Raw genomic sequence first — 56,965 nt, forward strand, 5'->3', positions numbered from 1 at the left:
CATCCAGACATGGCCTTCTCTCTCAGCAACCTGGGGCTCGCCCTCAAGGAGCTGGGACGGTACGAGAAGTCTCATCGCATGTATTCCCGGGCGCTGCGGCTGCGAGAGAAGAAGCTCGGAGCCGATCACCCGCGCGTGGCCACGATGCTCGAGAACCTCGGGAACCTGCTGGTGGCCATGGACAGATACGAGGAAGCCCGGCAGCTGGGTGAGCGCTCCCAGTCCGTGCGGCTGAAGGTGCTGGCCCGAAGCACCCGGACGTTGCCCTCTCGCTGGCCACCATGGGCGACGCGTGGGCCTTGGCCACCGCGTCCGTGGCGAAGCGCGCGCGGGTCCAGTTCCCGCTGGCCCAGGCGCTGTGGGAGGGCGGCGGGGAGAAGTCGCGCGCCGTGACGGCTCAGGCGCGCGAGCCGGTGTGCTCGAGGATGGCCTTCGCCATCGCCCCGTGCAGCGGGCGGGCAATCTCATGGCCCATCCCCTCCAGCAAGAGCAGCTTCGCGCCAGGGATGGCCTCGGCGGTGGCAAATCCATGCTCGAGAGGGAACATCGGATCATCCGTCCCATGGATGACGAGGGTCGGCACGCGCAGGCGCCTGAGCGCCTCGGCATGCTCGCGCGTGGGGGACGGCACGAGCCCGTGGTTGTTCGAGGCGGCCATGTCGCGCGCGCGGTCGAACATCCGCTCCACCCTGCGTCGGAACTCCTGCTCTTCGAAGGGCGCCACGCTGCCGGACATCATCCGGAGGATCTTCAGCTGGACCTCGATGGCTTCCTCGCGAGTGGTCGGCGGGCTGGCTGCCAGGGACTGATACAGCTCGATCGCGCGCGGGGCGGGCGGTGGCAGCGACCCGGTGGAAGGCTGCCCCATGAAGGCCTGCATGAAGGACTCCTGGACATCGGGGCGCAGGGGCGTGGACACCATCGAGGTGAGGGTGAGCACGCGCTCCGGGTGGAGGATGCTCAGCAGCTGGCAGATCATCCCTCCCATCGAGGCGCCCACCAGGTGGGCCCTGGCGATGCCATACGCATCCAGCACGCCCACCGCGTCCTCGGCGAGGTCCACCAGCGTGTATGGGTTCTTCTGGAAGTCGAAGCAGGTCGACTGACCGGTGTCCCGGTGGTCATAGCGGATGACGTAGCGCCCACCCGCGACGAGCAGCTCGATGAACTCCTCGGGCCAGCCCAGGGCCTGCGCGGACGCGCCCATGACCAGCAGGATCGGCGGGGCTCCGGGGTCACCAAAGCTCTCCGTCCACAGGTCGATCCCGTTGGACTGCACCCTGCGCTCCGCCATGACGCTGCCTCCCCTGCCCATGTTGGACTTCGTTGAGCGTGCTTCGGCCCGAACGTAGCCCAAGCCGCCCCTTTCATCGGGTTTTCCCCCTACTACTCCCCAGGCTGGGTTTTCCCCCAGCACTCCGAGGGCCGGAAAGCTGTGAAGACTCACCAGAAAATGTCAGCCCCACCGTGTAGAACTGCTTTCACTGACAGCGCTGGAAGGCGCGGCGCCGTCAGCCCTCTCACTCAACAAGAAACGAGACATTTCATGACTCACACCTTCTCGAAGTGTGTCATCAGCGCCCTGGCTGGACTGGCGCTCGCTGGCTGCGGAATGGAGGCGGACCCTGAGTCCTCGCTCATCGCGGAGGATTCCTCCCAGGCGCTCGTCACTGCCACCAACCTGCGGGGCATGGCCCTGTACGACGCGGAGTTCAAGGCTCCCGCCTGCCGGAGCACGGGTGTTGCCTGCGATACCGGCACGCTGATCGACGGGCGCGGCCCGAAGGGGCCCGAGGCCAACGCTCCCAACACCCTGTTCTCCTCCTGCGCGGATGGGATCAGCGGCACCTACCACGTGGACGAGTCCCTGGACGGGCTGCGCATCTCCACCGAGGACGGCGGGCCCTTCCTGCCCGGCAAGCGCGTCATCGTGGAGGCCACCATCTGGGCCTACGGCGTCTTCTCCAACGACTACCTGGATCTCTACTACGCCACGGACGCGAGCGCTCCGCAGTGGACGCTGCTGACGACGCTCCAGCCCTCGCAGCGCGATGCCCAGGTGCTCTCGACGAGCTTCGTGCTCACCGCGGGCGCGGACCTGCAGGCCATCCGGGGCGTGATGCGCTACAAGTCCACCGCGGGAGCCTGCGTCGCCAGCGGCTACACGGATCGGGATGATCTCGTGTTCCGCCTGGGCGACTCCGCGCCCCAGGTCACCCTCACCGCTCCGGGCGCCGTGCTGGGTGGCACCGCGGCGCTCTCCGCCGAGGCCTCGGATGACTCCGGCCTGAAGCGTGTCCTCTTCTACGCGGGCAATGACTACCTCGGCTACGACCCGCTGCCGCCCTACGGCCTGAACTGGAACACCACGCTCGTGCCCGACGGCACCTATTCCCTCACCGCCCGAGCCGTGGATGCCGCGGAGCAGTCGACCACCTCGGCTCCCGTCACCGTCATCGTGGACAACAACGCGCCCTCGGTGGCCCTCACGGCGCCCAGCTCTGGAGCCGTGCTCTCCGGCACCGCCACCCTCTCGGCCTCCGCGAGCGACCAGGTGGGAGTGACTTCCGTGGAGTTCCTCGCGGATGGTGTCCTGCTGGGCGCCGTCTCGAGCGCTCCCTACGAGCTCGGCTGGAACACGCTCGGCGCCGCCAATGGCAGCCATGTGCTCACGGTCCGGGCCTACGACGCGGCCGGCCACATGAGCCAGAGCCAGGTGACGGTGAGCGTCCACAACGACCCGCTGCCCACCGGCGCGTTCACCTCGCCGGCCTCCGGCGCCGTGCTGAGCGGCACGGTGAACCTCGCCGTCAATGCCCAGGATGACAACGGCGTGGACCGGGTGACCTTCTACCTCGGCAGCCACTACATCATCTGGGATGGCGTCGCGCCGTACAGCATCAACTTCAACACGCTCAACTTCATCAACGGGGACTACACCCTCAGCGCCCGCATCTACGACACCGCGGGCCAGATGACGGTGACGAGCATCCCCGTCCGCATCCAGAACTGACGGCACGGCCATGGGGAGCCCGCCCGCTCGCATGGGGGCGGGCTCCTTCACATGAAGGAGACTCCCGCGCTGAGCCCGAAGAGCAGCCCCTCCTGTTGCTCCAGGTCGCTCACGAGCTCGGCGTTCGGATCGATGGCTCCTCCGTCGGACGCCCGGATGTTGCCCTGGCGCAGCCGCCGTCCCCAGCCCACCCGAGGCGTGAAGAAGGCATGCTGGCCCAGCGTGCCTCGCACTCCCACGCTGACGACAGCCACCGGCGTGAAGAGCAGCTCCAACGTCCGCGCGGCTCCGTCGCTGTCCGTGACGGTCGCCTCGTTGCCCAGGTTGAAGCTGGCGCCACCTTCCAGGAACGGGCTGAAGCGCCCGCGCCCCAGCGGGTACACCCGCAGCAGCGGGCTGACGCGATAGCCCCACTCCCCCGTGCCGCCCGCCACCTGGAAGCCGAGCCACTGGATGGGCCGGAACTCCAGCTCCACCCCGAAGACACCCGACGGCGTGTTGACCCCCGCGCCCAGCCCCACGTCCAGCCGCGTCCTCCTGCCCGAGGCCCTCGGCGCATCCCCCTCGTCGCCGTCCCCCTCGTCCTCGAGCGTCGTGCTCGGCACCGGCTGCGGAGGCCCGGGCACCGGAGCGGCACTGCCCGCCCGATCCGTTCCCACGGCCGCGGGCTCGGCCACCACCGCCGGGGGCGCCCTGGCCTGGATCTTCCGCCGCTCCTCCAGCTCCACGGCCTCGGCGACGAGCTCGCCCGCCATCACCATCACTCCGCGCTCACCCAGCTGCGGATTCTTGAACTCGTAGGCGAGCCGCTTGGACAGCTGCGGCGTCTGCTTCGTCTGGAGCTCGAAGACGAGGCGGAACCTGTCCCCCTTGCGCTCCAGGCTCGCCTCCACCCGCAGGTCCGCGCCCTCGAGCGCGCCGGCGGGCACCAGCACCGCCTTCTGCGGCTCGAGCCTCGTCACCTGCGTGAGCCCGTGGGTGACGCGCTCCTCCAGCACCTTCGTGGTCAGCCCGGGCAGGTCCGTGATGGCGCTCTCACACCGCGCCAGCTCCAGCCGCAGCGGGGCCGCCACCACGCACAGCGGCAGCAGGGCAACAGCCAGCACGACGGCGCGCGGCCGGGGAGACAGCGGGCTCATGGAGAGTCCTTGGGGCAGTCATGAAGACGGCCGCTCGGCGGCCTGGCAGGCGCCAGTCTCGCGCAAACTCCCGCAATCAAGGCAGAGGCTCTCGAGAAGCTCAAAAGAAACGGCGGCGCGCACTCCGAGCACCTTGGAGGGGTTTGCTTGTCCGGAAGCACGCGCCGCCGCTAACCGGCGGACTGCTGGTTCGACACCTTTGAGCGACAGCCCATACGGGCCGTCATTTCGAGATGCGCACTTTGAACAACCCGTCTGACAGTCAGAATTCCACCTACTTTTCTCACCTTTCCTTCCTGCATTTTCGTCCCCTCCTACATGTGCGCCTCGCAACTACCCGGAGGCTTGTGCGAGAGAGGCACTCCTGATCTGATCAGGCGCTCGGAGGACTTCTTGCGCGGCAGGCAACGACCCACGGTGACGGATCTGCTCGAGAAGGCGGAGCTCCACGAGCGCGACGGGATGCCCCTCAAAGCTGCGTCCCTCTGGAAGCACGTGCTGAAGCTCGAGCCCAAGAGGACCGACGTCCACGAGCGGCTGGCCACCGTCTACGAGCGGATGGACCTGAGGCCCGAGGCGCGTGAGCACCTGGAGTCCGTCGCCGAGCACTACGTGGTGCTCTGTGACGTGGACCGGCTGGTGCGCACGCTCGAGCGGCTCCAGGTGCTCGACTCCCGCAACCACGTGCGCTGAACCCCGTTGTGCGGCGCATCAAAGCCGTTGCCCTCCCGCGGCCTTTCGTGTTACCGACCGGTCGGTAGGTAGTCGGTTACGAGCCGCAACCTGTTGGAAGGAGAGCAAAAGGTGACACCGCGAAGGCCAGACGACGGAGAGCGCTACCGGGCCATCCTGGAGACGGCGGCCCGCCTCATCTGCGAGCGCGGCTACGAGGGCACCTCCATGCAGGAGATTGCCGACGCGTGCCGGCTGACGAAGGCGGGGCTCTACCACTACATCCAGAACAAGGAGCAGCTGCTGTCGGCCATCATGGGCTACGGCATGGACCTGTTCGAGGGGCAGGTCCTCGCGAAGGTGGCGGACATCGCGGATCCGGTGGAGCGGCTGCGCGACTGCATGCGGCGCAACATCGAGCTGGTGACGCGCGGGGCGAACAAGGAGGTCATCATCATCCTCCACGAGCACGCCACGCTCACCGGCGAGGCGCGCGAGTACATCGACCGGCGCAAGAAGCAGTACGTGCGCTTCATCGAGGCGACGTTCAGCGAGGCGGTGCGCCAGGGCCGCATGCGCCCGATCGATCCCACCATCGTGGCCTTCTCGTTCCTGGGCATGGTGCTGTGGGTCTACAAGTGGTTCAAGCCGGATGGGCGGCTCACGGAGGATCAGATCATCTCCGGGATGCTGGATCTGTTCTTCGCGGGGCTGGCGGCCCCGGGCAGCGCCTCGGGCGAGTCGACCGCCGCGCCGGTGCTCGCGCTGGTGCCTCCGACCGCGGCGGGAGAGAAGTCATGAAGCCGGGGCGCTGGCGCCCCCTCCAGGAGGCGGTGGCGTCCATCCCGGACGAGGCGTGGCTGGCCACCGGAGGCTTCATGCTCGGCCGCGCGCCCATGGCGCTGGTGCTGGAGCTGATCGCCCAGGGCCGGCGGGGCCTGAAGCTCATCTCGCTGCCCAACCCGCTGCCCGCCGAGTTCCTCGTCGCGGGCGGGTGCCTGGCGCACGTGGAGCTGCCCTTCGGCGCGCTGAACCTGGAGGGCCGCGTGCGCCCCATGCCCTGCCTCAAGCGGGCCATCGAGCAGGGCACCATCGTCTGGCGCGAGCATGACGGCTACCGCGTCGTCCAGCGGCTGCGGGCCGCCTCCATGGGGCTGCCCTTCATCCCCGCGCCGGACACGGACGTGTCCGAGCTGGCCGACGCCGAGCCGCCGCGCAAGGTGGTGGATCCGTTCTCCGGGCAGCTGGTGCCCGTGGAGCCCGCCTTCCATCCGGATGTGGCGCTGGTGCACGCACGCGCCGCGGACGAGCGCGGCAACCTCTTCATCGAGGATCCGACCACGGACCTGCTCGTCGTCGGCGCGGCGCGGCGGGTGGTGGCCACCGCCGAGGAGCGCGTACCCCGGCTCTCGCGCGTCACCGTGCCGGGCTTCCAGGTGGAGAGCGTCTCGCTGGCGCCCGGCGGCGCGCTCCCGACCGGCTGCGTGGGGCTGTACCCGCACGATGACGCGATGCTCTCGCGCTACCTGGCGCTGGCGGAGGCCGGCCGCGAGGCGGAGTTCCTGCACTCGCTGCTGGCGTCCCGGAGGGCGGCATGAGCCCGGGTTCGTCCGCCACTCCCGCGGAGTCCGTGGTGGCCCTGCTGGCTCGGGAGATCGACGACGGGGCCGTGGTGGCCACGGGCGTCGCCTCGCCGCTGGCCATCCTCGCGATCGCCGTGGCGCGCGCCACGCATGCGCCCGACCTGACGTACCTGGCCTGCGTGGGCTCGCTGGACCCCGAGCTGCCCGAGCTGCTCCCCTCCTCCGAGGACCTGGGCTACCTGCGGGGCCGCTCGGCGGAGATCACCATCCCGGACCTGTTCGACCATGCCCGGCGCGGACGCGTGGACACGGTCTTCTTCGGAGCGGCGGAGGTGGACTCGAGGGGCCGGACGAACATGACGGCCTCCGGCAGCCTGGAGCGGCCTCGCAACAAGTTCCCGGGAGTGGCGGGCGCGGCCACGCTGCGGCAGTGGGTGCGCCGGCCGGTGCTGGTGGTGCCGCGACAGTCGCGCCGCAACCTGGTGCCCGAGGTGCAGGTGGCCACCACGCAGGATCCGCGCAGGCCCGTGCGGCTCATCTCGGATCTCGGCGTCTTCGAGCTCGGGAGCGAGGGCGCCCGGCTCCTCTCCCTCCACCCGTGGACGGACCTGGACACCCTGCGTGAGCGCACCGGCTTCGCGCTCTCGGTGGAGGAGCCCGTCCCCACCACGCCTCCGCCGGATGCCGCCACGCTGGCGGCCATCCGAGCCGTCGATCCTCGCAACCTCCGCGACCAGCTCGTGGGGGCCTGAAACGTCACATCCGCCAGCCAGGGAGTCATCCATCACATGAAGGCCGTCGTTCTTCGAGAGTTTGGCGCCGCCAGCAACCTGCGCCTCGAGAGTGTCCCCATGCCTCGGCCGGGGCGTGGCGAGGTGCTCCTCCAGGTGCACGCCTGCGGCGTCTGCTACCACGACGTCATCAACCGGCGCGGCAACCTGCCGCGCACCCACGTGCCTGCCATCCTCGGCCACGAGGCCGCGGGCGAGGTGGTGGAGGTAGGCCCGGACACGCCGGGATGGAAGGTGGGCGACCGGGCGGCCACGCTCCAGCGGCTCTCGTGCGGCGAGTGCGCCCTGTGCAAGAGCGGGCGCAACAGCCTGTGCCGCAAGGACAATCGCTTCTTCGGCGAGGAGCTGCCCGGCGGCTACGCGCAGTACCTGGTGGCTCCGGTGGCCGGGCTGGGCCGGGTGCCCAAGGACATGCCCTGGGCCGAGGCCGCCACCGTCTGCTGCACCACCGGCACTGCGGTGCACACGGTGCGCACGCGCGGGAAGGTGCGCGCCGGAGAGACGGTGCTCATCACCGGCGCCAGCGGCGGCGTGGGCCTGTCCTCGGTGCAGCTCGCCAAGGCGGATGGCGCGCGCGTCATCGCCGTCACCTCCGGCGAGGCCAAGGCCGAGGCCCTGCACAAGGCGGGCGCGGATGAGGTCATCATCTCTCGCGGGCTGGACTTCGCCTCCGAGGTGCGCAAGCGCACCGCCGGCGAGGGCGTCAACGTGGCCATCGAGATCGTCGGCAGCGTCACCTTCGAGCAGACGCTCAAGTGCATGGCCCCGGGCGGACGACTGGTGGTGGTGGGCAACCTGGAGACGGGCACGGTGGGCCTCAACCCCGGCCTGGTCATCGTCAAGGAGCTGGAGATCATCGGCGCCTACGCCACCACGCGCGAGGAGCTGGACGAGGCGCTGCAGCTGACGGCCTCGGGCACCGTGCGCCCCTTCGTCTCGGAGTCCGTCCCCCTGGAGGAGGCGGGCCGCGCGCACTTCCGGCTGGAGAACCGTGAAGTGGCCGGCCGGCTCGTCCTGATTCCTCCCACGCTACAGTGAATAACCGCCCTCCCCCACTCGAAAGCTCCATCCATGAAGAGACACGTCGGAATCGAAGCGCTGGCCATCGCCGTCCCCCGCCGCTACGTGGACATCGAGGACCTGGCACGGGCTCGCGGGGTGGATCCCGCCAAGTACACCGCGGGCCTGGGCGCTCGGGAGATGGCCGTGGCGGATCCGGGCGAGGACTCGGTGTCGCTGGCGGCCACGGCGGCGGCCCGGCTGCTGCGCACCCACCAGGTGGACCCGGCCCGCATCGGCATGCTGGTGGTGGGCACCGAGACGGGCGTGGACCACTCCAAGCCGGTGGCCTCGCACGTCCAGGGGCTGCTGAAGCTGCCTCGGACGATGCGCGTCTATGACACCCAGCACGCGTGCTACGGCGGCACCGCGGGGCTGATGGCGGCCTCGGAGTGGATCGCCTCGGGCGCGGCGGCGGGGCGCTCGGCCATCGTGGTGTGCTCGGACATCGCCCGCTACGGGCTGAACACGGCGGGCGAGCCCACCCAGGGCGCCGGCGCGGTGGCGCTGCTCGTCTCCGAGCAGCCGGACCTGCTCGCGCTGGACGTGGGGCTCAACGGCTCGTGCAGCATGGACGTGTACGACTTCTGGCGTCCGCTCGGCCGGCGCGAGGCGGTGGTGGACGGGCACTACTCCATCCAGTGCTACCTGGATGCGCTCTCGGGCGCGTACCGCGCCTGGCGCCAGAACGCGCTGACGCGCGAGGTGGTGCGCTGGGGCTCCACGCTGCCGGGCGATCAGCTCGCTCGCATCCTCTACCACGTGCCCTTCTGCAAGATGGCGCGCAAGGCGCACACGCAGCTGCGGCTGTGTGACCTGGAGGACGCGCCGAACTCGCCCGCCGCCACCCCCGAGGCCCGCGAGGAGCTGGCGAAGTCCGCCGCCAGCTACGAGGCGCAGGTGGCCTCCTCGCTGACGCTCAACGCGCGCATCGGCAACGTGTACACCGCCTCGCTGTACCTGGCGCTGGCGGGGCTGCTGCACAAGGAGAGCGCCGCCCTGAGCGGCCAGCGCATCGGCCTGCTCTCCTACGGCAGCGGCTGCGCCTCGGAGTTCTTCTCCGGCGTGGTGGGCGAGAAGGCCGCCTGGCGCATGGCCCAGGCGGACATGGAAGCGGTGCTGGCCGGTCGCGAGCGCGTCTCCGTCCAGGAGTACGAGCGCATCATGAACCTGCCGTACGACGCTCCGGAGGCCCTCGCTCCCGCCGCGGGCACGTTCCGGCTCGCGGAGATTCGCGACCACAAGCGCCGCTACGTCGAGGGCGCCGCGAGCTGAGCCCCCGCCTCGCCGCGCTGAACTTGGCGCAGCGCGGCGGAGCGCCGCTGTTGGACAGGCAGCGGGTTGCCCTCGGAGGCGATCCTGCTGTCACGGGTTGTGTGTACGCTCTCGCCCATGCCACCGCCCATGGACGAGAGAGCCTTCATCGCCCGCGTCGAGGCCGCGGAGCCCGACCTGTTCGCCGCGCTGCTGTCCCGTCCCAGCCGGGATGAGGAGCGCGCGCTCCGGGCGTACTTCGGGGACGCGCGCTTCGAGCGGCTCCACACGATGGCCATCCGCCGCGCCGGTGCCGCGCGAGGAGCCCGGGCGCCCCGCGGCAACGTCGTCGTCATGCCCGGCATCATGGGCAGCGAGCTGTCCGAGTACTCGGGCAGCGATGTGGACGGCATCTGGGTCAACCCGCTGCGCCTGGTGGCCGGGCGGCTCGGCCACCTGCGCATGGACGACAAGGGCCGGCCCGAGTTCGACGTGCGCGCCTCGGGCATCCTCAAGCTCTTCTATGGAGAGCTCGTCCTCTCGCTCTCGGAGAACTGGAACGTGCAGACGTTCTGGTTCGACTGGCGCAGGGACTTGCTGGAGTCGGCCGCCGAGCTCGAGGCGCGGATGCGCGTGTGGTTCCCCGAGAACGCGCCCGTGCACTTCGTGTGTCACTCGATGGGCGGGCTGGTGGCGCGCACCTTCATCCAGGCCTATCCCCTGCGCTGGAGCTCGATGTGGGACCGGGACCGTGGCCGGCCGGGCGCGCTGGGAGGCCGGCTCGTCATGCTGGGCACGCCCAACCATGGCTCGTTCGCGGCGCTGCAGGTCATCACCGGCCTGGAGTCCATCGTCCGCTGGCTGGCGCGGCTGGACCTGAAGCACTCGACGACGGAGCTGCTGTCCATCCTCAACACCTTCGTGGGCACCTTCCAGATGCTGCCCTCGCCCCTGGTGATGAAGGACTTGGAGCCGCTCTACCATGCGGACACCTACGGGGACCTGCGCATCTCCCAGGCGCGACTGGACGAGGCCCGGGCGCACCACGAGCGGCTGGCGAGCGTGGTGGACCCCCAGCGGATGCTCTACGTCGCCGGCTACAACCGGCCCACCCTGCACGGCCTCACCCGCGCCGATCAGCTCCGGTCCTCCAGCGCGTACACGGTGACGCGCGCGGGGGATGGCCGCGTGCCGCACTCGCTGGGCCTGCTGGAGGGGGTGCCCACCTGGTACGTGGACTCGGCCCACGCGGCGCTGTCGCTCGATGGGCGGGTGCTGGGCGCGATGGAGGAGCTGCTCTCCAAGGGCACCACCGAGCAGCTCCCGCGGACGTCACCGGTCCAGGTGCGCGGGCCGAAGAAGGATGACCCGAGCGCGCGGCGGGAGCTGGAGCAGCAGCACGCGGAGGGGGACCTGGAGCTGGAGCACCTGGCGCAGCAGCTCCAGGCGCGAACCACTCGAGGCACGGCGCCGCCCTACCTGACGCGGGACGAGGTGCGCCTGAAGGAGCTGCTCGCCGGCACGCTGCTCGGCTCCACGCACACCCTCCTCCCGGAGCCGCGACCCACGGGGCCCGCGCCGCGGCGGGTGCGGGTGGAGTTGCGCGTGGCGCTCGCATACCTCCAGGCCTTCGACGGGACGCGGAGCATCCCCGTGGATGCCATCTCCGTGGGCCACTACCTGGGTGTCGTGCCCCAGCGGGCGGAGCGGGCGCTGGACGAGGAGATCAGCCGGGCCCTGTTGTCGCAGCGGGGCATCGTCAAGGAGGAGCTCGAGGAATCGGACCTGCTGCTGACGCAGTACTCGGAGCGCGGCGTGCTCCGAGGCGAGCTCGGGCAGCCCTTCTTCGTGGATGACCCGCGCTCGCCGGGGCGGCTCATCGTCCTGGCCGGCATGGGCGTGCCGGGCCGCTTCGGCATGCCGGAGCTGACCGTCACCGTGCGAGAGCTGTTCTGGTCGCTCAGCCGGATGGGCAAGAAGCACCTGGCCACGGTGCTGATCGGCACCGGCGAGGGCAACCTCTCGGTGGCGGAGGCGGTGCGCGCGTGGATCCGCGGGGTGCAGCAGGTGACGTCCGGCTCGGACACCGCGCTGCTGCGGCGCATCACCTTCGTGGAGGTAAACGGGGACAGGGCCAAGGAGCTCCAGGCGGCGCTGCGGGCCGAAGCGGCGCGGCTGCGCATGGACCCGCGCCTCGAGCTGGACTTCGAGGAGCTGCCGGAGGAGGAGCTGGACCGCGAGCTGAAGCCGCCACGCGAGACGCGTCAGCGTCCACACGCCGAGCGCAACCCCATTCCCACGCGGGTGACGCTGGGGCTGGAGCACAAGCGCTACCGGTTCGGCGCCATCACCGAGGACGCCGCCATCCCCGAGCGGGTGGTGCCCATCGATCCGGTGCTGGTGATGCAGGCCAACGACGAGCTGGCCGCCGAGTGGAAGCCGGTGAAGCAGGTCTACCACGGGCAGTTCCTGGAGAAGCTGCTGGTGCCCGCGGAGCTGCGCTCGGAGTTCTACCGGCACCGGGAGAACCCGGTGGTGCTGATGCTGGACTCGGCGACGGCGCGAATCCACTGGGAGGCCATCGCGCAGTCGGACGCGGAGGTGCCCGCGCGGGAGCTGGAGGACCACCAGGAGGCGGCGCTGGACCTCTTCCTGGGGACGAGCCGAGGGCTGACGCGCCAGCTGCGCACCACCTTCGCTCCACCGCCCGAGCCACCACCTCCGCCCCGGCGCGTGCTGCGGGTGCTGGTGGTGGCGGACCCCGCCGAGGACAACCGCCTGCCAGGGGCCGAGCAGGAGGGGCTGGAGGTGGCGGAGCTGTTCGAGAGCTTCAACCGGGTGTACTCGCAGGGCCCCAACCGCGTGGAGGTGGTGAAGCTGTTCGGGCCACACGACGCGACGCGGACCAACGTGCTGCGCCACCTGCTGATGCGGACGGAGCCCTATGACGTGCTCCACTACGCGGGGCACTGCGTGTACGACGAGGCGGACAAGACCAGCTCGGGCTGGCTGTTCAGCCGGGGCGAGCGCATGACGGCCAACGAGCTGCGGCGACTGGACCGGGTGCCATCCTTCGTCTTCTCGAACGCGTGCGAGTCGGGCAAGACGCCGGACCGCTCCGAGCTGCGCTCGGTGGACCTGGCGCCCACCTTCGCCGAGTCCTTCTTCGAGCGAGGCGTGTCCAACTTCGTGTGCACGGCGTGGCCGGTGGACGACTTCGCCGCGCGGCAGTTCGCGCTCACGCTCTACGGCGGGCTGCTGGGGCTGCGGCGCAAGAATGGCGAGTACGAGCGGGCTCCGATGCTACCGATGTACCGCGCGATGCAGGCGGCGCGGCGGGAGATCGCCACCACCTCCTCCGGGACGAGGACATGGGCGGCGTACCAGCACTACGGCAGCCCGTTCGTCCGCCTCTTCGAGCCCTGGGCCCTCCGGGAGGAGTCAGCGCCGACGAAGCCCGCTCGCTCCCCGTCAGCTCGGACGCGGCGGACGCGCTCCCGCCGACGCTGAGGTCTTCTTGTCATACCAGTTGGCGACCCGTCCGGCCGACGCGCAGGGGCCCGGTCCACGAGGAGGGCGTCAACGCGTGGCCCTCCTCGAAACGTTGGAGAGGGACCTGTACGCCTCAGAGCACCACGCTGGCCCAGAGCACCGCCAGGGGCGGAGCCAGCAGCCCCACCAGCAGGCCGGGGCGCAGGAAGGCGCGCGCGGGCACCTGCCCGGTGGCGAAGACCAGCGCGTTGGGAGGCGTGGAGATGGGCAGGCACATGGCCGCCGAGGCGCTCAGGGCGATGGGCACCACCACGCTCGGATCCACCTCGCCGCCGAGCGCCGCGCCCAGGGGCACCAGGATGTTGGCGGCCGCGGTGTTGCTCATGAAGTTGGAGAGGATGGAGGCCAGGTAGGCCAGCATCAGCGCCAGCGTCAGCCTGCCCAGCGTGTCCACCGGCACGAAGCCCACCAGCCAGCGCGCCAGCCCCGTCTCGGACACCGCCACGCCCAGCGACAGCCCCCCCGCCACCAGCAGCAGCACATCCCACTGGAAGCCGCGCACATCGCGATCCTCCAGCACACCCGCCGCGGCGAACAGGGTGACGGGCAGGAAGGAGACCACGGGCAGGGGGATGCCATGCAGCTCACCCGTCATCCACAGCCCGACGGTGAGGAAGAAGACGCCCACCACCAGCCATGCCTTCCAGCGCGGGAGCCGCACCGGGTGCTCCGGGTGAGGAGCCGCGGGCGCCAGCTCCACCTTGCCGGTGTCGTGCGGGTGGAGGCGCCGCAGCAGGAGCCACACCGCGCCGATGAGCAGCAGCGCCGGCGGGAGCGCCGCCACCATCCACGTGGAGAAGCTCAGGGGCCGGGACACCTCCAGCGCCGCGGCGGCGATGGCGTTGGGCGGGCTGCCGATGAGCGTGCCCATGCCCCCCAGGTTGGCGGACACCGGGATGCCCAGCAGCAGCGCCCGCGCGAAGGGCGTGCCGTGCTGCGCCCCGGCCACCAGCGGGCCCACCGTGGCCAGCATCATCGCGGTGGTGGCCGTGTTGGACATGAACATGGACAGGGTGAAGGTGAGCGCCATGGTGCCCACCAACGTGCGCCCGGGGTGCCCGCGCGACCAGTCCAGCACCCGCTCCGCCATGGCTCGGTCCAGCCCCGTGCGAGAGGCGGCGCGCGCCAGGGCGAAGCCGCCCAGGAAGAGCCAGATGATGGGGCTGGCCCAGGGGCGCAGGAACATCAGCCAGGCCTCCTCCTGGCCGGCGCCTCGCCCCAGTCGCCCCAGCAGCAGGATCTCCAGGGCGATGACGACGAGCGCCACCGCGAACGCGGCCATGGCCTCGGTGAGCCACAGCCCCGCGGCCACCAGGAGGATGAACAGGGCATGCCGCCCCGGCGATGACAGGTCCGCGTATGCCGGGAGATAGGCCACCAGCCCCGCCACCAGCAGGCTCATGGAGATCTTCACCAGGGCCCGACCTGATGAGAACTCGAAGTGGCCGAGCAGAGCCTGGATGGAGGCGCGTGTATCCAGCATGGGTCTCCCCGTACGGGCCGCACCCTAGAGCCATCCACCGGGAGGGGCTACAGCTCTTCGCGCGGGCTCCAGCGGCTGTGCCACGGCGACGGCAAGGCCATGGGTTTGAGCCGGCCTCGTTTCCTGGTTAGCTCCGGGGGATGGCGGAATGGGCCGGCCCTCCTCTGGAAGTCACCAATGTCATCAAGGACTACCCGGGGAAGGTGCGGGCGCTGGATGGCGTGAGCTTCCGCATCGCGCCCGGTGAGCGGGCGTGCCTGCTCGGCCCCAACGGCGCGGGGAAGACCACGCTCATCCGCCTGCTGACAGGCGCGCTCAGCCCCTCGTACGGGCAGGTCCGGCTGTTCGGCCTGGGAGCGGACAACGAGGCCTTCCTCCAGGCACGGCGGCGCGTGGGCATCGTCCCCCAGCTGCCGGGGATGTACCGGGACTTCACCGTGGAGCAGTACCTCCAGCTGGCCCGCGAGCTCCACGGCCGCGGAGACATCGCCGAAGTCGTGGAGGGCTTCGGCCTGGGCCCCTACACCCACCGTCCCATGGCGGAGCTGTCCGGAGGAACGCAGCGCCGACTGTGCCTGGCGGCCGCGCTGCTGGGCTCGCCGGAGGTGCTGCTGCTGGACGAGCCCACCGTCGGCCTGGATCCCGTCGCCATGCGCGACGTGCACGCCTTCCTGCGCCGGGTGATGCCGGGCCGCACGGTGCTGCTGTGCACGCACAACCTGGCCGAGGCTGAGGCCCTGTGCGACAGCGCCATCATCCTCCGACAGGGGCGCGTGGTGCTCCACGAGCGCATCTCCGCCCTGCGCCAGCGCGTGCCCTCGATGGTGGTGCTGCGAGCGGCCCAGGGCCCGGAGCGGCTCCTGGAAGCGCTCGCGCGGCTGGGAACCTCCGGGCGACGCGAGGAGGACGGGGTGCTCGTCCCCACGCCCGAGCCCACCACCCAGGCTCCGGAGCTGCTGCGGCGGCTGCTCGCCGCGGGAGTCGACGTCTACGAGTGCCGGGCCGTCACGCCCAGCCTCGAGCAGCTCTTCCTGGACGTCGTGGGAGCACGCGAGCTCGGAGGGCCCCATGCTCGCACGTGAGGTGAGGCTGCTGCTGCGCAAGGAGCTGCGCCAACTGCTGCGCAACCCCGGGGCGATGCTGACGGCGCTCGTGCTCCCGGTGCTGCTGATGCTCGTCATCCCGCTGGCGCAGATCCTCGCGGCCCACCCGGACCGGATGAAGGAGCTGAACATCCCTCCCGAGGTCTCGCTCCCACCGGGCCTGCTGGCCACGGGGAAGGACCCGGTGGCCATCATGCGCCTGCTGCTCACGCCGCTGCTGGCGATGGGGGGACTGCTCACCCCGGCGCTGACGGCGAGCTACACGCTGCTGTCCGAGCGGGAGTCCCGCACGCTGGAGCTGCTCGTGGCGCTGCCGGTGCGGGTGACGCACATCCTCCAGGCCAAGCTCCTGGCCATCCTGGCCCTCGCCGCGCCGGTGTGCCTGGGGCTGGTGGCCGTGGACGCCGGACTGCTGCTGGCGCGAGGGCTGGGCTCGCCAGGCTACGTGCTGGCGCTGCTGGTGATGGTGGTGGGCGCGCTGGCCTTCTCCTCGAGCACCGCCCTGCTGGTCAGCCTGCTGGCGCGAGACATCCGCACCGCGAGCAACCTCAACGGGGTGGTGCTCGCCCCCTTCATCGTGGGGAGCTTCGCGGCGGTAGTGCTGGTGCCCGGAGAGGCGCTCTCGGCCGCCGTGCTCGCGGGAGCGTTCCTCGCGGGCACGGCGGTGGTGGTGCTGCTGGCGCTGCGAGTCTTCACCTTCGAGCGGCTGCTGCGCTGAGCCGCGCCGCTCAGTGCCCGGGGCCGACGGGCATGTAGAAGGCGAAGCGCGTCACGTCCCGGTAGCCCATGCGCAGGTAGACGGGGTGCCCCGCCTCCGTGGCGTGCAGCACCGTGCGCTCCAGGCCCCACACGCGGCGAGCATCCGCGAGGCCCTGGCGCATGACGGCCTCGGCGTAGCCGCGCCTGCGCTGGTCCGCGAGCGTGGCCACATACCCCACGTAGGCGACATCCTGGACGCGGACGACGGCCGCCACCGACACGGCCTTCCCATCCACATAGCCCACGTAGCCCCGGCTGTTTCCCTGGAAGAGGGCGGGCACCACGACGGACTGGCGCGCCACCTCCAGCGGCGAGGCGTAGGCCACCGCGTTGATGTCCGCGATGTGGCCCAAGGCCTCGGTGTCGGTGGCGTGGCGCACCTCGATGGAGGGCAGCTCCCGGGTGGGCGTCTTGAGGTGCTCGGCCACCATGCCCGTGGTGCTCATGAGCTGCTTGAGGCCCTGCGCCTCGAGCAGCGCGGCCGCCTTCGGACGCAGGCCGGGCGACAGCCAGTCCTCGCACACGACGTACATCCACCCGTTCTTCCGGGGCGCGAAGTACCGGATGGCGGCGGCCGCGGAGCGCTCCAGCGCGACCTCGGTCTCGACGGGGTTGGGGAGGAACGCCGCGTTCATGATGCCCCAGGGCACATTCGCGGAGGCGATGTACACCTCGGGTGTTTCGACCACCTCTCCGTGCGGGCTGTGAACTGCGAAGTGGCGCCAGGCGCCATGAAACTGGGTGTTGGACTCTTGGATGTCGGCGGTAAGCAGGAGGACGCCTCCAGGAGAGGGGGGGGACAGGCCCCATTCTACCCCGCTCGGGCATGCGAGACATCCTGGAGGGTCGTGCGCCTGCTCACTGACGGTTCAGGTACGCGGAATGACAGGCGACACATGTCTCAACGAGACGCCCGTAACTCTCGGCGAGCGCCTTGTCGTCCTTCTTCTCGGCGGCGATCGACAAGGTCTGGGCGCGGGTGCGGGCCTCGTCCTGGAGCACGAAGAACCGCTCGGGCAGCAGGGCATTGAGGTCATCCTCGCCGCCGACGATGGGCCGCACGAGCCGCGGCTCCGACGCGATGCGCTGCGCGGCGGCCTTGGCCATGTCGTATTGCAGCAACGTCACACTAAACATGAGATCCCGGGCATCCTGCCCGTGGCGCTCCATCTTCTTGCGCAGGATGGGGCGTGCCGCCTCGGGGATGTAATCCGGCGTGGCCAGGCCGGGCATCTTGCCGTTGGCGGTCTTGTCCTTGGACGCCTGGCCGCTCTTCGGCTTGGCGGGCTCGGCGGCCGAGGCGTGGAGGAGGAAGCCCGCGGACAGGAACCCCGCGAGAACGACGGGAAGGCTGGCTCGAGACAGTTTCATCGGGTGACCTCTCTGCGCTGAGTCTAAGCACGAGGATTCAAGCGGGTCTGCTGGCCGCCGGGGTAGTCCGGATTTCTTGTCAGTCCTCCTCTGTACGCTTCGCGCGTTGCTGAAGGAAGGAGACCATGGCCCCACTTCCGGACGTGCTCCCACTCGCCGACGTCCCCACCTTCGTGGAGTACCTCCTGCGCGAGTTCGGTGAGCCCTCCTCCCTGCGAGACACCCCGGTGCGCTCCTCCCCCGAGCGCTCCTCCACGGTGCCTCCCATGGAGTGGGATGTCTCCATCTGGACGCCGCGGGGATGGGAGGTGCGCCTGGCGCGGCCCCTCGCGCCCGGCACGGATCCGCGCCTGCAGGTGAAGGCCCCCGAGGGCTGGTCCCTGCGCTGCACGGGGACGAAGCTCGGGCTCACCTCCTTCCGCATCGATGCGGACAGCGACACGTGGAGCCGCATCGAGGAGATCATCCAGAAGTTCTGGGCCCCGGAGCTGGAGTGGTGCTGTCCTCCCACCGTGCCGAAGAAGTGGCGCAAGTTCCCCAGCCGCAAGCCCACGGTCAGCATCGTCCGCCACGCCGATGTCATCCCCGGCGCGGAGGTGCTGCTGACGGGGCTCTCGCCCCAGCAGTTCTCCTTCGCGCTGAGCATCTCGGGTGAGGGCCGTCCGCTGCCCGTCACCTTCCTGGGCCCCATCGGCCTGCGCGCCTCGGGCGCCTCCGAGCGGTGGCTCTGCGAGCTGCGGCCAGGGGCTCCCCTGCCCCGGCTGGCGGATGTGTACCCGGGCGCCGTCGACAAGCCCTACGAGCCTCTGCCGGACGCGCCGAAGCGGGACAGGCTGCTGGAGGAGGGGGATGTGCACGGCCTGCTCGTCACGCGCCGGGGTGGGCCTGGCCGGGAGCTCTATGAAGTCCACCGCTCGCAGGCGGAGCTCGTGAGGGAGTGCCGCTTCGAGTCAGGCTCCGCCGAGCAGGTGGCGGCGCTCCTGCCGGAAGACCCGACGGTGTGGACCGTGGAGTGGGCCGTCAACGGCAACTACAACTATCTGGCGGGCCACCCCGGCAGCTTCTCGTGTGTCTTCGGACGCTCCCTGCCTCCAGCGCCGGGAACGGCTCGAACCTACGAGCTGCTCCTGCACGGACTCTCGGAGCCGGGCGCCCAGGGCTGGCTGGAGCGCCTCGCCAACGTAGGCCTCTCCGTGCGGGAGCGACAGCTCCTGCGGAGCCGCTGAGGGCTTCGCTCCTTCCGCTGGGCCTTGGCTGTGTCAGGCTTGGGGACCTCACCCACTCCAGCTCGCCCAGGGCCTCCAGCAGGCCGCTGCGCTTCAGGTGCTCCCACGCCACGGCGATGGGCACTCGAGTGAATCTCGCGTGTCCTTCAGTCGCTCCTCATCGGTCTTCTTCCCCTAGAAGCCGAGGGCGAGGGCAGGCAGGAGCAGCGCGACGAGCAGAGCAGTGGGCTTGGAAAAATGCATCTCCCGCCATCCAACCACACCCCTCTCGCGGGAGCGATCGTCGGCCTCCCAAGTACCCCACCTGGGCAGCCTGTCCCCCCGCGTCCTTCCTGACAGGGTGGATTTTCGGTCCCGGCACCATTGACTCCATGCGTCGTCCCCACGGACGATTCAGTCCTGAACGCTCCAACCCTCCAGAGAGCGTTCATCCATCCAATCCGTGACGAGGTAGACACCGAATGATGAAACGGGTGTTGATTTCGGGGTGCGCGCTCGCGCTCCTCGCGACCGAGGCCCCTGCTCAGGAAGCGACGACGACGGATCAGGCGCCCCAGACGCCTGCCGCCACCACGCCCGCTCCTGAGTCTCCTGCCGCCGCGGCCCCCGCCGAGGCCGCGCCCACTCCGCCCGCTTCCACCGAGGCTGCCGCGGCCGCCACCCCAACGCCTCCGCCTCCGGCGACCGGCAAGGCCGGCCCCGGCATGCGCATGCTCCGCGGCCGGACCTTCGACAAGCAGTCCGGTGAGCCCGTGCCGCTGGTGCGCGTCATCATCAAGGGCACCACGAAGGGCGTGGAGACGGACGTGAAGGGCTACTTCACCCTGGAGATTCCCCAGGACACGGTGGTCCTCGACATCTCCAGCCAGGACTACAAGCAGCGCGACGTGCTGGTGCCGTCCACCCAGCAGAGCGTGAACATCCCCCTGGAGCCCAGCTTCACCGAGGAGCTGGTCGTCGTCGGTCGCGCCAGCGAGGTGGCCCGCAAGAACCTGGCCAACTCCGTGGCCACCGTGAAGGCCGAGGAGGTCAACCGCGCTCCGGCCGCCACCGTGGACCAGGCGCTGCAGGGCAAGGTGGCCGGCGCCAACATCCAGTCCAACTCGGGCGCGCCGGGCGGCGGCCTGCAGATGCGGCTGCGCGGCGTGTCCACCATCTACGGCCAGTCGGCGCCGCTCTACGTGATTGACGGCGTGCTCGTCAGCGACGTGGCGGTGGCCTCCGGCGTCTTCGCGGTGACCAAGTCCACCGGCGGCTCCAACCCGGACCCCACCCAGGACAACCAGGTCAACCGCATCGCGGACATCAACCCCAACGACATCGAGAGCATCGAGATCCTCAAGGGCGCCTCCGCCGCCGCCATCTACGGCTCCAAGGCCAGCAACGGCGTCATCATCATCAACACCAAGCGGGGCCGCGCCGGGGACGAGCCCAAGGTGGACATCTCCCAGCGCTTCGGCGTCTACACGCTGTCCAGGACGCTGGGCACGCGGCAGTACGGCTCGGTGGACGAAGTCATCGAGCGCTTCGGCGCGGACGCCGCCCAGTACTACACCCCCGGAGTCACGTACGACCACGAGGGGCAGCTGGCGGGCCGGCGGGAGCTCTCCACGGAGACGGTGGCCAGCGTGAGCGGCGCCTCCGGCAACACGCGCTACTTCGGCTCGGCTCAAATCAAGAACGACGAGGGCATCATCGCCAACACCGGCTACGAGAAGCAGTCCTTCCGCCTCAACGTGGGGCAGAAGCTCGGAGAGCTGGTGGACGTCAACGCCTCGGCCAACGTCGTCCACTCGCTGGGCCAGCGCGGCATCACCAACAACGACAACACGCTCATCACCTATTACATGGCGCTGACGCCCACGCCCAGCTTCGTGGACCTGCGCGCGGACGAGTCGGGCCTCTTCCCGGCCAACCCCTTCATCAAGAACGGCTCCAACCCGCTGCAGACCGCCGCCCTGGCGAAGAATGACGAGGACGTGTGGCGCGTCATCGCCGCCGGCGACGTCACCATCAACGCCTACAAGGACGCCGACAGCGAGCTGCGCATCCTGGGCAACGTCGGCCTGGACCGGTTCCAGCAGGAGAACACCCTGCTGTTCCCGCCCGAGCTGCACTTCGAGTCGGCCGACGGCGCGCTGGGCACCTCGCTGTACGGCACCACCCAGTCGCGCAACATCAACGGCGGGGTGAACGCGGTGTACAACTACAAGCCCGCGGGCGCGGGCCTGAGCTCCAACACCTCCGTGGGCCTGCAGCTCGAGGAGCGCTCGCTGGACTCGGTGTACGTGGTGAGCCAGAACCTGGTGGCCGGTCAGCCCAACGTGGACGCGGGCACCGACGTCAACCTGCGCCAGCGCCTGGAGCTGGTGCGTGACCGCGGCTACTACGTGCAGGAGGAGATGATCCTCCTGGACGAGCGGCTCACGCTCATCGGCGCGCTGCGCGGCGAGCAGAGCAGCAACAACGGCAACCCCAACGCGCTGTTCTTCTACCCGAAGCTGGCCACCGCCTACCGCATCCCCTCCTTCCACCCGACGGTGGACGAGTTCAAGGTGCGCGCGGCGTACGGCGAGACGGGCAACCAGCCGCTCTACAGCCAGAAGTTCACCGAGCTGCAGGCCAAGAGCAACATCGAGGGCAACGCGGGCCTCATCACCACCGGCATCGCGGGCGACCCCAACATCAAGCCCGAGCGGCAGCGCGAGGTGGAGCTGGGCCTGGACGCCATCTTCCTGGGCGGCAACCTGGTGACGGAGCTCACCGTCTACCAGCGCAACATCAGCGATCTGCTCCTCAAGCCGGTGCCGGCGCCCTCCACGGGCTACGTCACGCAGTACGTCAACGGCGGCGCGCTGCGCAACCGCGGCGTGGAGCTGATGGTGCAGGTGCGGCCCATCACCACCACGGCCTTCGAGTGGACCTCCAACACCACCTTCGCCCTCAACCGCAGCAAGGTGACGAGCCTGCCGGGGCCCTCGTTCCTGGCCGGCGGCTTCGGCACCAGCCTGGGCGCCTTCCGCATCCAGGAGGGCCAGTCCGCCACGCAGATCGTCGGCAACGTGAAGGACGCGGATGGCAACGTGGTGGAGCGCAAGGTGGGCGACACGGAGCCGGACTTCCGCATGGGGTTCGCCAACACGCTGCGCTACAACAGCTTCAGCCTCTCGTTCCTGGTGGACTGGCAGCAGGGCAGCGACGTCGTCAACCTGACGCGCCTGCTGTTCGACGACACCAAGAACTCGCCGGACTACAGCTCGGGCGGCAAGGAGCGGTACGAGGCGTGGGACAGCGGCAAGAACATCCTGCCCTACATCGAGGACGCCACCTTCGTGAAGCTGCGCGAGGTGACGTTCAGCTACCAGCTGCCGGAGGCGTGGGTCACCCGCATCCCCAAGGTGAAGTCGGCGCGGCTGAGCATCAGCGGCCGCAACCTGCTCACCTTCACCAGCTACTCGGGCCTGGATCCGGAGGTCAGCAACTTCGGCAACCAGCCCATCGCCCGCAACATCGACGTGGCCCCCTTCCCGCCCAGCCGCAGCTTCTGGACGTCCATCGATGTGGGGTTCTAACGCCATGAGGACTCGAACCATGAAGCAGCAGGTGCTCCTGGCGCTGTGCGCCACCTCCCTGGGGCTCGGGGCGTGTGGCCTCGACGTGCCCAACCTCAACAACCCCAGCCTGGAGTCGTTCCAGGAGCGGCCCACGCCGGCCGCCATCTACTCGGCCTCCACGGGCCTGCTGATCGGCAACCGGGCGGGCGTCAGCGCCCAGGCCGGCTACGTGGCCCAGCTGGGCATCCTCGGCCGCGAGTCGTTCACCCTGGACGCAGCCGACCCGCGCTACGTCACCGAGATGGTCCGCGGGAATCTGGACCCCGGTAGCCCCGCCTTCGGTGGCAGCAACTGGGCCAACCCGTACGCCAACATCCGCAACGCCAACACGCTGCTGGCCGCGCTGGACAAGGTGAACGGCGTGTCGGATGCCCAGAAGGAGGCCATCCAGGGCTTCGCGAAGACGATCCAGGCGCTGGACTTCCTGGTCGTCATCAACACCCGGGACACCAACGGCGCTCCCATCAACGTGGGCGGGCTCATCACCGAGCCGCTGGGGGAGATCGAGAGCAAGGAGGCGGTGTTCGCCCACATCGTCACGCTGCTCGAGGAGGCGAAGGGCCACCTGAATGCGGGCGGGGACGCGTTCCCGTTCCCGCTGAGCAGCGGCTACACGGGCTTCAACAAGCCGAAGGACTTCCTGAAGTTCAACCGCGCGCTCGCGGCCCGCGTGTATGTGTACCGGGGCGACTTCAACGCCGCGCTGACGGCGCTGGGGGAGTCCTTCCTCGACACCACCAAGCCGCTGACGCTGGGCGTGTACCACACCTTCAGCACGGGCCCGGGCGACGTGCCCAACGCCCTCAAGAACGACAACATCTACGCCAACCCGACGCTCCGGACCGACGCGGACCTCAAGGCGAACGGCGCCATCGATGATCGCGTCACCCGGAAGACGGCGTCGGCGGACGAGACCAAGTACGACGACAACCTGAAGTCGGACCTGGTCTTCACGCTGTACGACAGCCAGTCGACGCCGGTGCCCATCATCCGCAACGAGGAGCTCATCCTCCTGCGGGCCGAGGCGAACATCGGCCTGAGGAACTACGGCCCGGCCACGGAGGACATCAACTTCATCCGCACCACCTCGGGCGGCCTGGAGCCGCGCACGGACCTGGGTGAGGCCAACATCCTGGACGAGCTGCTCAAGCAGAAGCGGTACTCACTGCTGTTCGAGGGTGGACACCGCTGGATCGACATGCGGCGCTACGGGAAGCTGGATCAGCTGGACAAGGCGGGGGGCATCATCCACGACAAGTTCCCCCTCCCGAAGTCCGAGACGGACGCGCGGCAGTAGTCGAACCGCCGTAGCCTTCCGGGGGCCTCCACCGCGCCGCTCAGGCGGCTGTGGTGTGAGGTCCCTGGTTTTTTGGGGTTCACCCCAAGCGAAGTGCCCTGCCGACGCGCTAGAGTGCCGCGGCCTCCCGGGTTGCACGGTTTCGAGGTCTCTCACAGTTGAAGGAGCAGTCATGGCTATGAAGCATGTCGCCCCCGCGGCGTTGTTGCTCTGGGGTGCCACCCCGGTGCTGGCGCACGCCGGGCCCCCCGTCCAGGCCATCGCGCAGCAGCCGGTGGCGGAGCGCGAGCAGTGGATCACCCTGGGAGCCGACACCCTGGAGCCGGTGCTGGAGGGGCTGCGCGCCGCGGGCTGGCAGCAGCCGCCCGAGCCGCTGGCGAAGAAGAACGGCGTGGTGGTGCTGAAGGTGCCCGAGTCGCTGATGCCGGTCATCGGCAAGGTGATGCACGACAAGTACAACCGGTGCGCTGGCTTCATCGCCCATGACTCGCAGCAGGAGGCGACGCAGGCGATGGAGCAGGCGGGCACCCAGGTGCCTGTGAAGAACCTCATCACCTATACGATCGACAACGGGCAGACGGTGAACGCGCTGATGAGCGAGGTGCAGGAGCCGAACATCCGCGCCACCATCACGACGATGTCGAGCTACAACAACCGGTACTACACGGCGACCACGGGCACGGAGTCGGCGCTGTGGCTGAAGTCGCACTGGGAGAGCCTGGCGACGGCGATGGGGCGCACGGATGTGACGGTCACCACGTTCACCCATCCGAGCTGGGCCCAGCCCTCCGTCATCCTGAGCATCCCGGGCACCACGCTGCCGAACGAGGTGGTGGTGCTGGGCGGACACCTGGACTCCATCAACGGCAGCAGCCCGTCCGCGGGCCGGGCGCCTGGCGCGGATGACGATGCTTCGGGCATCGCGTCGCTCACGGAGGTGATCCGGGTGGCGATGCTCCGGGGCTACCGGCCGGCGCGCACGGTGCGGTTCATGGGCTACGCGGCCGAGGAGGTGGGCCTGAGGGGCTCCAAGGAGATCGCCGCGTCGTACAAGGCGAGCAACGTGAACGTGGTGGGCGTGCTGCAGCTGGACATGACGAACTACCACGGCTCGAGCGTGGACATCGGCGTGCTGACGGACAACGTGAACGCGGCGCAGACGCAGTTCATGCGTGACTTGATCGACAAGTACGGGATTGGGACGTGGGCGAACACCTCGTGCGGCTATGGGTGCTCGGACCACGTGTCGTGGACGAACAACGGCTATGCGTCCTCGCTGCCGTTCGAGTCGTTGCTGGCGGATGACAACAAGGCCATCCACACGACGGCGGACACGCTGGAGCAGAGCGCGGGCACGGCGACGCACGCGGTGAAGTTCTCCAAGCTGGCGGCGGCCTTCATGGCGGAGCTGGCCAAGGGCGAGGTGGCGGGGGCCTCGAGCGACACGACGCCTCCGATGGCGGCGCTCACGGCGCCGGCGGCGGGCGCGACGGTGCGGGGGACGACGACCATCACGGCGGACGCGGCGGACGACGTGGCGGTGACGCGGGTGGAGTTCTACGTGGACGGGGCGCTGAAGGGCACGGACACGACGGCGCCGTACAGCTACGCCTGGGACACGACGGGGACGACGAACGGCAGCCGGGTGCTGGTGGTGAAGGCGTATGACGCGGCACGCAACGTGGGCACGAGCGCGAGTGTCCCGGTGACGGTGAGCAACGTGAGCACGACGGCGGCGTACGACGCGGCGCTGAAGGCGCCCCGGTGCTTCAGCGTGAACAGCATGTGCGACTCGGGCACGCTGCTCAACGGGCGAGGCAACCTGGGCCCCGAGACGACCAAGCCGAACACGGTGAACAGCTCGTGCGCGGACGGCTCCGGGGGCGTGTACCACTCGGACGAGTCGAACGACAGGCTGCGGGTGTCCTCGGTGGACGGCACGGCTTTCGCGGCGGGCAAGCAGGTGAAGGTGGAGGCCACGGTGTGGGCCTACTCCAGCTACACCTCGGACAAGCTGGACCTGTACTACGCGGCGGATGCGAACAACCCGACGTGGGTGCGCATCGGCACGCTGGCGCCGACGAAGTCCGGCGCGCAGACGCTGACGGCCACGTACACGCTGCCGGCCGGCACGGTGCAGGCGGTGCGCGCGCGCTTCCGCTACGGCGGCACCGTGGCCTCGTGCGGCTCGGGCTCGTATGACGACCACGATGATCTGATCTTCGCCGTGTCGCAGTAACGGGCGTGAGAAGGAGCGTGAACCTGGGGTGAGGGCGTCTGGCCCTCACCGCTTCTCGGTGGGCCTGGGACTCGTTCCCGGGCCCATTTATTTTGGGGGCCCGACCTTCAAGGGGTGGCCCCTCCCAGCCCGAGGTTTTCCCGCCGTCGATCGGGCTGGAACGTCGCCATGTGTGTGCACCGGGGCCAAGTCGAGGATGCTGGATGTAGACTTGTCGGCCAGAGGCAAGGAGGAATCATGCGATGGGGCATCCTGCTGGTCCTGCTCCTGGTCCCGGGGCTCTACGGGTGCAGTCATGGCACCTTCGCGGGTCTCCCGGATGCCGAGCAGGAAGCAGGTATCCGGACCAAAGGGGGTTCGGCGAGCGCGCGCATCTGGGCCTTGATCGCCAAGGGCCAGTTCGCTGAGGCGGAGGCCCTGATCGCCGAGGGAACCCGCTCTGGGCTCCTCGCAACAGCCACTGCGCAGAAGATGCTGGAGAAGATGGCCGTGCTGAATACAAAGCTCGGCGAAATCCCCGCGAGGCTCCAGCGTGCCCCTGACTTCCCTTCACAGCTCAAGGACTTCACCTGCTTCCAGATAGAGAACATGCTGAAAGCAGCGGATTACAGCCTCGCAACCCAGCCACAACTGCGCATGGCCGTGAAGCTCATTGAGCAACAGGCTCGCCTGATGGAGAAATGAGGACGCCATGGCGCATCTCAGCCCTGAAGAGTTGATGGCGAGATTTCATGCGGCCCGTAAAACGGGAAAGGAGCATCGCGGGAGCCCTTTGCAGTTCCAACTCCATCGAGAACTGGCCGAGTCCTGCCCCGCTTTCACACCCAACCTCCTTCAGCTGGCTCGGTCGCTGCTCCTTGGCGACGAGCCAGGCCCCAGAGACGATCCTGCCCTCGCGGAGGTCCAGCGCTTGCTGGAACAGGCTGTCCAGGTCTCAGGCCGAAGCGCTCCCACGCTCGTGGAGTTGGCCTATTTCCACGACTCCATTCACAACGATTTCAAGACGGCTCGACCGCTTTATGAAGAGGGTGCTGCCCAAGCATTGGCAGTCCTGGAGGATGCCTGGGCGGGACTCCTCACCTCGCTTGTCCTTGAGCAGCAACTCCCAGAGGCGCTGGCACTCGCTCAACAGGCCGAGAGCCTCTTCCCTGAGTCGGCGCGCCTCATGCCCCGTGTCCATGAGGCGCGGGAACGTGCTGTCGCCGCTGGGCTGCTCCCGCCGGAATCGAAGGACCCGTGAGCAGTGGGTCCCCAGGGCCCGGTCTTGAAGAAGGAGGGTCAGTCCCTTCTCCGCTGCGGGTGGCAATCACGCTAAGGTGATGTCCGTGAATTGCACAGACTGGTCACATGTAGGCTGCAGCGCGGGGCGAATGCATCACGTCCTGCTGGTCATGCTGCTGGCTGTTGTGGGGTGCTCGCCCCCCAAGCCTGTCCCAGGAGTCGTGCGCCCTGGCCCAGGGGAATCCTTCCTCAAGAGCCTTCCGGGCCCCATGCCTGGCTTTGGGCCATACGCCACCTACCCAGAAGCACTGCTGGCGGCCTGTCCCATCATCCTTTCCAAGCCGCATGCCACTGCTGGCCGCCTGGGCGCACAGAACTTCGAACTGCGGTGGCGCCTCTCGAACGAGTATTGCGGATGGGTGTACTACACGCCGGATCATCAATACGAGCTGAGCATGCTGACAGATCAGGCCGTGCCGGATCCTGCAAACAGGTGGAAGAACTGCAAACTGCCTCCCTTCGTGAGCGACCCCCGCTATCCGGCAGACAGCCTTCAGTACATCCTCGCCATACACAACCACCCCTTCGAAGACATTCTCTCCGAGCGGGACATCCGGTTCATCGTCGAGATGGGGAAGCTTCATGGGTTCGAGTCCAAGACCCAAGCCACGACGACCCGCCTTGCCATCATCGCGTTCTTCTCGCGCTCAGATGCTCTTGAGTCTCCCCCATGCGATGGTTTCTTCGAATACATCCCCTTCACTGGAGCGTTGGCGAAGTGGACTCGCGCAGGAGAGAAGTGGCGCAAGGAGCAACTCGGCTCCGTCAAGTGGATCAACGATGACACATATGAAATCCACTGGAACTAACGGACGCCCGAGAGGGCTGTTGTTCACTTTGGTTATTGTTGGGGCGAGTTGTATTCACAGCGTGTCACCTCCCGCTCCTCAAGAAGAGGATCCATCCATCCGGTTCCCTCCTCTCGGCGCGCTCGACACCATGAAGGTCGATGCGCGCCAACAACCGTATGAGATCGATGGCGTGCTTCTTGAGGCCATTGACATCGCCGTCAACGACTTCCTGCCTCCTGGGGATTCGGAGATCCCGTGCGAACGGAGGAAGGAATCCTATCGCTACCGCATCTTTCGGCAGGGTGACGTCGTCTTCGTTGAGATCATGGAAGATCCTTCACGGTGTGGCAGCCAGTATCCGTCATTGGATTCAGGTGCCGCCTATGCCGTCACCACGGATGGCCGGATCCTCAGACGCCTCTTTGGCAGTCGGATGGGTGAGCTTCTCGGTGCACCTTCGACAGGGAGAGCTAGCTCCGTGCCGGCCTCTGAAGCGGGTGGTTCTCAAGAGCACTTCGATGGCCTCTCTCCCTACTTGCCGCTCGAGTGGCAGGATGCGGGGCCACGTCCCTCGACTCCAGATGGCGGCCCTTCGACCCAGGATGGTGGCGCTGTTGGAGAACTCTCGGATGGGGGAAGGCGGTGAGACATGCTCCCGGTTTCGCTATGGGAGCCACGCTTGGACTGCGCCACCGGATCAAGAAGTTCCTGCTCACCCATTGGAGAATGGAAGCAGCGGTGCATCAAGAACTACCATGCTTGTCAGCAGGAGCCAGACTGGACAGGCCCTTGTTACGATGTGCGGACCGCACAAGCGCAAGACCCGGAGGTGAACAGGTGGAGTACGTGGATGCCGACCTGGATGCCGTCTGGAACCAGCTCTGGGAGTTGGAGAACCGGCTCCAACAGGGTGAAGTCCTGAAGCTCACCCCGGAAGTATGCGACCTGCTCCAGCACGCGGCGCCCACAGTTGCCATCAGCAGGGCCGAGGCAGAAACAGCCCTCGCCAGCGTGGAGGGGACCACGGTGCTGCTCCGGGGCATCCGGGCACGCGTTCGCGACGGTTCCCATCGTTTGAGTGACGCACTGCACAGGATGTATCGCCTCAGAGACGCAGGGGACCTTGATGGGGCACGACAGCAGATGCGCGATCTGCTCGCTGTCGAGGTGGTGCCTCTCTACCGGGAGATTGCTGAAGGGCAGTTGGATCGGCTCGACGAGCTGACCTAGGTGAAGGTGCGGGTACTTCGCAGGTTCCCCCGTCTCTGCTCACTGAGTCCCCACGGCCTGACCTTGAAGAGACAGATAGCTCTGACCCCTTGGCTTTCTGACCTTGGAGCCACTCGGCATCACGCTCCTGTGGAACAGCAGCGCCCTCCCCGTCACGGACTCACCGCTCATGGACGTGTAGACGGCCCATCCCTTGATAGCAAGGTTCTCCATGCTCTCGATGAAGCAGCAGTGCCCATGAACGAGTGGGGCCCGCCCGAACATGAAGGCTCCCGGTGTTGACGCAACCTGGCACGTCATAGGCGCTCCGCGCGCTGAGTGCTAGCGTCCTCAGGGATGCTCCGTCCGCACATTCTGGGGTGCTTCCTGGTGCTGTGCGTGGCCGGCCCGCAGTGGGCTCACGGCTCGGTGCCAGGCATCACTGCGTCGCAGGTGCAGGGCATCACGGACTCGGCGCGAGCGAAGGTGCTGGCGCATCTGACGCGCGGAGAACTGGCGGAAGCCATTCAGGCCTACGAGGTGGCCACGGGACTCAAGGCACCGGTGTGGCTCACCGGCTTCAAGGCCGCCTTCGACGCGAGTAAACAGGTGCCCGGTGCGTGCCAGGGTGTGGCGCGCAGCATCCATACCGTGTTCACCCGGTTGGGCGGCAAGCCAGAGTACGTCCGACTGACGACCGTCGCGGACGAGACCGGGAACAGGGCTGGGTTCATGGTCTTCAAGATGGCGGATGGGCGGGACTTGGGGGTGACAGAGCTGGGAGTCCACGTCGTGGTCCGGATGAAGGACCGCATCTATGACGCGTTCACGGGTGCGGGTGGGCTCTCCTGGCAGGAGTACATGAGCCGCCTGGGCGCAAGGACTCCCATCCTGGATGAGATCGTGAGCGCACCATGAGCCTTCCGTCGCCTCCAGCGAAAGCAACGAAAGTGCCTCCTCCACTGCTGGACCTCGTGCTCCAGGCCCGCCCTGGCACATCGAGGCGCGAGTTGGAGCTCGAGCTCTTCGAGGGGCAGCCGGGCGTCTCTCGCACGGTGGGCGTCACCGTAGGGTACCTGGATTGTTTGGGTGACCTGGGAGTAGGGGACAGGGAGCACAGCGCCTTCGTCGGTTGGATGCAAGAGGCTGGGAAGACGCTCCCCGGCCAGGGCTGGTGGAGCGCGTTCCTCCAGAAGTTCGACTCGGATGAGCGGCAGGTCTTGCGCGCATTCGTAGCTATCGCCGCCGAGTTCCGCGCGCTCTCCCCGGCTGAGCTTGCTTCGCTCACCTGGCGGTACGGCGGCTCAGCTCCAGATCCCACAGCTCCGCGAACTCTCGCTCCGACTTCCCGCGCGATCCTGGATGTCCTCCTCGAGATGCGCCGTGTGGGCCGCATCCTCATGTACATCGGCGAAGCGCGCGTGGAGCGCATGGCCGGGTACATCGACGGCTATCGGCTGTGCCTGTCCCTGGCGGGACTGAAGGACGAGGAGTACTCGCGCTTCGAGCGCTGGCTCCAGGACACGGGCCGCGTTCCCCTGGGGTACACCTGGGAGGGCTCCTTCCTCCAGGCCGCCCACGACGATCATGAAGCTGCCATCCACCGGCTCCTGGACTGCGCCGCCGAGTTCCGCGCCCTCCCCGCAGCTTCCTGACCCAGGCGAATTCACGCCCCACGGAACCGGAGCTACTCACCGCCTCTCCCGGGGCCGTTCCTTTTTGGGACCTGGGTCCTCATGGTCTGCCCAGAAAAGAGTGCGTCGACCTGCCTCTGGCTAGCGTACGTCCACCTCATGGAAGAGGACCCCATCCAGTTTTAGATGCTTGACCGCATCCACCATACGCTCGGTGGCGATGATGAGCGTTGGAAAGTCCGTGAGCCGGAAGATGTCCAGGTGCCCAGGGAGCGATGAGGCATCGAGCCAGTACGCACCGGGGAGGCTGACTTCATCCCAACCACACGTAGGACACGGAGGCTTGCGGTCCGGAGGCAAGCAGTCCGGGTGCAATCTGCCAGACGCCACGAGCTGCAACTCCCACAGTTCGGGAGAGTTCTTCGCGCGAAAGCGCACGTCCAGAGCACAGCCTTGAAGGCCGCGGAGTCCTGAGTCCTGCAACCGCTCCAGTGCCTCACGCTGAGCGAGGAGCGACCAGGGATTCTGCATGAAGAGATGACCAAAGCGTCCCGATCCCGTGCCTGTGCGCGGCCCGAACTCGGTTCCCGGCTTGAGCAGGGCATCCTGAGGCGCCAGCGGCCGTACCAGCTCGCGTAGCCGCTCGAACTCCTCAAGGGGAACGGGCCAACCGTTGGACAGTCTCTTGAGTTCGCGTGCAGGCAGCCCCGACAGATCCACGCAGGGATATTCGAGCCCTGTCCACCCTCCTGGAGAATCGCACGTGGGACAGTGCATTCCTGGCAGTCCCCATTTGTGCGCGGCGTTGGTCAGGTCGCCCGTGTAGCCGAGTGCCTTGTCCTCGATGACCCTGAAGAACCTCATGCGTTCTTGTCTCCGCACTAGCGCCGCAGTCAGTTCTGGTAGAGCTGGGGGCCGATGGGTCGCACCGGACGATTGTACGGCACGATGGGGCCGATCAACTCGTAGCGAAAGGCCAGCTCCAGAGCGTGACGAAGAAGGGCGTCTGGATGCTGGCGATTGGGATTCGCCTCCCTGTACGCACGCCAAGCCTCGTTCCATAACCCGCCGCGACCGACTCCTCCATGAATCTGGCGGTGAACGTGCTCCGGAATGAGCATGGTGTACTGGTGGATATCAATACCTGACCTCGCGAACCACTCTCGGAACTCCGGTGCTTGGGGGAACAGGTGGTGCCTGACCACCCTCCCCTCATACCTGGGGAATGCAGGGAGGTAGCCGAAGCGGTAGCGGAAGTGGAACATCATCCGAGGTCGCGCACCCTCCCGCACGCCCATGTTCCTCCAGTTACGGAATGGGACGGGGCCTCGCAGGGGTGGGCGGTAGGCGCCTCCCAGCGCCCACTCCGCGCCGTACGCCAAGGAGGCACTCGCGACTGCTTCGAGATCCACGTCCTCACAGCTGAAGATGCCGCACACACCATCCTCGCCATCGCACGCAAACACGATGCACTGGTCCGCGCCGGGCTCCTCACATGCACTGGGAGCGTCTCGCGCTGCATGCTCCCAAGCGCGTGTGGAGGGAGATGTGGTGCCACAGGCGGACAACAGGAGCGCGGAGAGACAGATCAGGATCAGGGGCGGAAGGGGTACTCTCATGGCAGGCAGAATCCTGTCATGCCTGCGGAGCAGACCCCATTTGCGACGCTCCTGAGCGCGGAGTTCCCTCCTCACGAGAGCGCAGCGCCAGCACCCGCGTCCGGCTCGCGAACGCCATGATAAGGTCCTGGGCGCTTGCCTGGAAGAATCCTGATCATCGAAGCAGAGAAAACCCCAGCGGAGCCTCTTCGCCAGGCGCTGGAGGCGCGCGGCTTCACGGCCGAGGTAGTGACACACACCGACGGGCTCATGCAGCGCATCAGCCAGGAGCCACCCGCGCTGGTGGTCCTCGCCGTGGATCTGGCTGAGGGTCAGAACGGCTACCTGCTCTGCGGCAAGATGAAGAAGGACGCTGCCCTCCAGCGCATACCCATCATCATCACCGGCAAGCCGGACGGCTTCGACGCTCATCGCAAGCTCAAGGCCCGCGCGGATGCCTACGTCGCCCGCCCGGTAGCACCTGACGCGCTCGTCGAGGTGGCCGAGCAACTGCTGCGAGGCGCGCCCGGAGAGCCCCAGCCTTCCAAGCGCGCCTCCTCCCGAGAGCCTCCACCTCCCGAGCGCTCTCAGACCGAGCCAGGGCTTCTCTGGGGAGGCATCGGCGCGGCGCTGGCGCTCGCCGCGGCCCTGGCCGCGGGCTGGTTCCTTCTCCGGTAGGTCTTCTCGCTCCCTCCTCCGGTGTCGGCCGTCTATTCTGAGCGCGCATGGCCCCCCAGACGCTGGAAGCACGAGCTCTCAAGCAGGGCTCGCCCGTCATCGATGGAGACACCGCCACCTTCGTGTGGCGCGGGCGCAAGCCTGTCCTCGTTCATGGGGACTTCCAGGACTGGAGCGGACAACCCCTGCCGCTGGAGCGGGTGTCCCCCTCGCTGTGGACCCGTACGCTCACGCTCCCGCGAGATGCCTACGTCGAGTACTCGCTCTCCGATGCTCGTGGCCGCAAGGTGGAGGATCCCCTCAACCGCCAGCTCACCGACAACGGGTTCGGCGGCTTCAACCACTCCTTCTCCATGCCCGAGCACACGCCCACGCCGCTGGCTCGGCAACTCCGCGGAAAGGCCGCGCGCGGCCGCATCACCCGCCACCAGGTACAGACCTGGGAGCTCGCCGTCGGAGACACCCGCGAGGTGGTCCTCTATGAGCCTCCCGTGGCCGGCCCCCACCCGCTCGTGGTGGTGCTCGACGGGACGGACTATCTGCGCCGCGCGAGCCTCGTCACCGTGGTGGACAACCTCATCCGTGAGAAGCGCATCCGCCCCGTGGCCCTCGCCATGGTCGCCAATGGCGGCCCGGCTCGCACCGTGGAGTACGCGTGCAGCGAGGCCACACTGGGCTTCCTGCTCAACAAGGTCCTCCCGCTCGCCCGGGAGAAGCTCCCGCTCATCGACGAGCGTCGCAAGCCCGGCGTCCACGGCGTCCTCGGCGCGTCCCTCGGCGGGCTGATGGCCCTCTACACCGGAATGCGCGCTCCCCACGTCTTCGGACGCGTACTCAGCCAGTCCGGCGCCTTCGCCCTCAGGAACTACGACTTCGTCCTCTCCACCCACGACTTCGTCGTGTTCGAGCTCGCCCGAGCACCCCAGCGCCGACGCCTCTCGGTGTGGCTCGACTGCGGCTCCTTCGAGCGCCTCACCGAGGGCAACCGACTCATCCTCCCCGTCCTCGAGCAAGCCGGGCATCGCGTCCACTACCGCGAGTACTCCGGAGGCCACAACTACCCGGCCTGGCGAGACGATGTGTGGCGGGGCCTCGAGTGGCTCTACCCGTACCGGTAGCGCCCTGCCCCTCACCAGTTCCCGCTGGCGCCTCGCCCCGACGAGTGTCCGCCGCCGTGCGTGTCGTGGTGCGAACGCGAGCGCCTCCGCGACGAGACTTCCCGCGCGGACGTGCCCACATGGCCGCAGCGCCGACACCGCACCGTCACCTCCACCAGCCCGTCACTGCCGTCCGTCGCCGGGAGCAGCGTGGAGGTGGACACCTTGACGCTCGTCGAGCCACAGCTCTCACAAGCGACCCCACGACGGCGCAGCGCGTTCGCCACCAGCAGGAACAGGATGAACCCGCCCACCACCGCCCAAACCCACGGCGAGACCGAGGAGTGCACCGTCACCCCTGAGCCCCCCGCGCTCGAAGAAGAGGGCCTCGGGGCCCCGGAGCTCGAGCCCGCCGTCTCCTCGTCTCCAGAGGCGCTGGACGTACGCAGGTCGACGTACATCCCCTCGTCGTCCAGGAACTCCTTGGGCTCGGGCCCCACAGGCGGAGGCTCCTTGGCGCGAGGCTTCGCGGGCTCTCCCGTCACCGGAGTGGGCCGATCCATCACGCGCCCCATCCCCTCGTTGAGCGGGGCCTGGGCCAGCAGCGCCTTCAAGCCCCGGCCGCCCTCGAGCATCGCTTCGCCGATCTGCCTCCTCTTGAGTGCCGGGATGATGCGCTGCTGCATCAACACCTCGCTGCGCGTCACATCCGCGGGCGTGTCCACGCCGTCCCCCAGGATGATCTCCGCCTTGCGATCCAGCAGCGCGACGAGCAGGAGCACGCCATCGTTGCGCCGGCTGTGACCGAGCTTCCACCGGTTGAACAGCTCCGTGCCGAAGGTTCGCGGCGGACGCCCCTCGGTGGTGGCCACCACCACGAAGAGCAGCTGCCCAAGCCCGCTCTGATCCACCTCCGTGCCCAGCCGGTTCAGCTCCGCGCGCGTCCCCTCGTCCAGTCCTCCCGTCCCATCCACCACCCAGGGGCTGCGCGGCGACCGGGACAGGGACGCCACCGTCTCTCCCCAGGCCGGTGTGCCCAGCGCCCAGAGCAGCAGCCCCGGCACCACCAGCACCCGAGCCACCCACGCCCGAAGCGAGCTTTCTGTCGCGGTCAACACTTGGAGATCCATGTTACCGGACAGCCAGCCCGTACGAATACCGAGGGACCACAGCGGCCAGGCCCACAGCTCCACCCGGCCATGCCTCCCGGCAGCCGGACCGTGTACGCTTCAGCCACGCGCCCAGGAGTCCCATGGAACTGTCTCCCTCGATGGTCGTGGAGGTGGCGAGCAACAGCTCGGCCGGCTTCGGCCTGCGCCTGGCGGCTCGCCTCATCGACCTGCTCTTCGGTCTCCTGGTCATGGCCCTCGGTGGCGCGCTCGGCGCCCTGCTCCTGCGCATACTCGTGTCCCGAGGCGCGGTTCACGGAGAGTGGAGTGCCACGGACCGGCTGATGTCGCCCGCCGGCATGGCGTGGGGGCTGCTCGGAGGGCTGCTGTACTGCGTCACGGCCGAAGCCGTGGGCGGCGCCACGCTGGGAAAGCTCCTCCTGCGGCTGCGCGTCACCTCGGAGGACCTCACGCCCTCCACCTTCAAGGGAGCCCTCCTGCGCAACGCGGCGCTCTGCGTCGATGCGCTGGGCATCCCCGCCTACCGGGCCATGACGCACTCGCTCATGAGCCAGCGCCTCGGTGACCAGTGGGGCCACACCGTCGTGCTCCGCGCCAGCGCCGTCCCTCCCGACTCTCGCAGGAGCACGGGCCTGCTCGTGCTGGGCGTCCTCGGTGGCACCCTGCTCTGGGCGCTCTGGGTCGCCATGACCCTCGTCCTCCGCGCGCTGTAGCGCTCCGGGGCCTCGCGGCCTCCCGGCTGTCCCCCAGGACAGCCACGTCGTCCTGGGAAGAGAGGTGACGTGTGAGGTAGGGTTTCACCTGCTCCTCCTGCGCCTCCTGCTCCGAGGAGCTTCGAGCCGAGGTCACTCATGGCGGAAGGACAATTCATCCTCATCACTGGAGCCACGGCGGGCATCGGCCTGCAGACGGCGCTCGACCTGGCCCAGCTGGGCGCGCGGCTCGTGGTGCACGGCCGCAGCACGGCGAAGGTGGACGAGGCCCGGCGCGCCATCGAGAAGGTGGGCGGACAGGCCGAGGGCGTCGCGTTCGAGCTGACCTCCTTGAAGAGCGTGCGGCAGGGCGCGGAGGAGCTCGCGCGACGCTTCTCCCGGCTGGACGTGCTCGTGAACAACGCGGGCGTCTTCATGAACGAGCGCGTGCTCACCGAGGACGGCCTGGAGACGACGTTCCAGGTCAATCACCTGGCGCCCTTCCTCCTGACGAACCTGCTGCTGAAGGGCCCGCTCACGGGGCCCGGCGCACGCGTGGTGAACGTGAGCTCCATCGCGCACAGCCGGGGACGGATGCGCTTCGAGGACCTCCAGCTCACCCGCGGCTTCCAGGGCTACGCGGCCTACGCCCAGTCGAAGCTGGCCAACATCCTCTTCACCCTCGAGCTGGCCGAGCACCTGCCGCCCGCGCGAATCACCGCGAACTGCCTGCACCCGGGCGTGGTGAGCACGAAGCTGCTCACCCAGGGCTTCGGCATGAGCGGGAGCGACACGGTGGAGGAGGCCGCGGCCACCTCCGTGTTCCTGGCCGCCTCCCCCGCCGTCGAGGGCGTCACGGGCCGCTACTTCGCCCGCCAGCGCGAGGTGAGCCCCGCCCCGCAGGCCCTCGAGGTGAGCGCGCGCAAGCAGCTGTGGGAAGTCAGCGAGCAGCTCTGCGGACTGAGCGGGTAGGCTCCCGCGTGGCCCCTTCCGCCTGATCCCTCCCTCGGTCAGCGTCCCGGCAAGCCGCTTGCCCTGTCCTGACGGGTATGGCCCGGCTGGAACTGTCGTCCGCGCGGCCGCTCTCGCGAGTGGCGACAGACCCCGTCTTGGAGGAAGCTAGAGGGGTCTCTGATGATGAGTAAGGACGATCCAACATGGGACTTGCCCGCCGCTCGCAAGAGCGGCTCGGGCTCCGGGCTCGACTCGACGCTGCCCGGCCGTGCCGCCGCGTCCAAGGAGGCCGTGGCCCAGGCCCTGCCCCTGGTGCAGGTGGATCGCTACGACATCTCGGGTGAGTTCGCCCACGGAGCCATCGGCCGCATCCTCAAGGCCCGCGATCGCCACCTGGACCGGCCGGTGGCCATCAAGGAGCTGATCAACCGGGGCGGCGACGTGGAGGTCCGCTTCGTCACCGAGGCGCTCATCACCGCCCGGCTCCAGCACCCCTCCATCGTCCCCGTCTACGAGGCCGGGCGCTGGGCCACGGGCGAGCCCTTCTACGCGATGAAGTTCGTCTCCGGCCGCTCGCTGGCGGACGTCATCTCCGAGAAGAGGACGCTGCAGGAGCGGCTGGCCCTGCTGCCGCACGTGCTCGCGGTGGCCGAGGCCATCGCCTACGCCCACACCGAGCGCATCATCCACCGCGACCTCAAGCCCGCCAACGTGCTGGTGGGCGCCTTCGGCGAGACGGTCGTCATCGACTGGGGCCTGGCCAAGGATCTCGCCAAGGAGAGCACGGGCGAGGCCAGCCTCCCTCCCACCCCGGCCGGGGCGGACCCGTCGCTGACACAGCTCGGGATGGTGGTGGGCACGCCGGCGTACATGCCTCCGGAGCAGGCCGCGGGCCGCCCCGTGGACGAGCGCGCCGACGTGTACGCGCTGGGCGCCATCCTCTACCACCTGCTGGCGGGCACCCGGCCCTATGACAGCGGCTCGTCCGCGCAGGTGATCGATCAGGTGGTGCGCGGCCCGCCGCTGTCGCTCAGCTCGCGGCAGAAGGGCATCCCCGCGGACCTGCTGGCCATCGTCGCCAAGGCCATGGCGCGTGACCCGGCGGACCGCTACGCCACCGCGCGAGAGCTGGCGGAGGACCTGCGGCGCTTCCAGACGGGACAGATCGTCGGCGCGCACGCGTACTCGCTGGGCGAGCGCTTCTGGCGCTTCGTGCGGCGCTACCGGGCGGCCGTGGCGGTGACGGCGGTGGCCCTGCTGATCCTGGCCACGGTGGGCACGGTGGGCGTGCTGCGCGTGATGGCCGAGCGAGACCGCGCCGAGCGCAAGCAGGAGGAGGCCGAGCTCGCCCGGCGCGACGCGGAGAGCGCGCGCCAGCAGGCCCTGGATCGCGCCGACGAGCTCACCCTGCTGCACGCCCGCACCTCCATGGAGCGCGATCCGAACGAGACCATCACCTGGCTGCGCAGCCTCTCGCCCGGGTTCCATCAATGGTCGGCGGTGCGGACGATCGCGGCGGACGCCCGGGCGCGCGGCTTCGCCACCGTGCTGCGGGGCCACACGCAGACCGTGGATGACGTGGCCTTCAGCCTGGACGGCCGGTACCTCATCACCAGCAGCGACGACAAGACGATCCGGCTCTGGGACATGCAGCGCGGCGGCTCCCGCACCCTCACCGGCCACACGGACGAGGTGTGGCGCGTGGTGCCCGCACCGGACGGCAAGCACTTCGCCAGCGCCAGCAAGGACCGCACGGTGCGCCTGTGGAACCTGGAGACCGAGGAGAGCCGGATCCTCGCCACCCACCCGGGGGCGGCGGACTCCGTGGCCTTCACTCCGGATGGCCGCCGCTTCGTGTCCACCAGCCGGGGGGATGATCTGCTGCGCATCTGGGAGGTGGCCTCCGGGAAGCTCTTGCGGAGCTTCAAGACGGGGATGGGCCCCCTCAACCTGCTGGTGCTGTCTCCCACCGGGCGGTATGCGCTCGTGAAGCCCATGCGGGGCTCCCGCGCGCAGGTCTGGGACCTGGAGCAGGGCACCTTCCACTCCCTGGAGCACCAGAACACCGTGATGGCCATCGCGTTCTCTCCTCGGGGGGACGTCGTCGCCACGGGAGCCATGGACCAGACCGTCCGGGCCTGGGACGTGCGCACGGGCAAGCAGCGGCTCCTGGGCGAGAAGCTCGGCGACATCTCGTACCTGGCCTTCTCGCCGGATGGACAGCGGCTGGCGGCGGGGAACTCGGAAGGGCAGCTCCGACTGTGGGACATGCCCACCGGCAAGAGCGAGCTGCTGGGGACGCACGACGGCCGCGTCAACGAGATCCTCTTCTTCCGGGACGGCCGCCTGATGGCCACCAGCAGCGACGATCGCACCGCGCAGCTGTGGGATCTGACCACCGGCCACAGCCGCGCGCTTCGCGGGCACCAGGGCGCCGCGTACGCGATGGACTTCTCTCCGGACGGGCGGTGGATCGCCATCGGCAGCTATGACGGCACCACCCGCATCTTCGGCGTGAAGGCGGATGCCAACCGGCTGCTCACGAAGAGCCCCGTGTTCCTGAGCGCGCTGGCGGTCTCTCCCGACGGCCGGCAGCTCGCCGCCGCGGGAGCGGACACGCTGCGCCTGGTGGAGGTGGAGACGGGGACCACGACGGCCCTGGCGGAGCCCCACCTCACCGAGCCCCCCCTCCTGACGTACTCGCCCGATGGCCGATGGCTGGCCACCGGCGGGAGGGACGAGTGGGTGAGGCTGTGGGACACCACCACGGGCAGGCTCGTGCGCAAGCTGGAGGGCCATGCCGGCCCCGTCACCGCGCTCGTCTTCCGACGCGACAGCCAGGGGCTCGCCACCGCGGACTCCAAGGGCATGGTCCGGGTGTGGGAGCTCGGCTCCGGGCAGGTGCTCGCCCTCGGCCACCACGAGCACGAGGTGTTCGCGCTGGCCTTCTCCCAGGACGGAGTGAAGCTCGCGTCCGGGGGCGCGCGGGGGAACATCCGGCTGTGGGAGCTGGCCACGGGCAGCTTCCAGGAGCTTCGGGGCCACGAGGACAAGGTGCGCAGCCTGATCTTCTCGCCGGATGGCAAGCGGCTGGTCAGCGGGAGCATGGACCACACCTTGCGCATCTGGGACCTCGCGACGGGCAAGAGCAAGCCGTCGAACGCGAGCGGCAATGGCGTCCAGAAGGTCCTCATGTCCGCGGACGGCTCATTGCTGATCAGCTCGAGCGAGAAGGACAGCACCCTGCGGCTGTGGGATGGCCAGACGGGCGACCCTCGCGGCGAGCTCAAGGGCCACCAGGGCGACATCACCGACTTCGCGCTGTCGCCGGACGGCCGGCGGGCGGTCTCGTCGAGCATCGATCGAACGGTGCGGCTGTTCGATCTGGAGACCAACGAGAACCGGGTGCTGCGAGGCCACGCCGGGCGCGTCACGAGCGTGGTCTTCCTGGATGACCGGCACATGGCCTCGGTGGGCTGGGATGGGACCGTGCGGTACTGGTCGGACGACCTGCCCACGAGCCCGGAGGAGCTGCGCGCCTGGATGATGACGATCGAGAGCGGCCGGTGAGCGCCTTGGCGGCTGCCGCGTAGCGGGGTCGCTCCCGTCACAAGCCACTCCCGTCGGCTCAGCCTCTCTGGATGGGCGCCATGCCCGAAGGAGAGCGCGATGAGCACGCAGAGCACCCGGAAGTCCTTCATCCAGTACGAGCTGCCCACCAAGGCCCTGGAGCAGGTTCAAGGAGGCAAGGGGAAGGTGACGACCCTGGCGGTGGGCGAGGAAGGTGGCACCGTCACGACGACGGGGGTGGGCGAGGAGTGCTGCGAGCCTCGCATCACGACGTTCGGGCTGGGCGAGGAGGCCGGCACCTGTACCTGATGTCCCTCGAGCCAGGGCACGGCCAGGTGGCACCCTCTCCTCTTGGCTTTGGCGCGGACCCGCTCTCTACTGGCGGGCACTCGCGGCTGAGAGGAGGAGGCTTCCATGGACCTCATCATCGAGAATGGCCTCGTCTTCGATGGGCTCGGCGGCGCGCCACGCGCGTGTCATGTGGGCATCCAGGGAGACACCGTGGCCGCGCTCTCCGAGGCGCCGCTGCCGCGGACACCCGCCACGCGAGTCATCGACGCGCGCGGGCACTGGGTGATGCCGGGCTTCATCGACTTCCACACGCACTATGACGCCGAGGTGGAGCTTGCCCCGTCGCTCTCGGAGTCCGTGCGGCACGGCGTCACCACCGTGGTGCTCGGGAGCTGCTCGCTGAGCCTGGCGGTGGGCACGCCCGAGGACCTGGCGGACATGTTCTGCCGCGTGGAGGCCATCCCCTACGCCACCGTGCGCTCGCTGCTCGAGGAGCGCAAGAGCTGGGAGACGTTGGGCGGGTACCTGGAGCACCTGGACTCGCTGCCGCTGGGGCCCCACGTCGCCTCGTTCCTCGGCCACTCGGCGCTGCGCTCCCATGTGATGGGGCTGCACCGCAGCCTGGAGCAGCGCACGCGTCCCAGCACCGAGGAGCTGGCACGGATGGAGTCGCTCGTCCGGGAGGGCCTGGACCTGGGCTACCTGGGCCTGTCCATCCAGACGCTCAAGTGGGACAAGATGGGCGGCAGCCGGGACATCCGCAGCAGGCCCCTGCCCTCCACCTTCGCCCGCTGGAGCGAGTACCGCCGCCTCACCCGCCTGCTGCGCGAGCGGGGCCGCGTCTTCCAGGGCGTGCCCAACGTCAGCACCAAGGTGAACGTCCTGCTCTTCCTGTTGGAGAGCGTGGGCCTGTTCCGCAAGCCGCTGAAGACCACGGTCATCTCGATGATGGACGCGCGGGCCAGCCGGGGAATCCACCGGCTGGTGGGCGTGCTCTCGCGTACGTTCAACCGCCTGCTGGGCGCGGACTTCCGGTGGCAGGCGCTGCCCGAGGTGTTCGACCTGTGGGCCGACGGCATCGACCTGGTCGTCTTCGAGGAGTTCGGCGCGGGCACGGCGGCCCTGCACCTCCAGGATGCCGCCTCGCGCGCGGAGCTGCTGAGAGACCCGGCCTACCGCGAGCGCTTCCGGCGGCAGTGGACGAGCCGCTGGCTGCCCAAGGCCTTCCACCGCGACTTCAACCAGTCGCAGATCCTCGACTGTCCGAACGAGAGCCTCGTGGGCAAGTCCTTCGCGCAGGTGGCGCAGGAGCAGGGCCGGCACGCGGTGGACGTGTTCCTGGACCTGGTGGCCACATACGGGGACGCGCTGCGCTGGTTCACGGTGATGGCGAATGACAGGCCCCAGGAGCTGGACTTCATCTGCCAGCACCCGGATGTGCTCATCGGCTTCTCGGACGCCGGAGCGCACCTGCGCAACATGGCCCACTACAACTTCCCGCTGCGGCTGCTGCGCCGGGTGCGCGAGGCCGAGCGCCGGGGGCAGCCCTTCATGAGCATGGAGCGCGCCGTGCATCGACTCACGGGGGAGATCGGCCAGTGGATGGGGCTGGATGCGGGCGTGCTCGCGCAGGGCAAGCGGGCGGACGTGGTGGTCGTGAACCCCGAGGGGCTGGATGAGACGCTCGAGGTCGCCACCGAGGCCCCGATGGAGAACTTCGGAGGTTTCGTGCGGCTGGTGCGCCGCAACGACGCGGCCGTGAAGGCGGTGCTCATCTCCGGCCGCGAGGCCGTGTCCGAGGGCTCCGTGAGCTCCCGCCTCGGGCAGGAGCGTGGCTTCGGACGAGTGCTGCGCGCGAGCTGACCGGTTGGGAAGGGTCAGCCTCTGGCCGTGGCCCGGGTGACTCGCACCGGCACCCCACTGAACGCGGCATTGCCCGTGAGCGTGTCCAGCCTCTGTTCGTCGGTGAGATCGTTGAGGCTCACGCCCGCGTGCTTCGTCGCCACGGACTGGCGCACGCCTTCTCGGCGGTGGCCGTAGCCGTGAGGCAGGCTCACCACGCCGCGCATCACCTCATCCGTCACGCTCACCGGCACGGACACCTCGCCCACCCGCGAGGTGACGAGGGCCTCGTCCCCCTCCTCCAACCCGAGCGCCCGCGCGTCCTCCGGATGCATCATCAACGTGCAGCGAGACTTCCCGCTCATCAGCATGGGCACGTTGTGCATCCAGGAGTTGTTGTCGCGAAGGTGGCGCCGACCAATCAGGAGCAGCTCGCCGTCCGCCAGCGGGGCCGCGCCTTCCGGGAAGGTGTCACGCAGCCGCTTCACGTCCTCCACGAAGGGCGCGGGGGCCAGTTGGAGGCGCTTGCCCGGAGTGGCCAGCCGCCGGGGCAGGCTCGGCTTGAGCGCTCCCAGGTCCACGCCATGGGGCTCACGCTTCAGCGCAGAGAGGCTCAACCCGTTCCGCAGCCCTCTGGCCCGCACGCCATATGGCCCGGCACGCAGCCCCACGTCGAGGATGCCCTCGGGCCCCAGCCGCTTCATTGCCTGATACTTGAGCGTCCCACGCAGGCTCCGACCGTGCCGGAGCACCTCGATGCGGTGCCGCAGCTCCAGGAGGATGCGCCAGTCCTGCATCGCTCCGGGCCCGGGCTCGAACAGCGCGGGTGCGTAGCGGGCCGTGTCGCGGATCGCCAGCACGTGGAAGGCGATGTCGTAGTGCGAGCGCTCCAGCGGGGACGGGGGCGGCAGGATGAGGTGCGCGTGCCGCGTCGTCTCGTTGAGGTACGGGTCGATGGACACCATGAAGTCCAGCGACGCCAGCGCCTTGTCGAGCTGTCCCCCGTTGGGCGTCGAGAGCACCGGGTTGCCCGCGAAGGTGAGCAGCGCGCGAACCTGTCCCTGCCCCTCGGTGAGGATCTCCTCGGCCAGCGCCGCCACGGGCAGCTCTCCCGCAAACTCCGGCAGCCCTCGCACGCGGCTCTTCCAGCGGCCGAAGCCGCCTCGGCTGCCAGACAGCGCCCGAGGCCCTCCCACCAGATCGAACGCCGGGCGCGTGAACATGACGCCGCCCTCGCGATCGAGGTTGCCGCTCACCACGTTGATGACGTTGATGAGCCACTGGCACAACCCGCCGAACGCTTGCGTGGACGTGCCCACCCGCCCGTAGCAGATGGCCGTCGGCGCCTCGGAGAACTCCCGAGCGATGCGGCGGATGCTCTCCGCGGAGATGCCCGTGGGCCCCGCGGCGCGCTCCGGGGTGAACTCGCGCGCCAGCTCTCGCACCGTCTCCAGGCCGTCGGTGAACGACGCCAGGCGCTCCATCCGGGGGCGCTGCAGCAGCTCGTGGAGCAGCGCGAACAGGAAGAGCGCGTCCGTGCCCGGACGGATGAACAGGTGCTCGTCCGCGATGCGCGCCGTCTCTGTCTTGCGCGGGTCCACCACCACCACCCTGCCGCCTCGCTGCTGGATGGCTCGGAGCCGCGCCCGCACGTCCGGCGCCGTCATCATACTGCCGTTGGAGGCCAGCGGGTTGGCACCCAGCGCCAGCAGGTAGCTCGTCCGGTCCAGGTCCGGGATGGGCACCAGCAGCTGGTGGCCGAACATCTGGTTCGCGGCCAGCAGGTGCGGGAGCTGATCCACCGACGTCGCGCTGTAGCTGTTGCGCGAGCGCAGCATGCGCAGCAGCTGGGGCACGAAGAGCATCGCCCCCGCGTTGTGGACCGTGGGGTTGCCCAGGTAGACGGCCAGCGCGTCCCGGCCATGCTTGCTCTGCGCCTCGTGCAGCCGCCGCGCAGCCTCCTCCAGCGCCTCCTCCCAGGACACGGGCTGCCAGCCGCTGGCGGTGCGGCGCATCGGCTGGCGCAGCCGCTCGGGGTCCTCGTGGAGATCCTTCAGCGCCACCGCCTTGGGGCAGATGTGGCCACGGCTGAAGGGGTCCTTCTCATCGCCCCGGATGGAGGTGATGCGGCCTCCCTCCACCTCGATGCGGACTCCGCACATGGCCTCGCAGAGGTTGCAGGCGCGGAAGTGGGTCTGGGTGCCAGCGGCGGAAGAGGCCATGGCGGGCACTATACCCACCCCGGCGCTCCCGCTGCCGCTCAGCCGGTGGCGCGAATCGGCTCGGCAACGTCCGTCGGGCCCGGCACCTTCTCCGCCACGCCGCCGACGTCCAGCGCCTCTCGCAAGTCAGGCGACAGCCCCTCGAGCAGCAGGAGCACCGACGCGTTCGTCCACGCGAAGCCCAGCGTCCGCTGGGAGCGCGACGCCATGTACGGCCCGCGGTCCGCGCCCTGGTTGCCGTACTCGACCGGCACGTCCGCCGAGCACCGCACCACGTCGTACTTCTCCTTGATGAGGCCGTTGTGCTTGCCGGCGATGTCCATCACCATCGACAGCCAGCGGTACGCCACCTGGTCAGCCTCGGCGTGGAAGCCATAGCGGCGCAGGCCCTCGACCACGATGACCTGGTGGGGCGCCCACCCGAACGGCCAGTCCCACTGCAGGTCCTCTCCGCCCGCCGCCTCGCGAGAGGCCCGGCTGCTGGAGGTCAGCCCACCCGCCTGCAGGAAGCGCGGGACCGAGGCGGCCACGGCGGCGGCCTCCTTGCGCGAGGCCCACCCCGTCCACAGCGGATAGAAGGTGGCCAGCGTCTCGTACTGGGAGCGGCGCCCGGTGGTGAAGTGGTGGTCGAAGAACATCCCCCGCTCCTCGTCCCAGAAGCGCGCGCGCATCGTCCGCGCCCGCGCCCGCGCCGCCTTCTCGTACGCCGCCGCCCGGGCCGAGTCCTCACCCTCCAGGATGCGCAGGATGCGCGCCAGGTCCTGCTCGTACTGGAAGAGCAGCGAGTTCAGGCACACCGGCTCGTGGTGGTGGATGGCCGTGCCGAAGCGGTGGCACATGTCCCAGCCGCTCTCGCGGATGGCCCGGTCGTGCCGGTGGAACTCGGCGTCGTCCGGCCGGTGCTCCGCGTAGAACGCGGACACGTCCTCCGCGTCGGGGCCCTCCGCGTCGTCCTTGTAGCGGGACAGGCCGCTCGGCGTGGAGCGCGGACCGGTGCGGAAGTTGGTCTCCAGCTCGTGCATGGCCGCCTTCGCCACCCGCTGCAGCATGCGCCGGTCCGGCTGCACCGCGTGCAGCTCCAGCGCCAGCCTGGGCAGCAGCGGCGGCTGCGTGCGCGACAGGTGGAAGCTCAGGTTGGAGTTCGGGATCTTCCCGTAGTGCTCGATGGCGTAGACATGGTTCTCCACCATGTCGCGCACGAGGTCCGCGCGCCCCGAGCTCAGCGCGCCGCGCCCGTTGAAGTAGCTGTCCCAGCCGAACATCTGCATGAACCGGCCGCCCGGGACGATGTACGGCCGAGGCAGGTAGGCCATCCCCGGCTCGCGCATCAGCCGCTGCCAGTCCGCCTGCTCGTGCGGCTTGCGCAGGGCCACCACCTCCCAGCCATGCCGCGCGGCCTGGGGACGCAGCTTCTTCAGGGCCTGCTTGTCGTCGGCGGGCACGTACAGCCGCCAGCGCCCATCCGGGCTCTTCACCCGCATGCCCGCGAGCGCCTCGTTGAGCTGCTCGAACCGGTCGGCCTGGCGCACCAGCCCGTCCCAGCCCTGATCGATGAGCCGCCGCAGCGCCACGGTGCGGCGCTCCAGCATCCGCGCCACCGGCAGGCCGGGCACATCCCCTCGGCCCTCGAGGATCTCCTCGGCGAGCACGTCCGCCACATGAGCCAGTCGCTCCGCGCTCTTCAGCTCCACGCTCACGCCCGGCGCCAGCTGGAAGTCCACCGCGAAGCGCAGGTTGCTGGCGCGTGCCTTCTCGGCATCGCGCGCCGTGATGCAGCCATCCCCGTCGAGATCCAGCGCCATGATCACCTCGTAGGCGAGGCGCGCGGTGAAGGTGCTCGGAGAGAGGGGACGGGGCGCGGGCTGCGCGCTCGGGAGACGGGCACGCTCCGGCACACGGGTGGACAGTGCCGCGGGAGCGCGGGCGGAGACAGTTCGAGAGTGAGTGGAGAGTGACATCCGGGAGGGCACCTTCGGCTAGGAGCCAGCCGAAAAGGTACACGAATTTCCCGGGCGAATCTGGAGTGTTCCCCTCACTCCAGTGTGCCTGCTCACGCCGATGATTTCAACCCACATTGTTTGGACGCAAATCAATTGGCCCGGCTCGCCTATGCCCATCCAAGGTGCGCCGGTAGAGTCTGGGTCCTCGTTCGGGTCCTTCCACGAGGGTGGACCCATGGAGCGAGGCGAAGCCACAGGGGCCGCGCTGGCGTGGCCTCCCGACCGGGGACGACATGTGAAGGAGTTGGAAGACATCCTCCGAGCCCGTGCTCGGATGAAGGGGCCGCTCGTACTGGCCACGGTGGTAGCGGTGTCGGGCTCGGCGTACCGGCGGCCCGGGGCGCGCATGGTGATGGGCGAGGAGGGCTGGCTCGCGGGCGGCGTAAGCGGCGGGTGCCTGGAGGGAGACATCATCCGCAAGGCCTTCTTCTGGACGGCCAGCGGTCCGCGCGTGCTGCGCTACGACTCCACGGGCGACAACGTCGAGGAGGAGGACGCCCTCTCCTTCGCGCTGGGGTGCAACGGCGTGGTGGACGTGCTGCTCGAGCGCTGGGAGCCCGGGCCGATGGATCCGCTCGCGTTCGCCGAGGAGGCGCGGCGGCAGTCGCGGCGCGCGGTGCTGGCGACGGTGTATCGCGGGCCGAGCGACGCGGTGGGTGCGCGGCTGCTGCTGCGGGATGACGGGGTGGAGGCGAGCAACCTCTCCGGCCCGCTGAAGGACGCGGTGCGCAGGGCGGCGGACGAGGCGCTCGTGGTGGGGAAGACCTGGAGCGGCCCGTGTGGCGGCGCCGAGGTGTTGGTGGAGGTGGTGGATCCGCCCATCCCGCTGGTGCTGTTCGGCGGTGGCTTCGACGTGGCGCCGGTGGTGGCGCAGGCGGTGGGGCTGGGGTGGCACGTCACGGTGGTCGCGGACAAGTCCGCGGAGACGCTGCGGCGGCGCTTCCCTCGAGCGCACGCCGTGGTGTCGGCCAAGGCCCGGGAGCTGGACGAGAAGGTGTCGCTCTCGGCGCGCACGATGGTGGTGGTGATGACGCACAGCCTGCCGCAGGACCGCGAGCTGCTCGCGCGGCTGCTGCCGATGCCGCTGCGTTATCTGGGCGTGCTGGGTCCGCGCGCGCGCACGGAGCGGCTGCTCTCGGAGATGAAGCCGGCGCCCGTGCCGGCGCAGCTCGACAAGCTGCACGCTCCGGTCGGGCTGGACCTGGGAGCCGAGGGGCCGGATGAGGTGGCCCTCTCGATCGTGGCCGAGCTGCGAGCCGTCCTGGCTGATCGCGAAGGGGGCAAGCTCCGCTACCGGCAGGCGCCCATCTACGCCGCGGAGCCGCCAGCAGCGCGGAAGCTGGCGTGAAGGTGGGCGTGGTGCTGCTGGCCGCGGGGGGTTCCTCGCGACTGGGGCAGCCCAAGCAGCTGCTCGTGCATCAGGGAAAGACCCTGGTGCGACGCGCGGCCGATGCCGCGGTGGAGGCCAGGTGTGGGCCCGTGGTGGCGGTGCTCGGGGCCCAGGCCGAGGCGGTGGCGACGGAGCTGGCCCGGCTGCCAGTGAACACGGTGCGGAACCCGGACTGGGAGGCGGGGCTGGGCAGCTCGCTGCGCGTGGGTCTTCAGGCGCTTGAAGCGGCGGAGCCGGCGGGAGCGGGCTCGGCGGTGGATGCCGTACTGGTGCTGCTGTGTGACCAGTTCCGGGTGGATGCCAGCCATGTGCGCGCGCTGGTGAAGGCCTTCCAGCGGACGCAGGCGCCCATCGTGGCCTCGGGTTACAACGGGACGCGCGGGGTGCCTGCGCTGTTCTCGCGCGCGCTCTTTCCAGAGCTGGAAGCTCTCGCGCCTGATCAGGGCGCGCGAGGGGTGATTGCCCGCGAGCCTTCTCGCGTGGTGGAGGTGACGCTGGAGGGTGGCGGCGAGGACGTGGACACGAAGGCGGACCTCACACGCCTCGCCTGAGGAGCCTCACGCTCTGATGGCCTCTCTATCTTTCTGATGACGCAGGGCCCACGCTGAGCGCCACGTCCATCTCCACCTCGGCTCCGCCACGCTGCGAACGAGGAAGCGAGAACCACAGCTCCCGAGCCCCCTTCACCGTGTAGCGGCCCGGCGGAAGCGCGTAGCGGAAGTCCGTCGAAGGCTGCCCCGACACCTCCACCGGCTCGCCGGGGTGGGGCACAGCCAGCACCGCCACGGGAGTCGCGGCCGCGCCCTCATGCGTCCGGATGTCCAGCGCGTACGAAACCCTCGGGTCGAGCTGCCGGACCGAGTAGCGGCTCTCCAGCCCCACCGTGTTCGCGAACCTGCGTGGATCCAGCCGGTGATGGGCCACCTTCTTGGACACGTTGTCTCGAATGTGGAGCGTCAGGTCCTGGTCCACGGTGTGCTCGGAGCCTGCTCCCACCAGCAAGAAGGCGTGCAGGGCCTCGGCGCTCGTCAGCGTGTGCAGGTTGGAGGACAGCATGAACAGCCGCTCCTCGGTCGGCACCCGCTCCCCTTCCAGATAGACATAGACCTGCGTGGAGCGCACCTCGTCCGCGCTCAGGCCCTGCCGCACCTCCTCCTCGGAGATCGGCGCGTCTCCTTTATAGGAGCCCGTGAGCCACACCGTGTACGCCCGCTTCGGATCGAGCACCTCCCGGAACGAGCGGGCCACCACGTCGAAGGAGTGCTCCTTCTCCCGCACCGTGAAGCGCGTTGGCGTCTTCTCCGCGCCGGAGCGAGAGGCTGAAGCATCCCCCATGGAAGGAGGAGCTTGCGCAGGTGCGGAGGGCTTCGGCGGGGTCCCCGATACCGGCTCCAAGGAGACGCGGAGCTGATCCTCCAGCGTTCCGGGCTCGAAGCGGCGAGACCACGCCTTCATCCCCACCCGGCTCAGCTCCACCGTGTGCGGCTCCGCTCTCGAGACGTTCTCGAGCTTCAGCGGCGTCACGCCCTTGAACTCGCGGTCGAGGCTCACCAGCGCTCCCGGCGGCTCGGAGACGATCATCAGCGGCGGAGTCCCGAAGAAGACCCAGGTGACGATCTTCACGGCCATCACGGCCACGACCGCCACTCCCACCACCACGCGCCAGTGGGGAATGAGCCCCATCAAGAACCGGGTCACCCCCGCGTACGCGTCCCCCGTCGCCTCCGGCTCCCTCGCCTTCGGCTCCCTGGCTCTCGCGGCGGCTCGCGGGCGGGAGACTGGCTTCTCGACAGGCGCCATCTCCTGGGTCGCTTCCGCGAGCTCCACCGACGGCATCTCCGGGACCGTCTGGGTTACCCGATGGTCCGGCCGGGACACCCGTCGCGCCGGCCGCGTGGTCTGGGAGTCCACCTCGGGAGACTCGCGCGGCCCCGTCCGGCCCGACGTGGGCGCCGGAGTCCCCGGCCACTGCGCGGCCGGCACGCTGTCGGTCCTCGGCAGCTGCCGCTGCTGGGAGCGGCTCCACATCGCCACCTGCTCCTCGAAGCGCGGCGGGAGCTGAGGGGTTCGCCCCTTCTCCCTCAGCTCGGACTCGAAGACCAGGCCCATCAGGTGCTTCAGCGTGTGCACCGGAAACAGCGGCGCCATCACCGCGAACCACTGCGACAGCTGCAGGTGCAGCGCCTCCGCGCTCGGCGTGCGCGCCTCCCGGTCCGTCGCCAGGGCGTTCTGGAGGATCTGCACCAGCTCGGCATCCAGCTCGGGCGCCAGCTCCCTCGGCGGCGTGAGCTGCCCGTTGGCGATGCGCTGCATCACCGACAGCTCATGCCCATCCGCCGGAAGGCGCCCGCAGAGCATCCGGTAGAGCACCACCCCCACCGCGTACACATCCGAGCGCGCATCCAGATCCGGCACCGCGTACGCCTGCTCCGGCGACAGATAGCGGTACTTGCCCTTCACCACCCCGGACTCCGTCACCGGCCGCCCCGCCAGCTGCGCCTTGGCGATGCCGAAGTCGGAGATCTTCACCTCCCCCTCGTAGCTGATGAGCACGTTGTCCGGAGAGATGTCGCGGTGCACCAGCCCCAGCGGCCGCCCGCGCTCGTCCTTGCGCGTGTGCGCGTGGTGCAGCCCCTTGCACATCTCGATGGCGATGCTCACCGCCAGCGGCGGCGGCAGCTGCGCCAGCCCCATCGCCTCCGCCTGCTTGAGCAGCCGGGAGAGCGGCTGGCCGTCTACCAGCTCCATGGCCAGGAAGTACTCGCCGTCCACCTGCCCGAAGTCGAAGACCTGGACGATGTTGCCGTGGTTGAGCCCCACGGAGATGCGCGCCTCCTGGACGAACATCTCCACGAAGGCCTGGTCCTCGGCGTAGTGGCCCAGCACCCGCTTGATGACCACCGGCTTGGTGATGCCCGGCGCGGCCGTGTAGCGCGCCCGGTAGACGATGGCCATCCCCCCCGCGCCCAGCCGCTCGAGCAGCTCGTACTTCCCGAAAGGGGTCGTCGTCCCGTCGCTCAAGATGGGCGCACTCTACCAGCCAGGCAACGCTTCCGGCGCCCCCCTGAAGCCTCGGGGCGGCACATCGGCTACACTCATGCACCGCGAGACAGGATCCCCATGAACACCTGCCCTTTCTGCCCCGGAAGGCTGTACCCCACCTTCACCAACAGCCTTCCGCGCGAGAAGTGTGGCAAGTGCGACTCCATCTGGTTCGAAGGTGAAGCGCTGGCCAACCTCGTCGGCATCCAGGCCGCCAACGCGCTCGTCGAGAAGACCAAGGGCAAGCCCGGCAAGTGCAAGCACTGCAGCGCCTCGCTCTCCTACGTGGCCCAGTGCACCCGCTGTCACCACGACGCCCCCACCTGTCCCCAGTGTGGAACCGCCCCCCTCGCCGTCGCCGTGGTGGACGGCGTCCGGGTGGATGTCTGCACCGGCTGCAAGGGCATGGCGCTGGACAAGGACGGACTGACGCAGCTGCAGAAGATCGTCGCGGAGCGGCGCCCCGCCAAGCCCGTCACCAAGCCCAAGGAGGAGCCCAAGAACCTCACCAAGGCTCCCTGCGCCGCGTGCCAGCGCAAGCTCCTGCTCAAGTACGCCTTCGTCTACGACAGCAAGATCTACTGCGGCAGCTGCGCGCCCCCCGGCGCCGCGCCCTTCAACGTCGATCTGGCCAAGGCCAGCCCGACGCTCGCGCCCTCCCTGGGCACCTATCTCACCGGAGACGAGGACCTCACGGCGGACGCCGTCTCGGTGGGCATCAGCATCCTCTTCAAGGTCGCCGCCTCTCGGCTCATGCGCTGAGCCGCCCTGTCTCCTCCCTCGACGCGAGCCCCGCCGTGGTGAAGGACTCCCCGCGCGCGCCAGCGACGGACCGGGACAGGTAGGGCGTCGTCGATCCCACCCAGCCCATGGTTGACTTGCAGTGCGTCTTGCTGCGTCATGTCAATCAGGGTTTCCCCTCCATGCCACTTCTCGAGGGTTTCACTCAGGGTGTCCATTGCCGCTAGAAGGTCCTCCCTCTCCTCCTTCTCAGGTTCCCGCTTCGACGGGCCTCGTTCCGGGTCTCAAGCTCTTCAGCCGCCGCGACTTCGTACGCGACCGCTTCGGAGAAGCCGCGTGGGAGCAGGTGCTCTCCCACCTGTCCACGGAGGACCGCACGCGCATCGCGTCAGCGGACCCCGGTGGCTGGTACGACGTGCGCCTGTTGGAGCGGGTGATGAACGCCATCTCCCAGCAGCTCCAGGCGGATGACGCCCTGCTGACGGAGATTGGCCGGTTCGACGCGGACCGGGAGCTGTCCGGCGTGCACCGCTGGTACCTGCGGCTGATGCGCCCCTCCTTCGCCATCCGCCACATGAACATGTACTGGCGCCGCTCGCATGACACGGGGACGTGGAGCTCGACGCAGAACGGCGGCCAGGTCTCCGCCGAGCTGCGGGACTGGGTCATCGTCAACCGCACCCTGTGCATGACGGTGATGGGCTACCTGGGGCGCACGCTCGAGCTGTTCGGAGGAAAGATCAGCCACCTGGAGCACCCCGAGTGCCGCGCCCTGGGTGCCCCCGCGTGCGTGTTCCGCACCCAGCTGGAGCTGCCCGCCGACGAGCCTCGGCCCGGCCGCCGGCCCACGCGCGAGGACGTGTCCGCCGTGGCGCACGAGCTGGCGCAGTACCCGGATCGCGAGGCGCTCGCGGAGGCGCTGGTGTCGCTGCTGCGGTTCCAGTTCGGCTGCGGCTGGGTGGAGCTGTGGAGCACCGGCCCCGACGGCCAGATGCAGCTGCAGGGCGTCTCGGGCGAGCGCGGCCTGGGCACGCAGCGCCGCTTCGTCCTCGAGGTGGGCGGCCGCAACGTGGGGCGCCTCGAGGTGCAGCTGCCGGTCGGCCCCGGCCAGGAGAGCGTGGACGAGGTGATCAACGAGCTGGTCCCCTGGTTCGCCATCGCCCTGGAGGTGGCGCGCTCATCCCGCAACGCGCCTCCGGTGCTCGAGGAGGACGAGCTGGCTCGGAGGCTGCGCCGCGCCAAGGAGACGGCTCAGCTCACGCCGCGCCAGATCGAGGTGCTGGAGCTCGTCGCCCGAGGCAAGACGAACAAGGAGATCGCCGCCGTGCTGGGCCGGAGCGAGGGCACGGTGGAGGTGCACGTCACCAACCTGCTGCGCAAGTACGGCGCCAGCAACCGCGCCGGGCTCGTGGCCCTGTTCTGGGGCAAGCTGTAGCCACCGCGCCCGGACTCGCGTCCCGCCAGGCCCGCCGGCTCCTCGGCGGCGGGCTCCGAGCGTGGCCTGCGGCTACTTCCCGCGCTTCCTCGAGCCGCCCTTCTTCCCACCGTCGTCCGTCGCTCCACTGGGCATGAGGATGCGCGCCTGGGCCTTCTTGCCTCCCTTGGGGCCCTCCGCCGTCTTCCCAGCGGGCATGAGGATCCGCGAGCTGCTCTTCTTCGCCGTCGACTTCTTCGCGGGGCTCTTCTTCGCCGCGCTCTTCTTCGCCGTCTTCGCCTTGGTCGCCATGGTGCCGGGGATGATAGCGCATTCGAGCAGCATGGATGCGCGGAGGCGCGTCAGTCCGGACGACGGCGGTGCTCCACTCCCTCCGGGCCCGCCACGATGAGCTCGGTGGCCAGATGGATGAACAGCCCGTGCTCCACCAGCCCCGCGCGCGCCTCCAGCCTGGAGGCCAGCTCGGCCGGGGCGTCCATGGGCCCGAAGGCACCGTCGAGGATGAAGTTGCCCTGATCCGTCCGGAAGGGCGCCCCGTCGCGCCCCTCGCGCCGCGTGACGCGTGCGCCCAGCTCCTCCAGGAAGAGCGCCTGCGAGCGCCAGCCGAACGGCAGCACCTCCACCGGCACCGCCCACCGCGTCCCGAGCCGCGGCGACAGCTTGCCGGCATCCACCACGATGACCACCCGCCGGCTCGCCTGCGCGACGATCTTCTCCCGCAGCAGCGCGCCGCCGCCGCCCTTGATGAGCCGCAGCCGCGGGTCCACCTCGTCCGCTCCGTCGAGCGTGAGATCCAACCTCGGATGCTCCTCCAAGGTGGTGAGTGGCACTCCCAGCGAGCGCGCCAGGGCCTCCGTCTCCAGCGACGTGGGCACGCCCACCACGTCCGTCAGCCGGCCCTCCGCGCGCAGCGCCGCCAGCCGACGCACCATGAGGGCCGAGGTGCTGCCCGAGCCGAGCCCCACCACCATGCCCGGCTGGAGCAGCTCCACCGCGCGCTCGGCGGCCAGGCGCTTGAAGCGGGCAACCTCGCTCTCCTCGGGACGGGACATGGCGGAGCGCCCTCCTGGGACGGGAGGCTCAGCGCGTGACGCCGTGCCCCATGCCCAGAGCCTCGCTCTTGTCGGCCAGACACGCCAAGAGATCCTTCCAGGACTTCACGAAGGCGTCGGCTCCCTCATGCTGGAGCTGCTCGGCGAGCGCCTCCACGTCCACCCCCGCGGCGATGAACTCCTCGAAGACGTCCTCGCAGTCGCCCCCATCTCGCGGCAACAACCTCCCCACCCTTCCGTGGTCGGCGAAGGCCAGCAGGGTGCCCTCGGGCATCGTGTTGATGGTGTCCGGCGCGGCCAGCGCCTCCACGTAGAGCGTGTCCGGAGCGCTCGCATCCTTGGTGCCGGTGCTCGCCCACAGCAGCTTCTGAATGGCGGCTCCCTCGGACTCCAGGTGTCGCACCCGCCGGCTCTCGCGCAGCCCGCAGTACGCCTGGTACGTCCGCCGCCCCATGGCGATGCCCAGCCGGTTGCGCAGCGCCTGCGGCACCCGGTCGTTCACCGCCTTGTCCCAGCGGCTGATGAAGAGCGAGGCCACCGACGGCACATCCGGCGAGCGTCCATCCTCCAGCCTCCGCTCGATTCCCCGCATGTACGCGTTGGACGCGGCCAGGTACTGCTCGACCGAGAAGAGGAGCGTCACGTTGACGGGCACCCCCGCGTAGATGGCCTCCTCGATGGCCCGCAGGCCCGGAGGCGTGCCGGGAATCTTGATGAAGAGGTTGGGCAGGCTGGCCCGAGCGTGCAGGGTGAGCACCTGCTCCAGCGTGGGCACCGGCTGCCAGGCGAGCAGCGGAGACACCTCCAGCGACACCCAGCCGTCCTCCCCCTGCGTCTGCTGGTGGATGGACTGGAAGAGCGCCGCGGCGCGCGTCAGGTCCTCCAGTGCGAGCTGGAAGAAGAGCTCCTCGCCTCGCAGCCCGCGCTCCAGCCCGGCCCGGATGGAGTCGTCATAGCCCTCGCCCCGCCGGATGGCCTGGTCGAAGATGGTGGGGTTGGACGTGAGCCCGGTGATGGCCAGGTCGTTGATGTAGTGCCGCAGCGTGCCCTGGGACAGCAGCCCGCGCGTGAGGTGGTCCAGCCAGAGACTCTGGCCAACCTCGTGCAGCGCTTGGGTCGCGATCATGCCCGTGGCCTCCTTCCGAGGGACGCCGCTCGCCGCGCCCCGCTCCTCCCACGAAGGTGTGCACCGAGCCACGGACGCGCACACCGCACGGGAGGAGAGCCCGAGGGCGTAGGCCCCGCTGCTCGCCCCCGAGCGTGGAGACCTACTGAGGCGTGAGCACCACGTCCACCACCCGGCTCTTGTAGCCACAGACGCAGCACCTGCCCGACCGCTCCTCCTCGTCCACCTTCTCGCGCACGTGGACCTTCTGGTAGCCCGTGGCCTGGATGTCGAACTCGAAGGTGCCCGCGCGGCGCTCGGTGACGTTGCACACGGTGAGGCCCTCGTCCTGGAAGCACCCGCCCTGGACGCCCTCGAGGACCGCCTCGGGCGCGGCCGCTCCCCCGGGGACCAGGAGGCGCACTCCCAGCGCCGGAGGACAGGGGGCACAGGAGATACGGCTACAGTCTTCCTCCTCATCGAAGAGGCCACAGGAGGTGAGCAGGAGGACGGGCAGCAGCAGGAGCAGTCGAGGAGTCATGCCTCCGCTCCCCGCAAGGATCATGCCGCGCCCGCCCACCTCGGAGGGGGCCCGGGAAGGCCCGCGGGGGGCCTCGAAAATCCGAGCCCCCGGCAGGAAATCCGAGGGCCGCGGCCCCTGGGGGCCCGGCGTGCCCACGCCATGGATGGCTCGGGAACAGGTGAGGGGCTGCCGCTGCTGTCCGCCAGCAGTTGGCGTCTCCACCCCGGCCCTCCAGCTTCCTGGAGAGAAGGAGGCTAGAGCCATGATCAACGGAAACTGGGGCCACTGCCAGCACTGCCGCTACTTCGCGAGCCTTGCCCGCATCCCCCTGGCGGGCGAGGAGGCACGGTGCCTTCAGCCCGAACTCTCTCGTTATGACCTGAAGGTCTTCGGCGCCAGCGGCTGCAAGGCGTTCGAGCTGCGCCAGGGCCTGAGCAAGGAGGTCGAGGAACCCACCGCCGCTCCGCACCTGAGCATGTGAGTCCGGGGCCCGCCCTCTCAAGGCGCGGGGCCAGCGCCGGAGCCCGAGCACG

49 protein-coding genes (1 of these 49 only partly in view) are annotated in these 56,965 nt (G+C 69.3%); 34 read left to right on the top strand and 15 right to left on the bottom strand.

Annotated features, from left to right (window positions below):
* Positions 1-393 carry the 3' portion of a tetratricopeptide repeat protein gene (locus tag KY572_RS01010; RefSeq protein WP_224240234.1) on the top strand. Its footprint begins 144 nt before the window's first position, so 393 of the gene's 537 nt are visible here — the last part of the coding sequence; its start codon lies beyond the left edge, outside the window; the stop codon is at positions 391-393.
* Between the two features lie 4 nt (positions 394-397).
* Here KY572_RS01010 and KY572_RS01015 read toward each other — a convergent pair whose 3' ends face one another.
* Complete coding sequence (locus KY572_RS01015) at positions 398-1,294, bottom strand: alpha/beta fold hydrolase (protein ID WP_224240235.1); 897 nt, start codon at positions 1,292-1,294, stop codon at positions 398-400.
* 252 nt (positions 1,295-1,546) lie between these two features.
* On the opposite strand from KY572_RS01015, the gene KY572_RS01020 reads away from it, so the two are divergent.
* Positions 1,547-3,013 carry an Ig-like domain-containing protein gene (locus tag KY572_RS01020; protein WP_224240236.1) on the top strand — a complete coding sequence of 489 codons (1,467 nt, stop codon included), beginning with the start codon at positions 1,547-1,549 and terminating at the stop codon, positions 3,011-3,013.
* 47 nt (positions 3,014-3,060) lie between these two features.
* Here KY572_RS01020 and KY572_RS01025 read toward each other — a convergent pair whose 3' ends face one another.
* The gene (locus tag KY572_RS01025) at positions 3,061-4,152 is read right to left on the bottom strand and encodes a hypothetical protein (protein ID WP_224240237.1); all 1,092 of its coding nucleotides are present in this window, start codon (positions 4,150-4,152) and stop codon (positions 3,061-3,063) included.
* 393 nt (positions 4,153-4,545) lie between these two features.
* Between KY572_RS01025 and KY572_RS01030 the strand changes: the two genes are divergently transcribed.
* From KY572_RS01030 to KY572_RS01060, 7 genes are all read left to right on the top strand, one after another.
* Positions 4,546-4,845 carry a tetratricopeptide repeat protein gene (locus KY572_RS01030; protein ID WP_224240238.1) on the top strand — a complete coding sequence of 100 codons (300 nt, stop codon included), beginning with the start codon at positions 4,546-4,548 and terminating at the stop codon, positions 4,843-4,845.
* A 111-nt stretch (positions 4,846-4,956) separates the two neighbouring features.
* On the top strand, positions 4,957-5,625 hold the full coding sequence (locus tag KY572_RS01035; protein ID WP_224240239.1) for a TetR/AcrR family transcriptional regulator: 669 nt from the start codon (positions 4,957-4,959) through the stop codon (positions 5,623-5,625).
* Positions 5,622-6,422 (top strand): CoA transferase subunit A, encoded by an 801-nt coding sequence (locus KY572_RS01040; protein ID WP_224240240.1) that lies wholly within the window; start codon positions 5,622-5,624, stop codon positions 6,420-6,422. Before KY572_RS01035 ends, KY572_RS01040 begins: the two co-directional genes overlap by 4 nt.
* Positions 6,419-7,159, top strand: coding sequence for a CoA-transferase subunit beta (locus KY572_RS01045; RefSeq protein ID WP_224240241.1), 741 nt, complete (start codon positions 6,419-6,421; stop codon positions 7,157-7,159). Before KY572_RS01040 ends, KY572_RS01045 begins: the two co-directional genes overlap by 4 nt.
* Positions 7,160-7,195: 36 nt before the next feature.
* Positions 7,196-8,236 carry an alcohol dehydrogenase catalytic domain-containing protein gene (locus KY572_RS01050; RefSeq protein ID WP_224240242.1) on the top strand — a complete coding sequence of 347 codons (1,041 nt, stop codon included), beginning with the start codon at positions 7,196-7,198 and terminating at the stop codon, positions 8,234-8,236.
* 33 nt (positions 8,237-8,269) lie between these two features.
* Entirely contained in the window at positions 8,270-9,532 is a 1,263-nt protein-coding gene (locus KY572_RS01055) for a hydroxymethylglutaryl-CoA synthase family protein (RefSeq protein WP_224240243.1), read from the top strand.
* Positions 9,533-9,649: 117 nt separating this feature from the next.
* Positions 9,650-13,021, top strand: coding sequence for a CHAT domain-containing protein (locus tag KY572_RS01060; RefSeq protein ID WP_224240244.1), 3,372 nt, complete (start codon positions 9,650-9,652; stop codon positions 13,019-13,021).
* A 115-nt stretch (positions 13,022-13,136) separates the two neighbouring features.
* Here KY572_RS01060 and KY572_RS01065 read toward each other — a convergent pair whose 3' ends face one another.
* Positions 13,137-14,546: an SLC13 family permease gene (locus tag KY572_RS01065; RefSeq protein WP_224240245.1), complete on the bottom strand. Its 1,410-nt coding sequence runs from the start codon at positions 14,544-14,546 to the stop codon at positions 13,137-13,139.
* Between the two features lie 140 nt (positions 14,547-14,686).
* On the opposite strand from KY572_RS01065, the gene KY572_RS01070 reads away from it, so the two are divergent.
* Complete coding sequence (locus KY572_RS01070) at positions 14,687-15,628, top strand: ABC transporter ATP-binding protein (RefSeq protein WP_224240246.1); 942 nt, start codon at positions 14,687-14,689, stop codon at positions 15,626-15,628.
* On the top strand, positions 15,615-16,367 hold the full coding sequence (locus KY572_RS01075; protein WP_224240247.1) for an ABC transporter permease: 753 nt from the start codon (positions 15,615-15,617) through the stop codon (positions 16,365-16,367). The genes KY572_RS01070 and KY572_RS01075 overlap by 14 nt, the downstream gene beginning before the upstream one ends.
* Positions 16,368-16,377: 10 nt before the next feature.
* Here the strand turns inward: KY572_RS01075 and KY572_RS01080 are convergent, their stop codons facing one another.
* Together KY572_RS01080 and KY572_RS01085 are read right to left on the bottom strand one after the other, a co-directional pair.
* The gene (locus tag KY572_RS01080; RefSeq protein WP_224240248.1) at positions 16,378-17,097 is read right to left on the bottom strand and encodes a GNAT family N-acetyltransferase; all 720 of its coding nucleotides are present in this window, start codon (positions 17,095-17,097) and stop codon (positions 16,378-16,380) included.
* 169 nt (positions 17,098-17,266) lie between these two features.
* A complete protein-coding gene (locus KY572_RS01085; RefSeq protein WP_224240249.1) occupies positions 17,267-17,779 on the bottom strand; it encodes a cytochrome c in 513 nt (170 codons plus the stop codon).
* 125 nt (positions 17,780-17,904) lie between these two features.
* Between KY572_RS01085 and KY572_RS01090 the strand changes: the two genes are divergently transcribed.
* From KY572_RS01090 to KY572_RS01140, 11 genes are all read left to right on the top strand, one after another.
* On the top strand, positions 17,905-19,005 hold the full coding sequence (locus KY572_RS01090; RefSeq protein WP_224240250.1) for a hypothetical protein: 1,101 nt from the start codon (positions 17,905-17,907) through the stop codon (positions 19,003-19,005).
* A gap of 461 nt (positions 19,006-19,466) precedes the next feature.
* Complete coding sequence (locus KY572_RS01095) at positions 19,467-22,577, top strand: SusC/RagA family TonB-linked outer membrane protein (protein WP_224240251.1); 3,111 nt, start codon at positions 19,467-19,469, stop codon at positions 22,575-22,577.
* A gap of 4 nt (positions 22,578-22,581) precedes the next feature.
* Positions 22,582-23,916, top strand: a complete 1,335-nt coding sequence (locus tag KY572_RS01100; RefSeq protein WP_224240252.1) for a RagB/SusD family nutrient uptake outer membrane protein — start codon at positions 22,582-22,584, stop codon at positions 23,914-23,916.
* Between the two features lie 172 nt (positions 23,917-24,088).
* Positions 24,089-26,155 carry a M20/M25/M40 family metallo-hydrolase gene (locus KY572_RS01105; protein ID WP_224240253.1) on the top strand — a complete coding sequence of 689 codons (2,067 nt, stop codon included), beginning with the start codon at positions 24,089-24,091 and terminating at the stop codon, positions 26,153-26,155.
* Between the two features lie 237 nt (positions 26,156-26,392).
* Entirely contained in the window at positions 26,393-26,839 is a 447-nt protein-coding gene (locus KY572_RS01110; protein WP_224240254.1) for a hypothetical protein, read from the top strand.
* A 7-nt stretch (positions 26,840-26,846) separates the two neighbouring features.
* On the top strand, positions 26,847-27,395 hold the full coding sequence (locus KY572_RS01115; protein WP_224240255.1) for a hypothetical protein: 549 nt from the start codon (positions 26,847-26,849) through the stop codon (positions 27,393-27,395).
* A gap of 250 nt (positions 27,396-27,645) precedes the next feature.
* Positions 27,646-28,245: a hypothetical protein gene (locus tag KY572_RS01120; RefSeq protein ID WP_224240256.1), complete on the top strand. Its 600-nt coding sequence runs from the start codon at positions 27,646-27,648 to the stop codon at positions 28,243-28,245.
* A gap of 130 nt (positions 28,246-28,375) precedes the next feature.
* A complete protein-coding gene (locus KY572_RS01125) occupies positions 28,376-28,873 on the top strand; it encodes a hypothetical protein (RefSeq protein WP_224240257.1) in 498 nt (165 codons plus the stop codon).
* 200 nt (positions 28,874-29,073) lie between these two features.
* Positions 29,074-29,457: a DUSAM domain-containing protein gene (locus tag KY572_RS01130; protein WP_224240258.1), complete on the top strand. Its 384-nt coding sequence runs from the start codon at positions 29,074-29,076 to the stop codon at positions 29,455-29,457.
* Positions 29,458-29,793: 336 nt separating this feature from the next.
* Positions 29,794-30,354, top strand: coding sequence for a hypothetical protein (locus tag KY572_RS01135; RefSeq protein ID WP_224240259.1), 561 nt, complete (start codon positions 29,794-29,796; stop codon positions 30,352-30,354).
* A gap of 92 nt (positions 30,355-30,446) precedes the next feature.
* Positions 30,447-31,091 carry a hypothetical protein gene (locus KY572_RS01140; RefSeq protein WP_224240260.1) on the top strand — a complete coding sequence of 215 codons (645 nt, stop codon included), beginning with the start codon at positions 30,447-30,449 and terminating at the stop codon, positions 31,089-31,091.
* A gap of 120 nt (positions 31,092-31,211) precedes the next feature.
* On the opposite strand, the gene sitI6 is transcribed toward KY572_RS01140, so the two are convergent.
* Together sitI6 and sitA6 are read right to left on the bottom strand one after the other, a co-directional pair.
* Positions 31,212-31,934: a SitI6 family double-CXXCG motif immunity protein gene (sitI6, locus tag KY572_RS01145; RefSeq protein WP_224240261.1), complete on the bottom strand. Its 723-nt coding sequence runs from the start codon at positions 31,932-31,934 to the stop codon at positions 31,212-31,214.
* A gap of 29 nt (positions 31,935-31,963) precedes the next feature.
* Positions 31,964-32,689, bottom strand: a complete 726-nt coding sequence (sitA6, locus tag KY572_RS01150; RefSeq protein WP_224240262.1) for a SitA6 family polymorphic toxin lipoprotein — start codon at positions 32,687-32,689, stop codon at positions 31,964-31,966.
* A gap of 135 nt (positions 32,690-32,824) precedes the next feature.
* Here sitA6 and KY572_RS01155 point away from each other — a divergent pair, with 135 nt between their 5' ends.
* A complete protein-coding gene (locus tag KY572_RS01155) occupies positions 32,825-33,346 on the top strand; it encodes a response regulator transcription factor (protein WP_224240263.1) in 522 nt (173 codons plus the stop codon).
* A gap of 47 nt (positions 33,347-33,393) precedes the next feature.
* Positions 33,394-34,464 carry an alpha/beta hydrolase-fold protein gene (locus KY572_RS01160; protein WP_224240264.1) on the top strand — a complete coding sequence of 357 codons (1,071 nt, stop codon included), beginning with the start codon at positions 33,394-33,396 and terminating at the stop codon, positions 34,462-34,464.
* Between the two features lie 11 nt (positions 34,465-34,475).
* On the opposite strand, the gene KY572_RS01165 is transcribed toward KY572_RS01160, so the two are convergent.
* Positions 34,476-35,558 (bottom strand): TPM domain-containing protein, encoded by a 1,083-nt coding sequence (locus KY572_RS01165; RefSeq protein ID WP_224240265.1) that lies wholly within the window; start codon positions 35,556-35,558, stop codon positions 34,476-34,478.
* A 137-nt stretch (positions 35,559-35,695) separates the two neighbouring features.
* Between KY572_RS01165 and KY572_RS01170 the strand changes: the two genes are divergently transcribed.
* From KY572_RS01170 to KY572_RS01190, 5 genes are all read left to right on the top strand, one after another.
* The gene (locus tag KY572_RS01170) at positions 35,696-36,286 is read left to right on the top strand and encodes an RDD family protein (protein ID WP_224240266.1); all 591 of its coding nucleotides are present in this window, start codon (positions 35,696-35,698) and stop codon (positions 36,284-36,286) included.
* 138 nt (positions 36,287-36,424) lie between these two features.
* Positions 36,425-37,237, top strand: a complete 813-nt coding sequence (locus tag KY572_RS01175; protein ID WP_224240267.1) for an SDR family oxidoreductase — start codon at positions 36,425-36,427, stop codon at positions 37,235-37,237.
* A gap of 162 nt (positions 37,238-37,399) precedes the next feature.
* Positions 37,400-40,789, top strand: a complete 3,390-nt coding sequence (locus KY572_RS01180) for a serine/threonine-protein kinase (protein ID WP_224240268.1) — start codon at positions 37,400-37,402, stop codon at positions 40,787-40,789.
* A gap of 99 nt (positions 40,790-40,888) precedes the next feature.
* A complete protein-coding gene (locus KY572_RS01185) occupies positions 40,889-41,098 on the top strand; it encodes a hypothetical protein (protein ID WP_224240269.1) in 210 nt (69 codons plus the stop codon).
* A gap of 105 nt (positions 41,099-41,203) precedes the next feature.
* Complete coding sequence (locus KY572_RS01190; RefSeq protein ID WP_224240270.1) at positions 41,204-42,943, top strand: N-acyl-D-amino-acid deacylase family protein; 1,740 nt, start codon at positions 41,204-41,206, stop codon at positions 42,941-42,943.
* 14 nt (positions 42,944-42,957) lie between these two features.
* Here KY572_RS01190 and KY572_RS01195 read toward each other — a convergent pair whose 3' ends face one another.
* On the bottom strand, positions 42,958-45,144 hold the full coding sequence (locus tag KY572_RS01195) for a molybdopterin oxidoreductase family protein (protein WP_224240271.1): 2,187 nt from the start codon (positions 45,142-45,144) through the stop codon (positions 42,958-42,960).
* 38 nt (positions 45,145-45,182) lie between these two features.
* Entirely contained in the window at positions 45,183-47,102 is a 1,920-nt protein-coding gene (locus KY572_RS01200; protein ID WP_224240272.1) for a trehalase family glycosidase, read from the bottom strand.
* 277 nt (positions 47,103-47,379) lie between these two features.
* On the opposite strand from KY572_RS01200, the gene KY572_RS01205 reads away from it, so the two are divergent.
* Both KY572_RS01205 and KY572_RS01210 read left to right on the top strand, forming a co-directional pair.
* Positions 47,380-48,492 carry an XdhC family protein gene (locus tag KY572_RS01205; RefSeq protein WP_224240740.1) on the top strand — a complete coding sequence of 371 codons (1,113 nt, stop codon included), beginning with the start codon at positions 47,380-47,382 and terminating at the stop codon, positions 48,490-48,492.
* Positions 48,489-49,085, top strand: a complete 597-nt coding sequence (locus KY572_RS01210; RefSeq protein ID WP_224240273.1) for a nucleotidyltransferase family protein — start codon at positions 48,489-48,491, stop codon at positions 49,083-49,085. Before KY572_RS01205 ends, KY572_RS01210 begins: the two co-directional genes overlap by 4 nt.
* A 25-nt stretch (positions 49,086-49,110) precedes the next feature.
* Here KY572_RS01210 and KY572_RS01215 read toward each other — a convergent pair whose 3' ends face one another.
* Positions 49,111-51,555 carry a serine/threonine-protein kinase gene (locus KY572_RS01215; RefSeq protein WP_224240274.1) on the bottom strand — a complete coding sequence of 815 codons (2,445 nt, stop codon included), beginning with the start codon at positions 51,553-51,555 and terminating at the stop codon, positions 49,111-49,113.
* A gap of 99 nt (positions 51,556-51,654) precedes the next feature.
* Between KY572_RS01215 and KY572_RS01220 the strand changes: the two genes are divergently transcribed.
* Positions 51,655-52,338 carry a zf-TFIIB domain-containing protein gene (locus KY572_RS01220; protein WP_224240275.1) on the top strand — a complete coding sequence of 228 codons (684 nt, stop codon included), beginning with the start codon at positions 51,655-51,657 and terminating at the stop codon, positions 52,336-52,338.
* Positions 52,339-52,663: 325 nt separating this feature from the next.
* On the top strand, positions 52,664-53,752 hold the full coding sequence (locus tag KY572_RS47680) for a LuxR C-terminal-related transcriptional regulator (protein ID WP_224240276.1): 1,089 nt from the start codon (positions 52,664-52,666) through the stop codon (positions 53,750-53,752).
* 72 nt (positions 53,753-53,824) lie between these two features.
* Here the strand turns inward: KY572_RS47680 and KY572_RS01230 are convergent, their stop codons facing one another.
* The 4 genes from KY572_RS01230 to KY572_RS01245 all read right to left on the bottom strand — a co-directional run bounded on the left by KY572_RS01230 (position 53,825) and on the right by KY572_RS01245 (position 56,450).
* Entirely contained in the window at positions 53,825-54,043 is a 219-nt protein-coding gene (locus KY572_RS01230) for a hypothetical protein (RefSeq protein WP_224240277.1), read from the bottom strand.
* Positions 54,044-54,093: 50 nt separating this feature from the next.
* On the bottom strand, positions 54,094-54,804 hold the full coding sequence (rpiA, locus tag KY572_RS01235) for a ribose-5-phosphate isomerase RpiA (RefSeq protein WP_224240278.1): 711 nt from the start codon (positions 54,802-54,804) through the stop codon (positions 54,094-54,096).
* 28 nt (positions 54,805-54,832) lie between these two features.
* Positions 54,833-55,930 (bottom strand): transaldolase, encoded by a 1,098-nt coding sequence (gene tal / locus KY572_RS01240; RefSeq protein ID WP_224240279.1) that lies wholly within the window; start codon positions 55,928-55,930, stop codon positions 54,833-54,835.
* 142 nt (positions 55,931-56,072) lie between these two features.
* Positions 56,073-56,450 (bottom strand): hypothetical protein, encoded by a 378-nt coding sequence (locus KY572_RS01245; RefSeq protein ID WP_224240280.1) that lies wholly within the window; start codon positions 56,448-56,450, stop codon positions 56,073-56,075.
* 244 nt (positions 56,451-56,694) lie between these two features.
* Here KY572_RS01245 and KY572_RS01250 point away from each other — a divergent pair, with 244 nt between their 5' ends.
* On the top strand, positions 56,695-56,913 hold the full coding sequence (locus KY572_RS01250; protein ID WP_224240281.1) for a hypothetical protein: 219 nt from the start codon (positions 56,695-56,697) through the stop codon (positions 56,911-56,913).
* Positions 56,914-56,965: the final 52 nt, after the last annotated feature.

Origin of the sequence: Hyalangium gracile, assembly GCF_020103725.1 — a bacterium.
Taxonomy (GTDB): domain Bacteria; phylum Myxococcota; class Myxococcia; order Myxococcales; family Myxococcaceae; genus Hyalangium; species Hyalangium gracile.

Excerpts from the sequence above, each read along its gene's own strand:
- KY572_RS01195 (WP_224240271.1), bottom strand. The coding sequence starts at position 45,144 with ATGGCCTCTTCCGCCGCTGGCACCCAGACCCACTTCCGCGCCTGCAAC.
- KY572_RS01045 (WP_224240241.1), top strand. The coding sequence starts at position 6,419 with ATGAGCCCGGGTTCGTCCGCCACTCCCGCGGAGTCCGTGGTGGCCCTG.
- KY572_RS01060 (WP_224240244.1), top strand. The coding sequence starts at position 9,650 with ATGCCACCGCCCATGGACGAGAGAGCCTTCATCGCCCGCGTCGAGGCC.
- KY572_RS01100 (WP_224240252.1), top strand. The coding sequence starts at position 22,582 with ATGAGGACTCGAACCATGAAGCAGCAGGTGCTCCTGGCGCTGTGCGCC.
- KY572_RS01175 (WP_224240267.1), top strand. The coding sequence starts at position 36,425 with ATGGCGGAAGGACAATTCATCCTCATCACTGGAGCCACGGCGGGCATC.
- KY572_RS01090 (WP_224240250.1), top strand. The coding sequence starts at position 17,905 with ATGGCCCCACTTCCGGACGTGCTCCCACTCGCCGACGTCCCCACCTTC.
- KY572_RS01220 (WP_224240275.1), top strand. The coding sequence starts at position 51,655 with ATGAACACCTGCCCTTTCTGCCCCGGAAGGCTGTACCCCACCTTCACC.
- tal (WP_224240279.1), bottom strand. The coding sequence starts at position 55,930 with ATGATCGCGACCCAAGCGCTGCACGAGGTTGGCCAGAGTCTCTGGCTG.
- KY572_RS01020 (WP_224240236.1), top strand. The coding sequence starts at position 1,547 with ATGACTCACACCTTCTCGAAGTGTGTCATCAGCGCCCTGGCTGGACTG.
- KY572_RS01180 (WP_224240268.1), top strand. The coding sequence starts at position 37,400 with ATGATGAGTAAGGACGATCCAACATGGGACTTGCCCGCCGCTCGCAAG.
- KY572_RS01040 (WP_224240240.1), top strand. The coding sequence starts at position 5,622 with ATGAAGCCGGGGCGCTGGCGCCCCCTCCAGGAGGCGGTGGCGTCCATC.
- KY572_RS01075 (WP_224240247.1), top strand. The coding sequence starts at position 15,615 with ATGCTCGCACGTGAGGTGAGGCTGCTGCTGCGCAAGGAGCTGCGCCAA.
- KY572_RS01050 (WP_224240242.1), top strand. The coding sequence starts at position 7,196 with ATGAAGGCCGTCGTTCTTCGAGAGTTTGGCGCCGCCAGCAACCTGCGC.
- KY572_RS01185 (WP_224240269.1), top strand. The coding sequence starts at position 40,889 with ATGAGCACGCAGAGCACCCGGAAGTCCTTCATCCAGTACGAGCTGCCC.
- sitA6 (WP_224240262.1), bottom strand. The coding sequence starts at position 32,689 with ATGAGAGTACCCCTTCCGCCCCTGATCCTGATCTGTCTCTCCGCGCTC.
- KY572_RS01105 (WP_224240253.1), top strand. The coding sequence starts at position 24,089 with ATGGCTATGAAGCATGTCGCCCCCGCGGCGTTGTTGCTCTGGGGTGCC.
- rpiA (WP_224240278.1), bottom strand. The coding sequence starts at position 54,804 with ATGTCCCGTCCCGAGGAGAGCGAGGTTGCCCGCTTCAAGCGCCTGGCC.
- KY572_RS01110 (WP_224240254.1), top strand. The coding sequence starts at position 26,393 with ATGCGATGGGGCATCCTGCTGGTCCTGCTCCTGGTCCCGGGGCTCTAC.
- KY572_RS01200 (WP_224240272.1), bottom strand. The coding sequence starts at position 47,102 with ATGTCACTCTCCACTCACTCTCGAACTGTCTCCGCCCGCGCTCCCGCG.
- KY572_RS01115 (WP_224240255.1), top strand. The coding sequence starts at position 26,847 with ATGGCGCATCTCAGCCCTGAAGAGTTGATGGCGAGATTTCATGCGGCC.
- KY572_RS01135 (WP_224240259.1), top strand. The coding sequence starts at position 29,794 with ATGCTCCGTCCGCACATTCTGGGGTGCTTCCTGGTGCTGTGCGTGGCC.
- KY572_RS01025 (WP_224240237.1), bottom strand. The coding sequence starts at position 4,152 with ATGAGCCCGCTGTCTCCCCGGCCGCGCGCCGTCGTGCTGGCTGTTGCC.
- KY572_RS01120 (WP_224240256.1), top strand. The coding sequence starts at position 27,646 with ATGCCTGGCTTTGGGCCATACGCCACCTACCCAGAAGCACTGCTGGCG.
- KY572_RS01015 (WP_224240235.1), bottom strand. The coding sequence starts at position 1,294 with ATGGCGGAGCGCAGGGTGCAGTCCAACGGGATCGACCTGTGGACGGAG.
- KY572_RS01245 (WP_224240280.1), bottom strand. The coding sequence starts at position 56,450 with ATGACTCCTCGACTGCTCCTGCTGCTGCCCGTCCTCCTGCTCACCTCC.
- KY572_RS01230 (WP_224240277.1), bottom strand. The coding sequence starts at position 54,043 with ATGGCGACCAAGGCGAAGACGGCGAAGAAGAGCGCGGCGAAGAAGAGC.
- KY572_RS01190 (WP_224240270.1), top strand. The coding sequence starts at position 41,204 with ATGGACCTCATCATCGAGAATGGCCTCGTCTTCGATGGGCTCGGCGGC.
- KY572_RS01250 (WP_224240281.1), top strand. The coding sequence starts at position 56,695 with ATGATCAACGGAAACTGGGGCCACTGCCAGCACTGCCGCTACTTCGCG.
- sitI6 (WP_224240261.1), bottom strand. The coding sequence starts at position 31,934 with ATGAGGTTCTTCAGGGTCATCGAGGACAAGGCACTCGGCTACACGGGC.
- KY572_RS01095 (WP_224240251.1), top strand. The coding sequence starts at position 19,467 with ATGATGAAACGGGTGTTGATTTCGGGGTGCGCGCTCGCGCTCCTCGCG.
- KY572_RS01160 (WP_224240264.1), top strand. The coding sequence starts at position 33,394 with ATGGCCCCCCAGACGCTGGAAGCACGAGCTCTCAAGCAGGGCTCGCCC.
- KY572_RS01070 (WP_224240246.1), top strand. The coding sequence starts at position 14,687 with ATGGCGGAATGGGCCGGCCCTCCTCTGGAAGTCACCAATGTCATCAAG.
- KY572_RS01170 (WP_224240266.1), top strand. The coding sequence starts at position 35,696 with ATGGAACTGTCTCCCTCGATGGTCGTGGAGGTGGCGAGCAACAGCTCG.
- KY572_RS01065 (WP_224240245.1), bottom strand. The coding sequence starts at position 14,546 with ATGCTGGATACACGCGCCTCCATCCAGGCTCTGCTCGGCCACTTCGAG.
- KY572_RS01055 (WP_224240243.1), top strand. The coding sequence starts at position 8,270 with ATGAAGAGACACGTCGGAATCGAAGCGCTGGCCATCGCCGTCCCCCGC.
- KY572_RS01125 (WP_224240257.1), top strand. The coding sequence starts at position 28,376 with ATGAAGGTCGATGCGCGCCAACAACCGTATGAGATCGATGGCGTGCTT.
- KY572_RS01085 (WP_224240249.1), bottom strand. The coding sequence starts at position 17,779 with ATGAAACTGTCTCGAGCCAGCCTTCCCGTCGTTCTCGCGGGGTTCCTG.